Raw genomic sequence first — 56071 nt, forward strand, 5'->3', positions numbered from 1 at the left:
GTACATGCCGGTCACGTTCGTCACCTTCGGCCTCGGCTACCTCGCCATCATCGGCTTCCCGGGCCTGTCCGGCTTCTTCTCCAAGGACAAGATCATCGAGGCGGCGTTCGCCAAGGGCGGCACCGAGGGCTGGATCCTCGGCACCTGCGCCCTGCTCGGCGCGGCCATCACCGCCTTCTACATGACGCGCGTGATGCTGATGACCTTCTTCGGCGAGGAACGCTGGCGCAACCAGCCCACCCGGTCCCCGGAGGCCCCCAGCGCGGAACCCGCCGCCGAACACCGCGGCGAGCACGCGGAACCGCACCCGCACGAGTCCCCGAAGGTCATGACCATCCCGATGATCGCCCTGGCGATCGGCTCGGTCTTCGCCGGCGGCTTCTTCAGCATCGGAGACCGCTTCCTGCACTGGCTGGAGCCGATCACCGGGCACAGCGAGGGCGACTCCCCGCTCAGCGCGGGCGCGGTCACCGGCGCCACCATGGTCTGCCTGGTCATCGGCGTCGGCATCGCCTACCTGCAGTACGGCCGCCGTCCCGTCCCCGCCGTCGCCCCGCGCGGTTCGCTGCTCACCCGCGCGGCCCGCCGCGACCTCCTCCAGGACGACTTCAACCACGTCGTCCTGGTCCGCGGCGGCGAACACCTCACCCGCTCCCTGGTGTATGTCGATCACACCCTGGTCGACGGCGTCGTCAACGGCACGGCGGCCGGCTTCGGCGGGCTCTCCGGCCGGCTGCGCAGACTGCAGAACGGCTACGCGCGCTCCTACGCGGTCTCGATGTTCGGCGGCGCTGCCCTCCTGGTCGCCGCGACCCTGCTGATGAGGGCGGTCTGATACCGATGTCCTTTCCCCTGCTGACAGCGACGGCGGTCCTCCCGGCCGCCGGGGCGGTCGCCACGGCCGCCGTACCGGCCGCCCGGCGCACCGCCGCCAAATGGCTCGCGCTGCTGGTCTCGCTCGCCACGCTCGTCCTGGCGATCGTCGTCATGGTCCGCTTCGACCCCGGCGGCGCCCGCTACCAGCTCACCGAATCCCACGCCTGGATCGCGGACTTCGGAGTCAGGTACGAGCTGGGTGTCGACGGCATCGCGGTCGCCCTGCTCGCGCTGACCGCCCTGCTGATCCCGTTCATCATCCTGGCGGGCTGGCACGACGCCGACCCCCTGGAGACCGGCAGCAAGCGGTGGCGGCCCACCCAGGGCTTCTTCGCCCTGATCCTGGCCGTCGAGGCGATGGTGATCATCTCCTTCGAGGCCACCGACGTCTTCCTCTTCTACATCTTCTTCGAAGCCATGCTCATCCCGATGTACTTCCTCATCGGCGGCTTCGGGGACCGCGCCCACGCGCAGGGCGAAGAAGCGGCGTCGACGCAACGGTCGTACGCCGCCGTGAAGTTCCTCCTCTACAACCTGGTCGGCGGCCTGATCATGCTGGCCGCGGTGATCGGCCTGTACACCGTCGCCGGGAACTTCTCGCTCACCGAGATCGCGCAGGCCCGCGCGAACGGCACGCTGCACATGGCCACCAGCACCGAACGCTGGCTCTTCCTCGGTTTCTTCTTCGCCTTCGCGGTGAAGGCGCCGCTGTGGCCGCTGCACACCTGGCTGCCCAACGCCATGCAGGAGTCCACCGCCCCCGTCGCCGTTCTCATCACCGCGGTCGTCGACAAGGTGGGCACGTTCGCGATGCTCCGCTTCTGCCTCCAGCTCTTCCCGGAGGCCTCGAAGTGGGCGACGCCCACCATCCTGGTCCTCGCCCTGATCAGCATCATCTACGGGGCACTGCTCGCCGTCGGGCAGCGCGACATCAAGCGTCTGGTCGCCTACGCGTCCATCTCGCACTTCGGGTTCATCATCCTGGGCATCTTCGCGATGACCAGCCAGGGCCAGTCCGGCGCCACCCTCTACATGGTCAACCACGGCATCTCCACCGCCGCGCTGATGCTGGTCGCCGGCTTCCTGATCTCCCGGCGCGGCTCGCGGCTCATCGCCGACTACGGCGGTGTGCAGAAGGTCGCCCCGGTGCTCGCCGGCACCTTCCTGATCGGCAGCCTGGCCACCCTGTCCCTGCCCGGCCTCGCCCCCTTCGTGAGCGAGTTCCTCGTCCTGGTCGGCACGTTCACGCGCTACCCGGCGATCGGGATCATCGCCACCTTCGGCATCGTCCTCGCCGCGCTCTACACCCTCGTCCTCTACCAGCGGACGATGACGGGCCCGGTGAAACCGGCGGTCTCCGCGATGCCCGACCTGAAGGCGCGCGAACTCGTCGTGGTCGCCCCGCTGATCGTCCTGCTGATCTTCCTGGGCGTCTATCCGAAGCCCGTCACTGACATCGTCAACCCGGCGGTCAATCAGACCATGTCGGACGTACACAAGACCGACCCCAAGCCAGCAGTGGAGGCGGCCAAGTGAGCGCAGCAGCCGTCCACAGCCTGTGGACAACCGCGGCCGAACCGATCTCGAAGATCGACGCGCCGAAGATCGAATACGGGCAGTTGTCGCCCACCCTGATCGTCATCGGCGCGGCGATCGTCGGCGTGCTGGTCGAGGCGTTCGTCCCGCGCAAGTCCCGCTACTACGCGCAGGTGTTCGTCTCCGCAGTCGCCCTGTGCGCCGCCTTCGCGGCGGTCGTCGCCCTGGCCGCAGGCGGATACGGCACCACCAAGGCACACATCGCCGCCATGGGCGCCATCGCCGTCGACGGACCGTCCCTGTTCCTCCAGGGAACGATCCTGCTCGCCGGCCTCGTCGGCCTGTTCACCTTCGCCGAACGCCGCCTCGACCCCGCCGCCCACGGCAACCGGGTCGACTCCTTCGCCGCCCAGGCCGCCTCCGTGCCCGGCAGCGACAGCGAGCAGGCTGCGGTGAAGGCCGGCTTCACCACCACCGAGGTCTTCCCGCTCCTGCTCTTCGCCATCTCCGGGATGCTGGTCTTCCCCTCGGCCAACGACCTGCTGACGCTCTTCGTGGCCCTGGAGGTCTTCTCCCTCCCGCTCTACCTGATGTGCGCCCTGGCCCGGCGCAAGCGCCTCATGTCCCAGGAAGCCGCCGTCAAGTACTTCCTGCTCGGGGCCTTCGCCTCCGCGTTCACCCTGTTCGGCATCGCCATGCTCTACGGCTACGCCGGCTCGGTGTCGTACGCCACCATCGCCCAGGTCGTCGACGGCACCGTCACCAACGTCGACCCGGCCCTCGCCAACACCATGGGCAACGACGCGCTGCTCCTGATCGGCGCCGCCATGGTCGTCATGGGCCTGCTCTTCAAGGTCGGCGCCGTCCCCTTCCACATGTGGACACCCGACGTCTACCAGGGCGCGCCCACCCCGGTCACCGGCTTCATGGCCGCCGCCACCAAGGTCGCCGCCTTCGGCGCCCTGCTGCGGCTGCTCTACGTGGTCCTGCCCGGCATGCGCTGGGACTGGCGGCCGGTCATGTGGGGCGTCGCCATCATCACCATGCTGGGCGGCGCGATCGTCGCGATCACCCAGACCGACATCAAGCGGCTCCTGGCGTACTCGTCGATCGCGCACGCCGGCTTCATCCTCGCCGGTGTCATCGCGACGTCGAAGGACGGCGTGTCGTCGGTTCTCTTCTACCTGGCCGCGTACTCCTTCGTGACCATCGGCGCGTTCGCCGTGGTCACCCTGGTCCGCGACGCGGGCGGCGAGGCGACCCACCTGTCCAAGTGGGCAGGGCTCGGCCGCCGCTCGCCACTCGTGGCCGCCGTCTTCGCCGTGTTCCTGCTCGCCTTCGCGGGCATCCCGCTGACCTCCGGCTTCGCAGGGAAGTTCGCGGTGTTCAAGGCGGCGGCCGAGGGCGGGGCGGTCCCGCTGGTCGTGATCGGTGTGATCTCGTCGGCGATCGCCGCGTTCTTCTACATCCGCGTGATCGTGCTCATGTTCTTCAGCGAGCCGAGCCCCGAGGGACCGACGGTCGCCGTGCCGTCACCGCTCACCATGGCGGCCATCGGCCTCGGCGTGGCGGTCACCCTGGTCCTCGGTGTGGCACCGCAGTACTTCCTGAACCTCGCCAGCCAGGCGGGAGTGTTCGTGCGCTGACACACGCCGTACGGCCCCGGGCCCCGGTTCCTCGCAGCGGGAGCCGGGGCCCACGCGCGCGTACGCGGCCCCGGACCCCCTTGCCCGGCCCAGGGGCAGGGGCAGGGTCCGGCACGCTACGAGCACGCCACCGTCGGGTTCCACGGCGCGAACAGGCCCCTCGGATTCTCCTTCCAGATCCAGGCGCGCAACGTGTACACAGGCCCCTGGACACCGGGAACCGTCATCGGGCCCTGGAACGACTGCCCGAACAACGTGGGCGGGGTGCCGCCGCTGTCCGCCCGCACAATCCACTCCACCCCGACCAGGGCACGCCCGCCGCCGGCGTCGGTCTCGTAGAGGAGACCCGCGGGCTCGGCCGGGTCCAGACTGCCGAGGCCGGCGGCCTTGACGTAGTGGTAGCCCGCGCCTCCCTGGCTGGTCCGGTCGCAGGTGTCGGCCCGTGCGTACCCGTCCGTGACCGCGAACGGCTCGTACTGGTAGTCCGCCGTCGCCGTGTACGTCGGGGTCAGATCCGTCCACACGAACGGGTCGGGATCAGGGACCGGAACCGCGTCGGCGGGCACCGCGGCCAGAGCGAACGGCACGGCCACCGCCAGAGCGGCGCCGGCAGTGCGGGACGTGAGAGACATCCTGATGCTCCTTGGGGCGGAAGAGGCACGCGAACGCGGCGCCTCCGTACAGCGCGGGCCTCCCCGGTCCCGCCCGTGCAGCATGGCCCGCGCCGGTTCCGGGCCGCCACGCGAAGACCGCCAAAGGACTGAACACCGCCGAGGGACCGAGGACACCCCGGACGGGGGAGTCCCGCGCTCACAGCACCCTCCCGGGCGGTAAGCCTGTGGATAACTCCGGCGCTGTCGGTCCGGACCCCTATCGTGGAGGCAGTGGTCGAGGGACGACGTACGGGGGACACGACGATGGGTGGGACAGGCGGAACCGACGAGATGCCAGGGACGACCGAGACGCCGGAGGCGCCACAGGCGCACGGACCGGCGGACAGCGAGGCACTGGCCACGCTGCACCGGGTCTTCGGGTACGACGCCTTCCGGGGCGAGCAAGAAGCGATCATCGAACATGTGGTGGCGGGCGGCGACGCCGTCGTCCTGATGCCGACCGGCGGCGGAAAATCGCTGTGCTACCAGATTCCCGCCCTGGTCAGACCCGGTACGGGCGTCGTGGTCTCACCACTCATCGCCCTCATGCAGGACCAGGTGGACGCCCTGCGCGCGCTCGGCGTCAACGCCGGGTTCATCAACTCCACGCAGGACTTCGACGAGCGGCGCGTGGTCGAGGCCCAGTTCCTCGCGGGCGAAATCGACCTGCTGTACCTCGCCCCTGAGCGGCTCCGCCTGGACTCCACCCTCGACCTGCTCGCCCGTGGCAAGATCGCTGTCTTCGCCATCGACGAGGCGCACTGCGTCTCCCAGTGGGGCCACGACTTCCGCCCCGACTACCTCGCCCTCTCCCTGCTCGGCGAGCGCTGGCCCGACGTCCCGCGCATCGCGCTCACGGCCACCGCCACCCACGCCACCCATCAGGAGATCACCCAGCGGCTGCACATGCCGGCGGCCCGGCACTTCGTGGCCAGCTTCGACCGGCCCAACATCCAGTACCGGATCGTCCCCAAGGCCGACCCCAAGAAACAGCTCCTCACCTTCCTCCGCCAGGAACACGAGGGCGACGCGGGCATCGTCTACTGCCTCTCCCGCAAGTCCGTCGAGGCCACGGCCGAATTCCTGACCCGCAACGGCATCGACGCCGTCCCCTACCACGCCGGCCTCGACGCGGGCACCCGCGCCGCCCACCAGTCCCGCTTCCTGCGCGAGGACGGCCTGGTCGTCGTCGCCACCATCGCCTTCGGCATGGGCATCGACAAACCCGACGTCCGCTTCGTCGCCCACCTCGACCTGCCCAAATCCGTCGAGGGTTACTACCAGGAGACCGGCCGCGCCGGCCGCGACAGCCTGCCCTCCACCGCCTGGATGGCGTACGGCCTCAACGACGTCATACAGCAGCGCAAACTCATCCAGTCCGGTGAAGGAGACGAGGCATTCCGGCGCCGTGCACAGGCCCACCTCGACTCCATGCTCGCCCTGTGCGAGACCGCCCAGTGCCGCCGCGGACAACTCCTCAACTACTTCGGTCAGGACCCCGACCCGGCGGGCTGCGGCAACTGCGACACCTGCCTCACCCCGCCCGAGACCTGGGACGGCACCGTCGCCGCCCAGAAGGTCCTCTCCACCGTCGTACGACTTCAGCGCGAACGCGGGCAGAAGTTCGGCGCCGTCCAGATCGTCGACATCCTGCTCGGCAAGCGCACCGCCAAGGTCATACAGTTCGATCACGACCAGCTGTCCGTCTTCGGCATCGGCACCGACCTCGACGAAGGCGAATGGCGAGGCGTCGTCCGGCAACTGCTTGCCCAGGGGCTGCTCGCGGTCGAGGGCGAGTACGGCACCCTCGTGCTCACCGAGGCCAGCGGGTCGGTACTGCGGCAAGAGCGGGAGGTCCCGCTGCGCAAGGAGCCGAAGAAGCCGGCGGTCTCGCGCGCGTCCGGGAGCTCCGGTTCCTCCGCTTCCGCCGGCAGGAGCAAGGCGAAGGCAGCTGTGGCGGAGCTGCCCGAGGAACTGCTCCCCGCCTTCGAGGCCTTGCGCGCCTGGCGTGCCGAGCAGGCCCGCGAACAGGGCGTACCCGCGTACGTGATCTTCCACGACGCCACCCTCCGGGAGATCGTCGGCCGGTGGCCCGAGTCCATCGCCGAACTCGCCACCGTCGGCGGCGTCGGTGAGAAGAAGCTCATGACGTACGGAGAGGGCGTGCTCGGGGCGCTGGCCGCCCTGAAGACGCTGGCTGCCCTGAAGACGCCGGCTGCCCTGGCTCCCGCGGGACCGGGGACCGGGGACGAGGACCACTGGCCCGAGATGGACGCGGAGCCGGAACCGGAGGACTGGGCATAGGGCGGTAGCGGGCCTGCGGGGGCGGTGAGACACGGCTGCGCCTCTGCCGTCCCCTTTCGGTTCTCCGTCCGGCGACAACGTCAAAGACAACGAAGGCAACAGCATCTCGATCCGCGCTGTGGCGTACGGCCTTCCGCGTACCCGGGCAGTGCGCCGACCGCGGATGAGAGGCTCTGGCCCACCACCTAGCCGAGCGCGGTCAGCCCCGGTGCGAACGTGATCAGGAGCGGGAGCAGGGGGACCAGGGCGGCCACCGTCGTGGTGAGGGCCCGCTGGCGACGCAGCAGCCGAGGGGGCGGTTCCAGCAGGCGGTCGACCCGTTCGCCCAGCAGCCGGCGGCTCGACGCGCAGGACAGGACCCCGCGGTGCTGGTTCAGTTCGATCAGGGCCAGTGCGGTGGTGAGGTGGCCGCAGCGGCGGGATGCCGTGTCGTCCGCGGCGAGTTCGACGAGCCGGTGGGTCTGGTCGCAGAAGTGGGAGAAGAGCGGCACGCGCGGGAAGCCCGTGGCGAGGGCGCTGGACAGGTGGAGCAGCCAGTCGTGGTGGGCGCGGGCGTGGCCCCGTTCGTGGGTGAGCACGGCATCGAGCTGGTGGTCGGTGAGACGGTGCAGCGCCCCCGTGGTCACGACCAGCTGCGGCGGGTGGCCCGGCATCCACCAGGCGTCCGGGTACTCGTCCTCCAGCACCAGCATCGGTCCGCGTGCCGCGGGCAGCCCCGCCGGCAGCTCGGGTGCCCGCTCGCGCAGGTGTGCGCGGGTCTGGTCCCGGTGCCGCCGGGCCTCGACCAGTTCGCGGGCGAGCATCGCCGTCGTCCACGCGGCCCCCGACGCCAGCAGGACCGTGAGCGCGACCGCCCACACGGGTGCGACGGAGAGGTCGTACGCGGCGGTGACTGACGGTGGCGCCGGCGCGAACACCCGGTCGCGCACGGTGTGGAAGACGGCCGCCGCGCCCAGGGCCAGCGCGGCCAGGCAGCACATCAGCACGGTGGCGACCAGGCACTGCCACACCCACAGCGCGACCACCGGTTCCCGCTCCGGCCACAGGGACCGCACCAGGGCACGCGGCGCGGGTACGGCAGCCGTCAGGGCGACGGCGGTCAGCAGGAGCAGGCAGACGGTCATGCCGGGGCGGGCTCCGTTTCCTGATCGGAGACGTGTGCGGTCGGTGCGGGGGTGATTCGCCGCTGCGTGACATGGCGTGCGCCGGCACGTCATGTGATGCGCGCGCCGACGCTTCGCATGGTGCGCGTGCGGGCGCATCGCATGGTGCGTGTCCCGCCAGTATGACGGTGCGGGGTGCCCGGAGTCAGGTGTCGACGACGATCCGGGCGCCCCTGGTGGGCCCGGCGGTTCGCGAGGGGCCCGCAACCGCCACGCCTGCGGTGGCTGCCCGCCCGCGGCTGCCACCGCCCGCGCCCGGGGCACGAGGCCTTGCTCACCTCGGTGAGCAGGGCCGTCCCGGCCGTCTCCCTCACCCCGCCACGATCCGCCCCCCGACCTCCCCGAGCCCCACGCGGCTGCCGCCCGGCCCCGGTGCCCACCCCGACAGCGTCACCAGGTCGCCGTCCTCCAGGTACGTCCGCTTACCGTCCGGCAGTTCGAGGGGATCGCGTCCGTTCCAGGTCAGTTCCAGCAGCGACCCGCGCTGTCCGGGCTCCGTGCCGCTCACCGTGCCGGAGCCGTACAGGTCTCCGGTGCGCAGGGAGGCGCCGTTGACCGTCAGGTGGGCGAGTTGCTGGGCGGCGGTCCAGTACATGGTGGAGAACGGCGGCTCGGACACCGTGTGCCCGTTGATCGCGATCGAGATCCGCAGGTCGTAACCGGCGGGCTCCTCGGTTGCGTCGTCGAGGTACGGCAGCAGCGGATGCGTCCGCCTCGGCGGCGCGACCCGTGCCGTCTCCAGCGCGTCCAGCGGAGTGATCCACGCCGAGACCGAGGTGGCGAACGACTTGCCGAGGAACGGGCCGAGCGGGACGTACTCCCAGGCCTGGATGTCCCGCGCCGACCAGTCGTTCAGCAGGCACAGGCCGAACACGTGCTCCCTGAAGTCGGCCAGCGCCACCGGCCTGCCCTGCGCCGACGGTGTACCGACGACGAAACCGACCTCGGCCTCGATGTCCAGCCGTGCCGACGGGCCGAACACCGGTGCCGGGTCCGACGGCGCCTTCCGCTGTCCCGACGGCCGTACGACGTCCGTCCCGGACACCACGACCGTGCCCGCGCGGCCGTGGTAACCGATCGGCAGGTGTTTCCAGTTGGGGGTGAGCGGTTCGGCGGCGTCGGGGCGGAAGATGCGGCCGGCGTTCCGGGCGTGGTTCTCGGAGGCGTAGAAGTCGACGTAGTCGGCGACCTCGAACGGGAGGTGCAGGGTCACCTCGGGCAGCGGGTGGAAGAGGGGGGTGAGCGTCTCGCGGTGCGCGGGAACGGTCACCCACGCGGTCAGGGCGCGCCGTACGTCCGACCAGGCGGTGCGGCCCGCGGCCAGCAGCGGGTTGAGGGTGGGGCGGGCGAGCAGGGAGGCGTACGGGGAGCCGAGCGCGAGGGCCGCTGCGCCGGCGTCGAGGACGTGGTCTCCGAGGCGGACGCCGACCCTCCGTTCCGTGCTCCCGGAGGTCGAGAACACGCCGTACGGAAGGTTGTGCGGGCCGAAGGGGTCACCCTCGGGGACCTCGAAAGGGGGCAAGGGGGGCATGGGGTGACTGCCTCGCTCTCATCCGTGCCGCGCGGGACCGACCATGTGGCGACGTCTCTATGGCGTTGCGCGGCATTCCATGTGGTCGCGCCACACGTTACGGGTGAGTTGGCTGTCGTGCCCCGACTCGTACGGCGGGATCGTCGACTTCGCGGAGAAGGTCCGGTTCCCGGTCGTGGCCAAGAACCGCGAGGCGTTCGTCCGGCGCAGGCGGCCCGCCGTCAACGGGACGACGCGGATCGCCACCCGCGAGGGAAAGCTCACCCTCGCTCGTGACTGGGGCACCCATCCGGGTGTCATCCTCCAGGAGTACCTCCCGAGGGAGGCGGCCGAGGACTGGATCGTGCAGGCCTGCTTCGACGCCGACTCCCATCCGCGCGCCCTGTTCACCGGCGTCGAGGTCCGCTCCCGGCCGCCGCACGCCTGCATGACAGCGAACGCCTGCGTCGTCGGCTACCCGGAACTCGCCGACCTCGCCGCGCGTTTCATCAAACAGACCGGCTTCACCGGCATCATCGATCTCGACCTGCGTTTCGACCGGCGCGACGGGCAGTACAAGCTGCTCGACTTCAACCCGCGCACGGGCGCCCAGTTCCGGCTCGTCGAGAGCGAGTCGGGGGCCGGCGTCGTCCGCGCCATGCATCTCGACCTGACCGGCCGCCGTGTTCCGGACGGGGAACAGCGCGCCGGTCACCGGTACGTCGTGGAGAACATCGACCTGCCCGCCCCCCTCGCGTACCGCCGCAGCGGCTGTACGACGACGCACGCACCGAAGCGGCCGAGCGGGACCGAACTGGCCTGGCCGGTTGGTGACGGCTCGCTGCCGTTCGTCACGATGCCCGCCCGCTTCGCGCGCCCGCTCGCTTCGTGCGCCCGGGCGCGAAGCACCTCTGTCAGCTGTGGCGCACCGGCCGCCGCGGCTCCGGCACCTCCACGGGGTAGGCGGCACGTCTCCTGAGGAGGGACTTCATGCCCGACCGATGGCGGTCATCGACGCCGGGCCCTGCGGCGTGTCGACCGCCGCCCGTCCGCGGGCACGCGGCATCACCGTCCGGGTCCTCGGCGGCCCCATGGTCGGCTGGCGCGACCACCTGCCGGCCGGGATGATCCTGAACCGCCTCGGCCGCCTCCGCCTCGGCCGCCTCCGGCCCGGACTGCCCGCAGCGCGGGCACATCCTCGCCGGCTACCGGGATGCGGTGGGGAAAGGGATCAGCCGGCCCAGCACGGCGACGGCTGGCGCCACTTGAGGCGGAAACGCGCGGTGAGTCGCAGGGACGTGCTGTCCGTATTCTCTGATCATGGTCGCACCCTCCCCGTACTCACTGGTCGCCACCGACCTGGACGGCACGCTGCTGCGTGCCGACGACACCCTTTCGGAACGGTCGCTCGCCGCACTCGCGCGGGCCGGCCGGGCCGGTGCCCGGCACCTCGTGGTGACCGGCCGCCCCGCGCCGAGAGTGCGCCCGCTCCTCGACGACCTCGGCTGCACCGGACTCGCGGTCTGCGGCCAGGGCGCGCAGGTGTACGACGCCGGCGCGGACCGGCTGCTGTGGTCGGTCACCTTGGACCGGGAGCTGGCGGAGACCGCGCTCGGCAAGATCGAGGCCGAGGTCGGTCAGGTGTACGCGGCCGTCGACCAGGACGGCGTGGACGGGCTCACGCTCATCGAGCCGGGCTATCTGATGCCCCACCCCACCCTGCCCGCGCTGCGCGTCGCCCGGCGCGACGACCTGTGGTGCGCGCCCATCAGCAAGGTGCTGCTGCGCCACCACACCCTCTCCGACGACGAACTGGCGGCCACCGCCCGCTCGGTGGTCGGATCGCTGGCGACGGTCACTATGTCGGGGCCGGGGACCGTCGAACTCCAGCCGTGTGGGGTGACCAAGGCGACCGGGCTGGCGCTGGCCGCCGACCATCTGGGGCTGAACTCCGAACATGCCATCGCCTTCGGTGACATGCCCAACGACATCCCCATGTTCGAGTGGGCCGCCTACGGGGTGGCGATGGCCAACGCCCACCCCGAACTCAAGGGGATGGCCGACGAGATCACCACGTCGAACGAGGACGACGGCATCGCCGTCGTCCTCGAAAGAATCTTCGACTGACGCGGGGCGTCGATCAGTACGCGCCGTGCACGTTGTCGATCGAGCCGTACCGCGCGGCGGCGTAGTTGCAGGCGGCGGTGATGTTCGCGACCGGGTCGTAGGAGTCGAACGACGTGCCGGCCACGTGGTAGGTCTTGAACGTCGGGTCGATCACCTGGAGCAGCCCCTTGGACGGGATGCCGGCTTTCGCGTTGGAGTCCCAGAGGTTGATGGCCCGCGGGTTGCCGGAGGACTCCCGCATCACGTTGCGGTAGATGCCGTTGTAGGTGCCCGGGATGTGCTTCTCCGACATGATCGCGAGCGACTCACGGATCCAGCCGTCGAGGTTGTTCGGGTACCCGGCGAGGGTCGTCGAGGCCGCCGTGGTGGAGGAGGGGGCGGCGGAGGCGGCGGTCGCACCGATGAGCGGGAGGCCGAGGACGGCGGCGCCGGTGCAGGCGACGACGAGCGTGCGGACGATGCGGGTACGGCGGTTCTGAACGGCAGCAGGCATGGCTAAGTTCCTCTCCGTCGCCTGCGAGGTGAGCTGTCGGGTTCGGGCCCGGGGAGTGCCCGGCCGCACCGCCCGAAGACGATGCGACTTCACCCCTAGCCGTTCCGGAACGACGTCTGTTGGGTGACGTCGGCCGCCCGGTCCGGCGACTTACCTGGTTCCCCCGCTCCTGCCTGCGAATGGACTCGTCGATGGGTCAAGACGGGCGGCGGCAGGATTCGGCGTCCGCCCGGCGAGCCGGAACGTATGCGAGAGCAGATGTCCGAAACAAGTGGTCGATTCATACAACACACCGATTGACCTTGAAGTGAGGCGTATGTGGTACTTGATCCTTTGCGGTCGCCAATCCGCAACTGACCCATGGGCAAAGGAAAGAGAGGGGTGGCGCGCGGCCTGATGTAATCCAGGTCACGTGACCTACTTCACGAGAATGCAATAACCGCAAATCGGACACGTGGGGTTCATTGAATCGGTCTATTTCATGGTTCAACATTAAAAAACTCCCACCAGTGTTCGCGCGGATCGTCGGCTTGGGGGTGGTGGGAGCGGGCGATATCGGGGGGTGAGTGTGGCGATAAGTCCGAATTGCTGGTTTATGGATATTTCGGGATGAGTGTGGGGTGAGTGGCGGGGTGGATCCGCGCCGGTGCCGGTCCTGCTCCATCCGGTCGCTCGCCCCTCCGGAGCGCCCGGCGGTCGGGGGGTGTGCGCGTGATGCTCGTCACGTTGGGATGGGTGTCGGACCCCGGGGCCTCTCGGGTGCGTGTCCGCCGGGAGGGCGGAACTTCCGCTGCGGTGCGTCTCGTTGTCATGGCGTTCGTCCGTGACGCGGGCCGTGGGTGGCTGCTCCGATCGGCTCGGCGAGACGCCATGCGTGCGTGGGGGCGTCGTTCCGTCGGCCAAGGGGGGCATAGGTCAGGAGGGCGCCGGACAAGGGGATGCGGGGCTAGGGGAGGCGGAGGGCGCCGTGCGTGATCTCGTGGAAGAAGGGTGTGCGGATGTGTGCGAGCTGTCGCCGTTCGTGCGGCAGGTGCCTCCGTCGGCATCGGCGGGCGGCGGAGGGGGTGCGCCCGGGCAGGTGATGCCGACCGGGAGAGAAGGGGCCGTTCCCGGTCGGCAGTCAGTCGGGAGGCTCGCCGCCGGACAGGACACCGGACGGGACGCCGGGTGCGTCCTCGGGCCCGAACCCGGCGCCGGTCCCGGGGTGGGACACGGCCTGCGCCATGGTTCGGGACAAGTGTCTGCACTTCCTGTTAAGTCAGTGGATGCCAGGTTGTATCGGCTGATCAAAGACATAACGGTCGTGATCCGATAGCGCCCGGGGTGTAACCGTGGGCGCTATCGGTGATCGAAACCTGACCGGATACGCTGACTTGAGTGATGGCAGCGACCTATCGACAAACCGTGTAATCGCCAGTAGACACCAGCAGACAGGAGACCCCTCGTGACCGTCGTCGGGCCGTTCGGGCTGAGCGTGCGGGACCAGGCTCTGGAAGCCGATGTCCAGGCCGGATTGACGGCTGTCGAGGAAGGCTTGCTAGAAGCCACCAAGAGCGAGGTCCCGTTCATCACGGAGGCCGCGCAGCACCTCGTACGGGCCGGAGGGAAGCGGTTCCGTCCGCTGCTGGTGATGCTCGCCGCGCAGTTCGGCGACCCGTACGCGCCGGGTGTCGTGCCGTCGGCCGTCGTCGTGGAGCTCACCCACCTGGCCACGCTCTACCACGACGACGTCATGGACGAGGCGTCCGTGCGGCGCGGTGTCGACAGCGCCAACACCCGCTGGGGCAATTCGCTCGCCGTCCTCACGGGTGACTTCCTCTTCGCCCGCGCCTCCCAGATCCTCGCCGACCTCGGTCCCGAAGCGGTCCGGGTCCAGGCCCTCGCGTTCGAACGGCTGGTGACCGGCCAGATCCTGGAGACGGCGGGCCCGACGGACGGCCGTGACCCGGTAGAGCACTACCTCGACGTGCTCGGCGGCAAGACCGGCTCGCTGGTCGCTGTCTCCTGCCGCTTCGGCGCGATGCTGTCCGGCGCCGACGAGACGGTCGTCGACGTCCTCACCCAGTACGGCGAACGTCTCGGTGTCGCCTTCCAGCTCGCCGACGACGTCCTGGACATCGCCTCCGACTCCCAGGAGTCCGGGAAGACCCCGGGAACCGACCTCCGCGAGGGCGTGCCCACGCTTCCGGTGCTGCGGCTGCGGGAACGGGCGGCCCGGCTGGGGCTGGCCGAGGACATCGCCCTGTGCGAACTGCTGGACTCCGACCTCACGGACGACGCGCGGCACGCGGAGGCCCTGGCGGCGCTCCGGGCGCATCCGGCGCTGGAGCTGGCCCGCCGGGACGCGGTCCGGTACGCGGAGGAGGCGCGGGCCGTGCTGGCTCCGCTCCCGGAGTGCGACCCGAAGGCCGCGCTGGTGGAGCTGTGCGACGCGGTGGTGCACCGCGCCGGATGACTCCGGCGGGCCCTGCCGGCCCCGCGGCGGGTCGCACCCCACGGCAGTGACAGGAGGCGCCTTCGCCGCACGACCCCTACGGGTCGCGGCAGGCGCCTCCACCCTTGTGTCATACCGCAGGTGTACACGGAGTTGGCTCCGTGGTCTGACGCTTCCCGACGCCCGGTTTGGTGAGATGGAAACCACGGAAATCACCACCGCTCACCGATTCGGGTGAGAATGGCGGCTCAGGGTGGGACACGTGCGAGGACGGCCGCCGCCGACGACGGAGGTAAGGCACACATGGCACCGTACGAATCCGACGACAGCACGGGGGCCGCGCAGGCCGACGACGAGCTGCGCGACGAGTTGCGCGCCGAGCGGCGTCGCAAGGCCGCACGCTACGTCGTCCCGCTCGCGGTGGTGGGCGTGGCCGCGGCCACCATCGGCCTGGTCCCGGCGCTCGCCGACTCCGGTGACCCCGACCTGCCGAAGATCACCGCGCAGGAACTCATCGACAAGATCGCCAAGTCGGACGTGCAGCAGCTGTCCGGCACCGTGAAGATCAGCACCGACCTCGGCCTGCCCGACCTCGGCGGTCTGGAGAGCAGCCTGCTGTCCGGGGCGGCCCAGGGCAGCGGCGGCGGCTCGTCCGCCGACCCGACCGGCAAGCTCACCGAGCTGGCCTCCGGCACGCACACCCTGCGCGTGGCCGCCGACGGCCCCGAGAAGCAGAAGGTGTCGGTGCTGGAGAGCGGCGCCGAGTACAGCCTCATCCACAACGGCACCGACGTGTGGGGCTACGACAGCAAGTCCAACGAGGTCTACCACTCCACCGCCGCCGACTCCGGCAAGGCCGAGCAGCACGAAGTACCGGCCACGCCCAAGGACTTCGCAGACGAGTTCCTCAAGTCGGTCGACGGCACCACCTCGGTGACGGTCGACGGCACCGCCCAGGTCGCCGGCCGCGACGCCTACCGGCTCGTCATCAAGCCCAAGCAGTCCGGTACGACGTTCGGCGCGATCAGCATCGCGGTGGACGCCAGGACCGGCACACCGCTGAAGTTCACCCTCACGCCGTCGAGCGGCGGCGCGGCCGTGGTGGACGCCGGCTACACCCAGGTCAGCTTCGCGAAGCCGGCCGCCTCCACCTTCGACTTCACCCCGCCCAAGGGCGCCAAGGTCACCGAGGGCGACAAGGCCGGCAAGCCCGGCAAGGCGCGTGAGGGCAGCGGGGCGGACCAGGGCGGCAAGGTTTCCGAGATGCCCGGCCACGGCTCCGCCAAGGGCCTCGACAAGTCCGGCTTCAAGGTCCTCGGCAAGGGCTGGAACTCCATAGCCGTCCTCGACACCGGCAGCAAGGGTGGCCTGCCCACCGGCTCCGCCTCCGGTGGCGGCGACCTGGGCGGCTTCCTCGGCTCGCTCGGCAACCCCGTCTCCGGCAAGTTCGGCAAGGGCACCGTCTTCTCCACCCGGCTGATCAACGCCCTGATCACGGACGACGGCAAGGTGTACGTCGGTGCCGTGGACAAGGCGGCGCTGGTGAAGGCGGCGAACGCGGGCTAGTCCGGGGCCGTACGGTTACGGCGCGGGGCGGTAAGTACCCTTTGCCGCACGAGGAATCGAGGGAGCCGATGGACCGACCGTCCGCCACGGAACGGCAACCGGAGGCCCCGGAGAACGCCGGGGCCCTCGGGGACGCCGGGAACCCGGAGGCCGACGCCCCGGTGGGAGCGGGTGTCATCGACACCCACGGCCTCACCAAGCGTTACCGCGGCGGACAGCTCGCCGTGGACGGTCTCGACCTGACCGTCCCCGCGGGCAGCGTCTTCGGCTTCCTCGGCCCGAACGGATCCGGCAAGACCACCACCATCCGCATGCTGATGGGCCTGATCGCACCCACCTCGGGCACGGCCCGCGTCCTCGGCCACCCGATGCCGCGCGCCTCCCGCGTCGTACTGCCCCAGGTCGGCGCCCTCATCGAGGGCCCGGCGCTGTACGGCTTCCTCTCCGGCCGCGACAACCTGCTGCGGTACGACGCCGCCGACCCGACCGCCGACCCCCGCACCCGGCGGGCGCGCGTCGAGGCCGCGCTGGACCGGGTGGGCCTGGCAGCCGCCGCGGCGAAGAAGGCGAAGGCCTACTCCCTCGGCATGAAGCAGCGACTGGGACTCGCCGCCGCGCTGCTCCAGCCCCGCAAGCTGCTGGTCCTGGACGAGCCGACCAACGGCCTCGACCCCCAGGGCATGCGGGAGATCCGCACCCTGGTCCGGGAACTGGCGGAGGACGGCACGACCGTGTTCCTCTCCTCCCACCTCCTCGACGAGATCGAGCAGGTCTGCACCCACGCCGCCGTGATGGCCCAGGGCCGGCTGATCGCCCAGGGCGCGGTCGCCGACCTGGCGGCCGGGGCCCGCGGCCGGCTCGTGGTGATCACCCCGGACCCCGGGGAGGCGGCCCGGGTGCTCAAGGAACAGGGCGTCGCGGACGTCGTCGCCGCCGAGGACCGGGTGACCGGCGAGCCGCCCGAGCGCGACCTCGCCGACGTGAACGCGGCGCTCGTCACGGCGGGCGTCCGGGTCCGCGGCTTCACCGTGGAACGGGCCTCGCTGGAGGACGCCTTCATGGCACTGACCGGGGAGGGTTTCGATGTCGCGGGCTGACCTGGCCGTCGTGGACACCGCGGCCGTCCGGCCGAACCCGGTGTGGAGCCTGGGGTTGCTGCGCAGCGAGTTCGTCACCACGTTCCGGCGCTGGCGCACCCTCGCTCTGCTGGGCGTACTGGCGGCGGTGCCCGTTCTCGTGGGTGTGTCGGTCAGGATCGAGACGCGGGGCGGCGGGCAGGCCGGCCCCGGCGGCGGCGCGGGCCCGGCCTTCATCACCCAGGTCACCAACAACGGACTGTTCCTGGTGTTCACGGCGCTGGCCGCGACCCTCCCGTTCTTCCTGCCGATGGCCGTCGGAGTGGTCGCCGGAGACGCGATCGCGGGCGAGGCCGACGCGGGCACCCTGCGCTATCTGCTGGTCGCCCCGGCGGGCCGCACCCGCCTGCTGCTCACCAAGTACGCGACGACGATGGCCTTCTGCCTGGTCGCGACCCTGGTGGTGGCCGCCTCCGCGCTCGCTGTCGGCGCGCTCCTCTTCCCGCTCGGCGACCTGACGACGATCTCCGGCACCCGGATCTCCTTCGCCGACGGCCTCGGCCGCGCCCTGCTGATAGCCCTGGCGGTCGCCCTGTCCCTGGCCGGGGTCGCCGCCCTCGGCCTGTTCGTGTCCACCCTGACCAACAGCGGCATCGCGGCGATGGCGACGACCGTGGGCCTGCTCATCACCGTCCAGATCCTCGACCAGATACCCCAGCTGCACGCGCTCCAGCCGTACTTGTTCTCCCACTACTGGCTGTCCTTCGCCGACCTGATACGCGACCCCGTCTACTGGGACGACCTGGTCAAGAACCTGGAGCTGCAGGCCCTGTACACGGCGGTGTTCGGATCGGCGGCCTGGGCGCGGTTCACGACGAGGGACATCACCGCCTAGCCGGGTCCGCGCGGTCGGAGTCCGCCGGGCGCCTCCTGCTGGTGCGAGGCTGTGACGTCATGGTGACGTGGGAGCCGTGCCGAGCGGCGAGACTGGACCATACGCACGAGTACGACCGGAGCACGACCGGATGGTGCCGGGGGAATGAGGACCGATGTCCCGACTCAGCCGCGAGGAGAAGCGGGAAGTCCAGCAGGAGGGGCGCCTGGCACCGGTCGACGTCCGGGTGGCGGGGTCGGCCGTGTCCGTGGACGGTGTACCGCTGCTCCCTGGCCCCGGTGAGGAACCCCAGCAGGCGGTCCTCAACCACCTCCAGCGCCTGGCCCGCGCCGCAGGCCGCCCGGTCCTTGCCACCGTCCACGACACGCGCATCGGCTACGTCGTCCCCCTCCAGGTGAACCTGGACGGCTCCAGCAGCTTCACCGGCGACCCGGTACGGCTGGCAGCACCGGCCACCGAGCCGACGGAACAACCCGGGGCGACGGAACGACCCGCGGCGACAGAACAACTCCCGGTGAAGGAACCCGTCCCGGCGGTCCCTCTGCAGGCGGTGCCGCAGCCGCCCGCCGCTCCGCCGCCACCTGTACCGTCACCCGCAGCCCCGCCGACACCACCCGTACCGTCGGCCGCCGCTTTGCCCCTGCCGCCCGCTCCGGGCACCGCCCTGCCGCCCACCGGCGTCTTCGGCCCGCCACCCGTGATGAGCCCCGTCCAGGCCCCTGAGGCAGCCCCCGTACCGGCCCCCGCAGAGCCGGTGGCCGACCGGGACCGGGACCCCGCCCCCGACCTCCGGTTCACCCCCGCCCCCGCCCGCGGCTTCGACGCGGTCGCCGAGGAGGTGCTCGGGGACGAACCCGTGACGCTGACGGCGGAAGGGGCCGCGCTGCTCACCGAGCCGGTGGCACGGATCAACGAGGCGGTCCGCACGGGCCGTATCGAAGCGGCGGCCGAGCTCGCGGAGCGAACCGTCGCCGAGGCCGCCGCGGTCCTCGGCGACAGCCACACCGAGGTGCTGCACCTGGGCGAGCTGACCGCGTACATCTCCTACCTCGCGGGTGACCCGGTGCGGGCCTTCCACCTCTCCCTGGACCTGGCCCGGCAGCACCGGCAGGCACGGGACGGCGAGGCGGCCTACGGGAACGTGCGGAGCGCGGCGACCGCCTGGCGCGCGGTGCGCGACCCCGAGTACGGGCTGCGCCTCGGCCACGAGCTGATCGACCTGTGGACGCGGCTCACCGCCGAGGACGGCCCGGCGGCCGACGACATCGAGGAACTGGAGTCGGCCCGGGCCCGGATGGGCCGCCTGACGGAACGCGCCCGCCGCGCGGCCGGGAACACCTGAGCGCCGTCGGCCGTCGTCACTGCACGCAGAACTCGTTGCTCTCCGGATCGGCCATCACGGTCCATGCCCCGGAGGGCTCCGAGACGTGCCGCACCACGGTCGCGCCCAGTACCTCCAGGCGTGCCACCTCGTCCGCGCGTTTCCCCTCGCCGGCGTGCAGGTCGATGTGGAGCCGGTTCTTGCCGGACTTCGCCTCCGGCACCCGCTGGAACAGCAGCCGCCGGCCCAGCCCCGTGCCGCGTTCCTCGTCGTACGGATCGTCCGGGTGCCGTACGGCGATCAGATCGCGGAAGGCGGCACGGCCGTGGTACTCCACGGTGGCGGCACCGGTCAGCGCGCCCACTTCCAGCAGGTGTTCGACGAGTGCGCTGTTGTCCTCTGCCACGTAGTGCAGTGCGGCGGCCCAGAAGTCGGCCTGCGCGTGCGGGTCGCGGGCGTCGACGACGAGTTTCCAGTGCAGGGGTGCGGGCGTCTGCGTCATAGGGCCCACTTATAGCCGACGGCTGTGACCGTCACACCTGACTTGCGGGAGTCTCCGCGACCGGGGCCGCCGGCCGTGGTACGGCCACCGCCGCGAGTGCCCGGGCGCCCTGGTGGGCGGTGCGCAGCGCGTCCCAGGTGAGCAGGGCGAGGGCGAGCCAGACCAGGGCGAAACCGGCCCAGCGCTCGGTGGGCATGGCCTCGTGGAAGTAGAGGATGCCGCAGAGGAACTGGAAGACCGGCGCCAGGTACTGCAGCAGGCCGAGCGTGGAGAGCGGGACGCGGATCGCGGCGGCGCCGAAGCAGACCAGCGGGACCGCGGTGACGATGCCGGTGGAGGCCAGCAGGGCCGCGTGCCCGGCGCCGTGGTCGAGGAAGCCGGACTCGCCGCGGCCGGCCAGCCACAGCAGATAGCCGAGCGCGGGCAGGAACTGGATCGCGGTCTCCGCCGCGAGTGACTCGATGCCCCCGAGGTTGACCTTCTTCTTGACGAGCCCGTAGGTGGCGAAGGAGCAGGCGAGGACCAGGGAGATCCACGGCGGCTGCCCGTAGCCGACGGTCAGCACGGCGACGGCGGCGACACCGATGCCCACCGCCGCCCACTGCGCGGATCGCAGCCGTTCCTTCAGCAGGAGCACGCCCATGGCGATGGTGACGAGGGGGTTGATGAAGTAGCCGAGGGAGGCCTCGACCACGTGCCCGGCGTTCACGGACCAGATGTAGACGCCCCAGTTGACGGTGATCACGGCGGCGGCGACCGCCACCAGGGCCAGTCGGCGCGGCTGCCGCAGCAGCTCACCGGCCCAGGCCCAGCGTCGTACGAAGACGAGTGCGACGGCGACGAAGACGAGGGACCACACCATCCGGTGGGCCAGGATCTCCACCGACCCGGCGGGCTTGAGCAGCGGCCAGAACAGCGGAACCAGCCCCCACATGCCGTAGGCCGCGAAGCCGTTCACCAGTCCTGTCCGCCGCTCAGCCTTCGATATGTCGGCCACCGGCCCTCCTCACACCCAGCTTCGGTACACCGCCGGGACGAAGGTAGCGCCGAGCACCCCGGGCTGTCATGGCCGTATCGGTATACGGTCATGACAGCCCGGGGTGCTGTCTCTCCGGAGGCCTACTTGAGCGCGGCGGCGATCGCCTCGGAGATCGGGGAGGTCGGGCGGCCGGCCAGGCGGGCGAGGTCGCCGGAGTCGACGACCAGTTCGCCCTTGGCGATCGACGCGTCGACGTCGACCAGGATCGCGGCGAACATCTCCGGCACGCCGGCGCCCGTCAGGATGCCCTGGAGCACCTCGCCGGGCACCGAGTTGTAGGCGATCTCCCTGCCGGTCTGCGCGCTCAGTTCGGCCGCGTACTCGGCGAAGCTCCAGGCGGCGTCGCCGCCCAGCTCGTACGTCTGGTTCTCGTGGCCCTCGCCGGTCAGCACGGCGACCGCGGCGGCCGCGTAGTCGGCGCGGGAGGCGGAGGAGACGCGGCCCTCGCCGGCGGCCGCGACGACGGCGTTGTGCTCCAGGACCGGGGCGAGGTTCTCGGTGTAGTTCTCGTGGTACCAGCCGTTGCGCAGCAGGGTGTAGGGCAGGCCGGAGGCGAGGAGGGCCTCCTCGGTGGCGCGGTGGTCGTCCACCAGCGAGGCCTTCAGGCTGTCCGGGGCGCTGGTGTACGCCAGCAGTGCCACACCGGCCGCCTTGGCGGCGTCGATGACGGCCTTGTGCTGGGCGGGGCGACCCTTGTCGAACTCGTTGCCGGAGATCAGCAGCACCTTGTCGCCGGCGGCGAAGAGGCCGTCGAAGGTCTCGGGGGCGTTGTAGTCCGCGACGGCGATCTGCACGCCCCGGGCGGCGAAGTCGTCGGCCTTGGCCGCGTCGCGGACGACGGCGGTGATCTGATCGGCCGGGACCTTCTCCAGCAACTGCGTCACTACGTGACGGCCGAGGTGTCCGGTGGCTCCGGTGACAACGATGCTCATGGTGTGCGATCTCCTTGTGGGGTGCCGATGTCACTAACCCTAGGATGTGCGCTAACCAAAAGAAAGTACCCACTTTGAAGTAAGGTACTGGCATGACCGTAAGTACCCTGGAAGGTGCCCCGGACGCCGGTGCCGCCGCCGCGAAGTACGTCGTCGGCGCGGAGATGTGCCCGTACCGCCTGGTCCTGGAGCACGTCACCAGCCGCTGGGGCGTCCTGGTCCTGATCCAGCTCCTGGACCGTCCGCACCGCTTCAGCGAACTGCGCCGCGCGATCGGCCGGGTCAGCGAGAAGATGCTCACCCAGACCCTCCAGACCCTGGAACGCGACGGCCTCGTGCACCGGGACGCCAAGCCCGTCATCCCGCCCCGCGTCGACTACTCCCTCACCGACCTGGGCCACGAGGCCGCCCGCCAGGTGCGGGACCTGGCGCTGTGGACGGAGCGGCGGATGGCGGACGTGGAGCGGGCCCGGAAGGCGTACGACGACGCGAAGCGCTCCTGAAGGCCCCTGGCCCCTGAGCCCCAGCCGCCTGAGCCCCTGAGTTCCTGAGTCCCTGTACGGACGCACGGACACGAAAGCGGGGCCCGGACGCGCCGTCCGGGCCCCGCTGGTGTCCTCACGAGCTCAGCCCACGACCGTCCAGGTGTCCCCGCCGGCCAGCAGCGCCGCCAGGTCGCCCTTGCCGTGCTGCTCGACCGCGGTGTCCAGCTGCTCGGACATCTGCACGTCATAGACGGGCCGTTCGACCGAGCGGAAGACGCCGAGGGGCGTGTGGTGCAGGGTGTCCGGATCGGCCAGCCGGGACAGCGCGAACGCCGTGGTGGGGGAGGGGGAGTGGGCGTCGTGGACGAGGATCTCGGACTCGTTGTCCGCGGTCACGTCGACCACCCTCAGGTCGCCGGTGAGCCGGTCGCGTACGACACCGCGCGCGCCGTCCGCGCCGAAGCGGATGGGCTGCCCGTGCTCCAGGCGGATCACCGCCTCCTCGGCGGACTGCTTGTCCTTCAGGGCGTCGAAGGCGCCGTCGTTGAAGATGTTGCAGTTCTGGTAGATCTCGATCAGGGCCGTGCCCGGGTGGGCGGCGGCCGCGCGCAGCACCTCGGTGAGGTGCTTGCGGTCGGAGTCGATCGTGCGGGCGACGAAGGACGCCTCCGCGCCGATCGCCAGCGACACCGGGTTGAACGGGGCGTCCAGCGAACCCATCGGCGTCGACTTGGTGATCTTGCCGACCTCTGACGTCGGCGAGTACTGCCCCTTCGTCAACCCGTAGATGCGGTTGTTGAAGAGGAGGATCTTCAGGTTGACGTTGCGGCGCAGGGCGTGGATGAGGTGGTTGCCGCCGATGGACAGCGCGTCACCGTCACCGGTCACCACCCACACCGACAGGTCACGCCGGCTGGTGGCGAGCCCGGTCGCGATCGCGGGGGCGCGGCCGTGGATGGAGTGCATGCCGTACGTGTTCATGTAGTACGGGAACCGGGACGAGCAGCCGATGCCCGAGACGAAGACGATGTTCTCCTTCGCCAGCCCCAGCTCCGGCATGAACCCCTGTACGGCCGCCAGGATCGCGTAGTCACCGCAGCCCGGGCACCAGCGCACCTCCTGGTCGGACTTGAAGTCCTTCATGGACTGCTTGGCCTCGGCCTTGGGGACGAGCTGCAGCAGTCCGTCGGTCACATCGGTCGCGTCGGTCAGGGCGTCAGTCATGGATGGCCTCCTTGAGCGCCGTGGCGAGCTGCTCGGCCTTGAACGGCATGCCGTTGACCTGGTTGTAAGAGTGCGCGTCGACCAGGTACTTCGCCCGGACGAGGGTGGCGAGCTGACCGAGGTTCATCTCGGGGATCACGACCTTGTCGTAGCCCCTCAGCACAGCGCCGAGATTGCTCGGGAACGGGTTGAGGTGCCGCAGATGCGCCTGCGCGATCGGCTCGCCGGCAGCGCGCAGCCGCCGTACCGCCGCCGTGATCGGCCCGTACGTCGAGCCCCAGCCCAGCACCAGGGTGCGGGCGCCGTCCGGGTCGTCGACCTCGATGTCGGGGACGTCGATGCCGTCGATCTTGGCCTGCCGGGTGCGGACCATGAAGTCGTGGTTGGCGGGGTCGTAGGAGATGTTGCCGGTGCCGTCCTGCTTCTCGATGCCGCCGATGCGGTGCTCCAGGCCGGGCGTGCCGGGGATCGCCCACGGGCGGGCGAGGGTCTGCGGGTCGCGTTTGTACGGCCAGAAGACCTCGCTGCCGTCCTCAAGGGTGTGGTTGGGGCCGCTCGCGAAGCGCACCCGCAGATCGGGCAGCTCCTCCAGCTCCGGGATCCGCCAGGGCTCGCTGCCGTTGGCCAGGTAGCCGTCGGACAGCAGCATCACGGGGGTCCGGTAGGTCAGCGCGATCCGGGCCGCTTCCAGCGCCGCGTCGAAGCAGTCGGCCGGAGTCCTGGGGGCGATGACCGGGACCGGCGCCTCGCCGTTGCGGCCGTACATCGCCTGGAGCAGGTCGGCCTGCTCGGTCTTGGTCGGCAGTCCGGTGGACGGCCCGCCCCGCTGGATGTCGACGACCAGCAGCGGCAGCTCCAGCGAGACCGCGAGTCCGACCGTCTCGGACTTCAGGGCCACGCCGGGACCGGAGGTCGTCGTCACGGCCAGCGAACCGCCGAACGCGGCGCCGAGGGCCGCGCCGATGCCGGCGATCTCGTCCTCGGCCTGGAAGGTGCGCACACCGAAGTTCTTGTGCTTGCTGAGCTCGTGCAGGATGTCGGAGGCCGGGGTGATCGGGTACGACCCGAGGAACAGCGGCAGATCCGCCTGCCGGCTCGCGGTGACCAGGCCGTACGCCAGGGCCAGGTTCCCGGAGATGTTGCGGTAGGTGCCCACCGGGAACGCCGTGGTCGCCGGGGCGATCTCGTACGAGACGGCGAAGTCCTCGGTCGTCTCGCCGAAGTTCCAGCCCGCCCGGAAGGCCGCCAGGTTGGCGTTCATGACCTCCGGCTTGCGGGCGAACTTCTGCTTCAGGAACCTCTCCGTGCCCTCGGTCGGCCGGTGGTACATCCACGACAGGAGGCCGAGCGCGAACATGTTCTTGCTGCGTTCGGCCTCCTTGCGGCTGAGGTCGAACTCCTTCAGCGCCTCCACGGTCAGCGTGGTCAACGGCACCGGGTGGAGGCCGTAGCCGTCGAGGGACCCGTCCTCCAGGGGCGAGGTGAGGTAGCCGACCTTCTGCATCGCCCGTTTGGTGAACTCGTCCGTGTTGACGATGATCTCCGCGCCGCGCGGCAGATCCCCGATGTTCGCCTTCAACGCGGCCGGATTCATCGCGACCAGCACGTTCGGCGCGTCACCCGGGGTGAGGATGTCGTGGTCGGCGAAGTGCAACTGGAACGAGGAAACCCCCGGCAGAGTGCCTGCGGGGGCCCGGATCTCGGCCGGGAAATTGGGAAGAGTCGACAGATCATTACCGAAGGACGCGGTCTCCGACGTGAAGCGGTCGCCGGTGAGCTGCATACCGTCACCCGAGTCCCCCGCGAACCGGATGATCACCCGATCCAGGCGCTGGACGGCCTTCATACCGCCCGGTTTGCGCTGCTCTCCCACGACGGTTCCGTCGGCCTGTTCCCTTGTCCTGCTGACCTGGCTGGTCACTGAACTGGACCTCCTTCGAGGCGGCTGCCCGGGCGTGGTCGTCTCACGGACCATCCCGCAATCAACCCTACGTCGGTTAGGGTCGCCTTCCCGTACCAGCTCGCATGCTGGACAGGCTCCTGAGACGACCTGTCGCCCTGGCTTGTCATGATTTTCCCTCCCCCTGGCCGCCTTCGGGTGCCGACACGGTGCCGTCGGCCCGTCAGGAGTTCAGATACGTCAGAACGGCCAGAACGCGCCGGTGGTCACCGTCGCTCTGGGAGAGTCCGAGCTTGAGGAAGATGTTGCTGACGTGCTTCTCGACGGCTCCGTCGCTCACGACCAGCTGCCGCGCGATCGCCGAGTTCGTCCGCCCCTCGGCCATCAGCCCCAGCACCTCCCGCTCCCGTGGGGTGAGGCCCGCAAGGACGTCCTGCTTACGACTCCGGCCCAGCAGCTGTGCGACGACCTCCGGATCGAGCGCCGTACCGCCCTCGGCGACCCGCACCACGGCGTCCACGAACTCCCGCACGTCGGCGACCCGGTCCTTCAGCAGATATCCCACGCCCCGGCTGGAACCGGCCAGCAGTTCGGTGGCATAACGCTCCTCCACGTACTGCGACAGCACCAGCACCCCGAGCCCCGGATGCGCCTTCCGCAGTCGTACGGCGGCCCGCACACCCTCGTCGGTGTGCGTCGGCGGCATCCGCACATCCGCGACGACCACGTCCGGCAGCGCGTCCTGCGTGTCCAGCTCGGCAATGGTCTTGACCAGCGCCTCCGCATCCCCGACGCCCGCGACGACGTCATGCCCCCGGTCGGTCAGCAGCCGGGTCAGCCCCTCCCGGAGCAGCACGGAATCCTCGGCGATGACCACCCGCACCCTGTCCTCCACTGTTCTCCGGCCCCCCACACCCCGTCCGGCGTACATGCCTGCCCTGTCCGAAAGTCCAGCATTCCAGCATTCGGATCGGAGTGCGTGCCGGTAAGAGGAGGCGGCAAACCAAATCAGGCCGCCTCCCCGCGCCTTCACCGCCCGGCAACCAGCCTGCCTGTCGTTCCCTCATCCCACCGTGTGCTTGTGCTCGAAGCCCGCTCCGTACCCTCCTCCGCTCTGTCGGTCGTGTGTGGTCGAAGGCCGGTCCGCCCCCACCACCAGCCCGCCCGGCATCCGCGGACGAAAGCCGGTCAGCACCCCCACTACCAGCCCGTCCGGCGTTTGAGGACGAGGCCGTTCAGGCCGATGCGGGGGTTCGGGGGCGGCAGCCCCCGGAGCGGGCGGTCGAAGGGGGCCCACCCCCTGGAGGACGGGACGTGGACGGGACGGGTAGGGGCGGCGGGGGCGAACACCCGCCCTCAGCCACGCCAGGGCAACTCCGCCGTCACCCGCGTAGGCCCACCCACCGGCGAGTCCACCACCAGAATCCCGTCGACCGCGTTCAGCCGCTCGGCCAGCCCCGCCAGCCCCGACCCCCGCGCCGTGTCCGCACCCCCCACCCCGTCGTCCACGACCTGCAGCATCAACCGGTCCGCACTCCGCCACACATCCACCACCGCCCCACTCGCCCGCGCATGCTTGCTGATGTTCTGCAGCAATTCGGACACCGTGAAGTAAGCGATCCCCTCGATCGCCGCCGCCGGCCGCTCCGTCAGGTCGACCTCCACCCGCACCGGCACCGTGCACCGCGAGGCCACCGCGGACAGCGCCGCGTCCAGCCCCCGGTCGGTCAGCACCGCCGGATGGATCCCGCGGGCCAGGTCCCGCAACTCCTGCAGCGCGGTCTTCACCTCACCGTGCGCCTCGTCCACCATCCGTGCCGCGGCCTGCGGATCCTCCCGCAGTTTCTCCTTCGCCAGCCCTAGGTCCATGGCCAGCGCCACCAGCCGCGCCTGCGCCCCGTCGTGCAGATCCCGTTCGATCCGCCGCAGATCGGCGGCCGCCGCGTCCACCACGATCCCCCGGTCGGACTCCAGCTCCACCACCCGCGACGCCAGCTTCGACGGCCCCAGCAGCCCGTGCACCAGCACCCTGTCCACCAGCGTCAGCGCCCGTACGATCCACGGCGTGGCCAACGTGAACAGCAGTCCCACCAGCGCGGTCACGGTGATCTCGAACGGGTTGTCGAGGTAGACACTGTGGTGCGCGTCGCCGTACAGCTGCAGCCCGCCCTGCCCGACCCACACCGGGAACACCCAGAACCACAGCGGATACGTCAGCAGCGCCCAGCCGTACGTCCAGAAGCTGAGGGCGACGACGAACGAGAACATCGACCAGGGGAACTGCAGGACCGCGTACAGCAGATGACGCCAGGACGTGCCGCTCTTCAGGACCGCGCCGACCCAGGCGAACAAACCCGGCTTGCGCATCCGCAGCGGCTCCGGATCGGCCACCTCCAGCTTCAGCAGCGTACGCGCGCGTGCCCGTTCCATCGTCCCGAAGCCGCGGCACCCGGCGAGGGCCACCGCCAGCAGCGGGATCCCGACGAAGGTCACCAGCAGACCGACGCCGAGGGACACCATCGTCACGGTCCACACGAACAGCGTGACGCCGACCGGAAGGCCCAGCAGGACATAGCCGAACTCATGCCAGCTACGCGCCTCGAACGGCGCCCGCAGCACGGCCGGCACCCGATGCCGACGCTCACCGTACGGCTCGCGGCCGTATCCGTGGTCCTGCCCGTACCCGTACTCGTACTCGTGTCCGTATTCCGTGGCCATCGGAGCCGTCCCCTCCTGTCCTGTACTGTCCAGCCCCGCCCCATCGGCTTCACGGCCTTCACGGGCTTCACCGGCCTGTCCTGCCGTACCTCCTCCACCCTGCTGTGCCGCAGGTCCAGGGACCATGGAGTCCGTCGGCGTCTTGAACGGGGGGTTTTCCCCACCCCTCCTGTACCGTCCGCCCTCTTCCCGGCTACGCCCGGTCGCGCCAGGGCAGCTCCGCGGTGACCGTCGTGGGACCGCCGGCCGGCGAGTCCACGACGAACAGGCCGTCGACCGCGCCCAGCCGGTCCGCGAGGCCACGCATCCCGGAGCCGCCGTCCAGACTCGCCCCGCCGCGCCCGTCGTCCCGCACCTGGATCAGCAGCCGGTCGTCGGCCCGCCACACGTCCACCGAGGCGTTACGCGCCCCGCTGTGCTTGCTGATGTTCTGCAGCAGCTCGGAGACGGTGAAATAGGCGATGCCCTCGATCGCGGGCGCCGGTCTGGACGGCAGATCGGCGGTCACCTGGACCGGCACCGTGCAGCGCGAGGCCACCGACGACAGCGCCGCGTCCAGCCCCCGGTCGGTCAGCACCGCCGGATGGATGCCCCGGGCGAGATCCCTGAGCTCCTGGAGCGCCAGTTTCACCTCGCCGTGCGCCTCCTCGACCATCACCGCGGCCGCGTCGGGATCCTCCAGCAGTTTCTCCTTCGCCAGCCCCAGCCCCATCGCCAGATTGACGAGCCGGGCCTGCGCCCCGTCGTGCAGATCACGTTCGATGCGCCGCAGATCCGCGGCTGCCGTGTCGACGACCACCCCCCGGTCCGACTCCAGTTCGGCGATACGGCGCTCCAGCTCGTCGGAGGGCGACAGGAGCCCGCGCACCATCGCCCGGTCCACGTTCGCCAGCCCGCGCGCGATGAACGGCAGCACCGGCCACAGCACGAACAGCGAGGTCAGCGTGGTGCAGAAGGTGAGGATGCCCCATGGCAGCCGGATGAAGTCGTACAGCAGCGTCCGCCAGCCCACCGGGTCCTTCAACGTCATCCACAGCCGCTGGGTGCCCGCACCCCGCCTGGCCCAGGGCAGCGGTGTCGGCTCCTCCACTCGCACCCCGAGCAGCGCACGCGCGCGTGCCCGCTCCAGCTTCCCCAGCTGCCGGGCGCCCAGCAGGGTCGCGGCGAGCAGGGGTATGCCGATCACCGTCAGCGTCAGTACACCGCTCACCCACACCGTCGTGACGACGTAGACGAAGCCGAACAGCGCCATGGGCAGGTTCAGCAGGAGGTGCGCGATCTCCTTCCAGGTGTGACCGTCGTAGGCGAAGCGCACGGGCGGCAGTCGTTCACGGTCTTCTCCGCCGTCGGGGAAGCTGAGGGATCGGGGTGCGGATGCGGTCATATGCGCCAGCGTGCCGTGTGCCGTGGCGCGACGCCATGGAGTTCGCCGCCGGGCCCGTCCTGGGGAAAGCCCCCCAGGCGCCTCCAGTCTCACGTCTCCTGGGGTCTCCACCTTGTCCCACCGTGTGACGGGCTGCTTACCGTGTCTTTATCAGGGCCTAGACTCCCGTGCGTACAGATCGTCGAATCAAGAGTTGACTGAGGTCACGGCGCCGGGCTGGTCCGGGCCTGTGTCTGTCGAGGGAATGAGGGACGGGCGATGCGGGAGACGGTGGGTGGTGAGCCGACCGTGGCCGTCGCGGCGGGCTACTTCGCGTCCTACTCGGTCGTGGGACTGCTGACGCTGGTCGGCGTGATCTTCGTCGCCGTCGCCTTCGGCGCCGGCCGGCTGCTGCGCCCGGTGGTCCCCACCCCCGAGAAGCTCCTCACCTACGAGTGCGGCGTCGACCCCGTCGGCGAGGGCTGGGCCCACACCCAGGTCCGCTACTACGTCTACGCCTTCCTCTATGTCATCTTCGCCGTCGACTCGATCTTCCTGTTCCCCTGGGCGACGGTCTTCGCCGCCCCCGGCTACGGCGCGACCACGCTCGTGGAGATGTTCGTCTTCCTCGGCTTCCTCGCCGTCGGCCTGCTGTACGCATACAAGAAGGGCGTCCTGACATGGACGTGACGCCGGACGTGACGCCGCCGGAGCCCGTGCTGCTCCCGGAACCGAAGCGGCTGGGCGCGCTCGCCCGCCTCGCTCCCGAACCGATGAAGGTCGTCCTCAACTGGGGCCGCCGCTACTCGCTCTGGGTCTTCAACTTCGGCCTCGCCTGCTGCGCGATCGAGTTCATCGCCGCGTCGATGGCCCGCCACGACTTCATCCGCCTCGGCGTGATCCCCTTCGCGCCCGGCCCCCGCCAGGCCGACCTGATGGTGGTCTCGGGCACGGTCACGGACAAGATGGCCCCGGCGGTCAAGCGCCTCTACGAGCAGATGCCCGAACCGAAGTACGTCATCTCCTTCGGCGCCTGTTCGAACTGCGGCGGCCCCTACTGGGACTCCTACTCCGTCACCAAGGGCGTCGACCAGATCATCCCCGTCGACGTCTACGTCCCCGGCTGCCCGCCACGCCCCGAGGCGCTCCTCCAGGGCATCCTCAAACTCCAGGAGAAGATCGCGGCGGAGTCCCTGGGCGAGCGTTACGGCACCCTCCGTCCGTCCGCCGCGGCCCTTCAGAGCGGGCTGGTCCGGCCCCCGGCCGTCACGGCGGACGAGAGCGAAGGGGGCGCGCGATGACGGCCCCGGTCGGCTGGCTGCCGGCCCCCGTCGAGGAACTCTTCGGCACGGACGCCACAGCCGACGAGTCCTATGGCGTCCTGACCGTCGACCTTCCTCCCTCCTCCTGGCTCGCCGGCCTGGAGATCGCCCGTACGACCCTCTCCTGCACCTACTTCGACTGGCTGAGCGCGGTCGACGAACCCGGCACCGGCTTCCGCGTCTCGGCCCACGTCGTCGCCCTCGCCCCGGTCCGCCGTCTGCTCCTTCGTACGACCGTCCCGCACGCCGCCCCCGAACTCCCGTCCGCCGTCGGCGTCTACGCGGGCGCCCGCTGGCACGAACGCGAGACCCACGAGATGTTCGGCGTCAGCTTCACCGGCCACCCCGGCCTCGACCATCTCCTTCTCCCGGAAACCTTCGAAGGCCACCCCCTGCGCAAGGACTTCGTCCTCGCCGCCCGCGTCGCCAAGGCCTGGCCCGGCGCCAAGGAACCGGGCGAGTCCGACCACGGTGGCCCCAGGCGGCGCCAGATGCTCCCTGCGGGCGTCCCTGACCCCAACGAGTGGGGCCCCCTCAAAGGCCAACTCCCGCCCGCCCCCGCCCGCCCCGCCCGCCCGGCGGCCGGCCGCACGGCCGGCGACCGCCCGGTACGCCGTACCCGCACGACCGCGGAGGGCTCGGCGAGCCAGGCGACCGGGGCGGCTGAGACAACCGCGGCGGCACCGGCGACCGAGGCGGGCGCGGCTGGTGCGGCGGGTATGACGGGTGCGGCGGGTGCGGCGGGTGCGGCGGGTGCGGCGGGTGCGGCGGGTGCCGCAGGACGCCCGGCCGTACCGCGCCGGTCACGGAGTGCGCGTGCGGGATCCGCTTCGCAGCGGACAGCCCCCGGTACGGAAGAAGCGCCCGCCGGGGAGCCCGCCGCGGAAGGCTCCGCTGCGCAGGCGAGCACTCCCGAGGCGGGGCCGTCGGCCGCTCCGCGAGGGCCGCGCCGGTCACGCACGGCCTCGGGCGGCTCCGCTTCACAGCGTGCGCAGGAGACGGACACGCCGACGGCGCCCGCCGCTCCGGCCCGTCCCGCCGCCCCCCGCAGCTCGGACGCGCCGTGGCACCACGCCCGTCCGGCCTTCGACGAACCGGAGGCCGGGAAGCCACGCGGGACGTCGCTCGACTCGACGGAGGCAACCGGGGCCGAGGCCGGGGAGCCGGGGCCGGGGACGAGGGCGGCGCCGACGGGAGAGCCGGCGGCACCGGGGCCGGCCGCGGCCGGCCCTGCCGCTGCCGAGGAGCCCGAGTCGGACCCCGCCGGGCCTGAAGCGCCCGACGACTCCGGCCCCGAACCCTCGACCTCGCGGAACCGGTCTTCCGAGGCCCCCGCCCCTGAGGCTCCCGCACCCGAGGTCCACCCCTCCGAGGCCCCGCCCGACCGCGAAGTCCCGGCCCCCGGCCCCGTCACCCCCGACGACACTCCCCACGACGATTCCCCAGGAGGCCCGCAGTGAACGACGCTCTGGACGTCGCCCTGCGGCTCCTCGTCGTGTTCGTCGTCTTCCTCACCTTCCCTCTGATCGTCGGCCAGACCGAGCACAAGGTGATGGCCCACATGCAGGGCCGCCTCGGACCTATGTACGCCGGGGGTTTCCACGGCTGGGCCCAGCTGATCGCCGACGGCGTGAAGTTCGCGCAGAAGGAGGACGTGGTTCCGGCGGGCGCGGACCGCCGTGTCTTCCAGCTGGCTCCCGCGGTGGCCCTCCTTCCGTATCTGCTCGTGCTGCTCGCCATCCCGATCGGCCCCGGTGAGGGCGCGGTCGGCCAGGTCCTGGACGCGGGTGTGTTCTTCGTGCTGGCCGTGATGGGCGTCGGAGTCCTCGGCTCGCTCATGGCCGGCTGGGCCAGCGCCAACAAGTTCTCCCTCCTCGGCGGTCTGCGCACCGCCGCCCAGCTCCTCGCCTACGAACTCCCGATGCTGCTCACCGCCGCCTCCGTGGCGATGGCGGCCGGAACCGTCTCCCTGCCGGGCATCGTCGCCTCCTTCCACTGGTGGTGGCTGCCCTGGCAGATCACCGGCGGTCTGGTCTTCTTCACCGCCGGCCTCGCGGAACTCCAACGGCCCCCGTTCGACATGCCCGTCGCCGACTCGGAGATCATCTTCGGCGCGTACACCGAGTACACCGGCCTGCGTTTCGCCCTGTTCCTGCTCGCCGAGTACGCCGGGATCGTCGTCCTGTGCGGTCTGACCACCGTCCTCTTCCTGGGCGGCTGGCACGGCCCGTGGGGTGCCGACGGCCTCGGCTGGCTGTGGACCCTCCTGAAGACGGCCCTCCTCGCCTTCGTCGTGATCTGGCTCCGCGTGACCTATCCCCGGCTGCGTGAGGACCAGTTGCAGAAGTTCTCCTGGACTCTCCTCGTCCCCCTTTCTCTCGCCCAGATCGCCCTCACCGGCATCGTCAAGGTGGTGATCTCCTAGTGGCCCCCATCCCTGGCTCCGGCCTCGCCAAGGGCCTGGCAGTCACCCTGCGCACGATGACCCGGAAGTCGGTCACCGAGCAGTACCCGGACGCCCTTCCCGACCTCCCGCCCCGGACCCGCGGTGTGATCGGCCTGTTCGAGGAGAACTGCACGGTCTGCATGCTCTGCGCCCGTGAGTGCCCCGACTGGTGCATCTACATCGACTCCCACAAGGAGACCGTCCCGCCGGCGGCCCCGGGCGGCCGCGAACGCAGCCGCAACGTCCTGGACCGCTTCGCCATCGACTTCTCCCTGTGCATGTACTGCGGTATCTGCATCGAGGTCTGTCCTTTCGACGCCCTGTTCTGGTCACCGGAGTTCGAGTACGCCGAGACCGACATCCGCGAACTCACCCACGAACGCGACAAGCTCCGCGAGTGGATGTGGACGGTCCCGGCCCCGCCCGCCCTGGACCCCGGTGCGGAGGAACCGAAGGAGATCGTCGCCGCCCGCAAGACAGCCGAGAAGCTCGCGGCCGCCCAGGCCGAGCCGGCCACCGACCGGCCCGAGCCGGGGGAGGGGGAGGCATGAGCCCGCTCACCCAGGCGCCGCACGGCTTCCTGTCCCCGACCGGTGTGGAGATCGCCTTCCTTCTCGTCGGACTGGTCACCTTCGGCGCCGCCCTCGTCACGGTCACCACCCGCCAACTGGTGCACGCCGCCCTGTGGCTGGTGGTCGCCCTCGGCGGCCTCGCCGTCGAATACCTGCTGCTCACCGCGGAGTTCATCGCGTGGGTGCAGGTCCTCATCTATGTGGGTTCCGTCGTCGTCCTCCTGCTGTTCGGTCTGATGCTCACCAAGGCCCCGATCGGCCGCTCCCCGGACGCCGACTCCGGAAACCGCTGGGTCGCGCTGGCCGTCGCCGTCGTCGCCGCGGCCGCCCTGGTCTGGGTGGTCGTGGACGCCTTCCGTACCACCTGGATCGACCTGGACGGCGCCGCCGCAGGCTCGACGAAGGTCACCGGCGCGAGCCTCTTCCAGAACTGGGTCCTGCCCTTCGAGGCCCTCTCCGTCCTCCTCCTCGCGGCCCTGGTCGGAGCGATCGTCCTGTCCCGGAAGGCGAAGGCGGAGTCGGCCCCGCCCCCTGTGAACGGCCGGGCCGTCACCGGGAGTTCCCCTTCCGTCACGGGATCCGGGATTCACCCGATCGAGCAAGGGGGCGAGCACGGATCCAAGCTTGTATCCACGCGGGGATCCGAGCAGGGATCCGAGCAGGAAGGCGCCCGCTGATGCACCTCGCCTATCCCGCCGTTCTCTCCGCTCTCCTCTTCTGCACCGGCCTGTACGGTGTCCTCGCCCGCCGCAACGCGATCCTGGTCCTGATGTCCGTCGAGCTGATGCTCAACGCCGTCAACCTCAACCTCGTCGCCTTCGACGTCTGGCTGAGCAAGGCCGCCCGGGACACCCTGCACTCCGGTCAGGCCCTGACCCTGTTCACCATCGCCGTCGCCGCCGCCGAGATCGGCATCGGCCTGGCGATCGTCCTCGCCGTCCACCGCAACCGCGGCACCTCCGACATCGACCGGCTCCGTGACACCGCCGAGGGCCACGAGGACGGCACGCCCACGGACGGGGCGGCCGACGAGAAGGCTGAGGCCACCGCGTGACCACGACCACCCTCGCCGTCCTCGTCCCCCTGCTGCCGTTCCTCGGCGCCGTCGCCGGTCTGCTCCTGGGACGCGCCGCCCCCGGATTCGTCCGCCCGCTCGCTGTCCTGCCGACGCTCGCCGCGCTGGCTCTCGCCTGCACGGTCGCCGCCGACCAGGGCGGCGGCCGAGCCGTGGACGCCCACACCGAGCTCACCCCGACCGGCTCGGTCCCCATCGAGCTCGCCCTGTACATCGACGGCTTCGCCGTCCTCGTCGCCGTCCTCGTCGCCTTCGTCGCCGCCTGCGTGCAGATCTACTCGACCGGCTACCTGCGCGACGACCCGCGCTACCCGTCGTACGCCGCCCTCGTCTCCCTGTTCACCTCCGCGATGCTCCTCGTCGTCTACTCCGGCGACCTGATCGTGCTGCTGGTCGGCTGGGAAGTCATGGGCATCTGCTCCTACTTCCTGGTCGGCCACTACTGGGAGACCCCCGAGGCCCGCGCCGCCTCGATCAAGGCCTTCCTGGTCACCAAGCTCGGCGACGTGCCGTTCCTGATCGGCCTCTTCGCGCTGGCCACCGACGCCGGGTCGTTCCGCATCACCACGGTCCTCGGCACCGTCGCGCACGGTGGGCTGCACCACCCCACCCTGGTCGGCCTGCTGCTTCTGTGCGGTGTGGCCGGCAAGTCCGCGCAGTTCCCGCTGCACACCTGGCTCCCCGACGCCATGGCCGGCCCGACCCCCGTCTCCGCGCTGATCCACGCCGCGACGATGGTCGCCGCCGGTGTCTACTTCGTCGCCCGGCTCCTGCCGGTCTTCGAGGCCGCCGCGGCCGTGATGGTCGTCCTCGCCGTCATGGGGGCCGTCACGATGGTCGGCTCGGCCCTCGCCGCGCTCGCCCAGGACGACATCAAGCGCGTCCTCGCCTACTCGACGATCGGCCAGCTCGGCTACATGACCGGCGCCCTCGCCGTCGGCGACCGCGGTGCGGCCGTCTTCCACCTCCTGTCCCACGGCGCCTTCAAGGCGCTGCTGTTCCTCGCGGCCGGTGTGATCATCCACGCCGCCGGCACCAACTCGCTGGCCGTCATGTCCCGCACCTCCGGCCTGCGCGACCGCGTCCCGGACGCCTACTGGACGATGACCGTGGCCCTGCTCGCGCTCGCCGCGATCCCTCCTTTCAGCGGCTTCTTCTCCAAGGAGTCCGTCCTCGGCGCCGCCGAACACGCCGCCACCGGCCACGCCGAGCACGCTCCCGGCAGCGCCGGCTGGATCGTCCTCGTCGCGGGCCTGGCCACCGCCCTGCTCACCGCCGCGTACGCGACCCGGCTGTGGCTGCTGGCCTTCCGGGGCCGCGGAGCAGCGGCGGCCGACCACGGCAGGCAGCCGCTGTCCATGACCGTGATCCTGTGGGTCCTGGCCGTGCCGTCCCTCGCGTTCGGCGGATTCGCCTACCGGTCACTGCCCGGCTGGTTCGACGGCCGCGCGCTCACCCCGACCCTCACCACGTCGGTCCTCGGCACCGGCCTCGCGCTCGTCGGCGGACTCGCCACTTACGGCACCTGGCAGCGCACCAGGACGCTGGCCGCCCGTGCCCCGCTGGGTGCCGTCGCCGCCCATCCGGAGGGCGACGCGGGACTGGTCGAGGCCGAGGCCATCGCCGCCCATGAGCCCGCGTTCGGGGACGTGGCCCACGCACCCGACCCGGCGGACCCCGGACGGCTGCTGCTCGGCCCGCTGCACCGGCACGCCGCCGACGGCTTCCACCTCGACGCCGTCTACGACGCGCTGTTCGTCCGCCCGGTACTGGCCGCCGCGAGCCTCGTCCAGTTCCTCGACCGCGAGGTCGTCGAGACCTATGTGCGCGGGGCGGGCGCTCTGCCCCGCCTGCTCGGCGCCGCCGTACGGCGGGCCCAGACCGGCAACGTGCAGACCTATGTGAGCGCGCTGCTCGCCGGCACCGTCGTCCTGGCGGTCGCCGTCCTCCTCGTCGCCACGGGAGCGTGAGCAGGCGTGATCGATATCAGCGAGTCCGTGATGCAGTTCCTTCTGGCGTTGATCGTCGTCGGCCCGCTTCTCGGTGCCGTCGCCGCCCTGCTGCCCGCCCCGCCCGGGCTGAAGGGGAAGTCGCCGGAGCAGGCCGTGCTCCGCCACGGCGTGACCGTGACCGGCGTGATCCTCATCGCCGCGATCGTCCTCGCGCTCGGCTTCGACCGCGGCCATCCGTCGAGAATGCAGGCCACGACCGACATCAGCTGGATCCCCGCACTCGACGTGCGCATCCACCTCGGCATCGACGGCATCTCCCTCCCCCTCGTAGTCCTGACCGCGCTGCTGACCTTCCTCTGCGCGCTCTACTCGTACTTCAACCCGCCCGCGGGCGGGCCCCCGAAGGCCTTCGTCGCGCTGCTGCTCGTCCTGGAGTCCGGCACCCTCGCGAGCTTCGCCGTCCTCGACCTGCTGCTGTTCTTCCTCGCGTTCGAGACGGTGCTCATCCCGATGTACTTCCTCATCGCCCGCTGGGGCGGCGAGGGGCGCACCCGGGCCGCCTGGAAGTTCATCCTCTTCACACTGCTCGGATCCGTCGTCATGCTGCTCGGCCTGCTCCTGATCGGAATCAAGGCGGGCACGTTCGACATGGTGGCACTCGCCACTGACAACGGCCGGTCGCTCACCGCATCCGTGCAGGTCATCGCCGTTCTGGCGATCGGGATCGGGCTCGCCGTCAAGACCCCGATGTGGCCCCTGCACAGCTGGCTGCCGGAGGCCCACACCGCGGCGCCGACCGTCGGCTCGGTCCTGCTGGCCGGTGTCCTGCTCAAGATGGGTACGTACGGGTTCGTCCGGATCCTGCTGCCGGTCGCGCCGGACGGATTCCGCACCTTCGCGCCGTACCTCGCCGCCTTCGCGGTCGTCGGGATCATCTACGGGTCCCTGGCCTGCCTGAACCTGGCCAGACGGGGCGCGCAGGGCGACCTCAAACGCCTGATCGCCTACTCCTCCGTCGGCCACATGGGCTTCGTCCTGCTCGGCATCGCCACCATGACCCCGACCGGCGTCAACGGCGCCCTGTTCGCCAACATCGCCCACGGCCTCATCACCGGCCTGCTGTTCTTCCTGGTCGGCGGCCTGAAGGACCGCACCGGCACGACCGACCTGGACACCCTGGCCGAGGAGACAGGGGCCGCCCTGTACGGCAAGGCACCGCGCCTCGGCGGACTGCTCGCGTTCGCCGCCGTCGCCTCGCTCGGGCTGCCCGGACTCGCCGGGTTCTGGGGCGAGATGCTGGCCCTGTTCGGCGCGTTCAAGCCCGCCGCCGACCTGAGCCGCCCGGCCTTCCTCACCTTCATGGCGATCGCCGCCCTCGGCACCCTGCTGACAGCCGCGTACATGCTGGCCGTGGTCCGCCGCGTCTGCATGGGCGCCGCAGCACAGGAGGTGCCCAAGCTCGCCGACGTCCGCAGCTACGAGTTCGCGGCCTGGACCCCGCTCGTCGTTCTCACCGTCGTCGCCGGGCTGTGGCCCAAGGCCCTGCTCGGCCTGACCGACCCGGCCGTGCAGCAGCTCCTCGCAGGAGGCATCCGATGAGCGCCCTGGCCCACCCCCTGGCCGCGAACCTCGTCCAGTCCGTCGACTGGCTCGCCATCGCCCCGCCCACCCTCACCGCGGTCGTCGGCCTGGTCGTCCTCGTCGCCGACCTGTTCGTGCCCGAGGCCAAAAAGCCGCTCCTCGGCTGGGTCTCGGTCGCCGGACTCGCCGCGGCCGCCCTCCTGCTGCTCCCGCTCCTCGGCCACGACCGCAGCACCTTCTGCCTGACGGGCACCACGCGCGCGTGCAGCTACACGGCCGACCGGTTCACTCTGATCGTGCAGTTCCTCGTCCTCGGCGGGGCCCTGCTCACGGCCCTGCTGTCCGTCACCACCCTCAAGGACGGCAAGCGCCGCTATCCCCAGGGCGAGTTCTGGTTCCTGCTGCTCTCCTCGGCCGCCGGCGCAGCCCTGCTGCCCGCCTCCCGCGACCTCGCCACCCTGATCGTCGCCCTGGAAGTCGCCTCCCTGCCCGCCTTCGCCCTCGTCGGAATCCGGCACGGCGACAAGAGGTCCTCCGAAGCGGCCCTGAAATTCTTCCTGTCCTCGGTGACCGCGACCGCCGTGAGCCTCCTGGGCATCAGCTTCGTGTACGCCACCACCGGCAGCCTCTACCTCACCCAGGTCGCCGACCGGATCCAGCACGTGGACGGGCAACTGCACACACTCGCCCAGACAGGGGTCGTCCTCACCCTCGTGGGTTTCGCGTTCAAGACGGCCGCCGTGCCCTTCCACTTCTGGGTGCCCGACACCTACGTCGGCGCACCCCTCCCGATCGCCGCCTACCTGTCGGTCGTCGGCAAGGCCGTCGGCTTCTCCGGCCTGATCCTGGTCACCGTCGTCGCCTTCCCGTCGTACGCCGACGTCTGGGGACCCGCGCTCGCCGCCCTGGCCGCCCTCACCATGACCGTCGGCAACGTGGCGGCCCTGCGCCAGCAGGCCACGCGCGCGTACAGCGCGGTACGACTCCTCGCCTGGTCGTCGGTGGGCCAGGCCGGCTATCTGCTGGTGCCGATCGCCGCCGCCGGATACACCGACGACGCCCAGAAGGCCGTGGGCTCCACCGTCGCCTACGCCCTCATGTACGCGGCCGTGAACCTCGGCGCGTTCGCGGTGGCCGCCGCCGTCGCCCGTACGGAGCGGCTCAACCGGATCTCCGACTACCGCGGCCTGTACGCCAGGAACCCGCTCGCCGCGCTGCTCCTGGCGTTCTTCCTGCTGTGCCTCGCGGGACTCCCGCCAGGCATCATCGGCCTGTTCGCGAAGGTCACCGTCTTCTCCGCGGCCGTCGAAGCCGGTCTCGGCTGGCTCGCCGTCGTCATGGCCGTCAACGTCGTGATCGCCCTCTACTACTACCTCCAGTGGACGGCCCTGCTGTTCCGCGCCCCCGAGGGCGAGCCCGCACGACACCGCCTCCCGGCCCCCCTCACAGCCGCGCTCGCCCTCACCGGCACCCTCGGGGTCGTGCTCTCCGGGGCGCCCCAGCTGGTGCTCCGCTTCGCCGCCACCGGCCTGTTCTGACGTCCCGCACGCGCGCGTGCGGACCATCACGCGCGCCGGGTGCGGCTCTCACCCGGACGGCTCATGAGGCGCACAGCGGACACGAGGGAACTAGAGACCGTCGCCTGGCGTTGACCAGTGCGGGAGGGTCCACTGGACGTGACACCACGACACCGGTGGCATCGCAGATCGGAAGGCAGCACCGCAGGCAAAGGGTTCCCCTGCCGCACGACTTGGAGGGCGTACCGTGCACCGCCGGCACAACGGGCTCAGAACCGCAGTTCTCCTCGGAGGACTGTCGGCACTCATCATCGTCATCGGCAGCTTCTTCGGCCGAACGGGTCTGATCGTCGCGGTCCTCGTCGCCCTCGGCACGAACGCGTACGCGTACTGGAACAGCGACAAGCTGGCGCTACGCGCGATGCGCGCGCGCCCGGTGAGCGAGTTCGAAGCCCCGGCCCTGTACCGGATGGTCCGCGACCTCTCCACCCAGGCCCGCCAGCCCATGCCACGCCTGTACATCTCCCCGACGGAGGCACCGAACGCCTTCGCCACGGGCCGCAATCCGCGCAACGCCGCCGTGTGCTGCACCGAGGGCATCCTGCGCATCCTGGATGAGCGCGAACTGCGCGGCGTCATCGGCCACGAGCTCAGCCACGTCTACAACCGCGACATCCTCATCTCGTCGGTCGCCGGCGCCCTCGCCTCGGTGATCATGTTCCTGGTCAACTTCGCGTGGCTGATCCCGGTCGGCCGCTCGGACGACGACGACGGCCCCGGCTTCCTCGGCCTGCTACTGATCATGATCCTGGGTCCGCTCGCCGCCAGCCTCATCCAGCTCGCCATCAGCCGCTCCCGGGAGTACGAGGCGGACGCCTCCGGCGCCCAGCTCACCGGTGACCCGCTCGCCCTCGCCGGCGCCCTGCGCAAGCTGGACGCCGGCACCAAGCAGCTCCCGCTGCCCCCCGAGCCCCGGATCGAGACCGCGAGCCACATGATGATCGCGAACCCCTTCCGTCCTGGCCAGGGACTGTCCAAGATGTTCTCGACGCACCCGCCCATGGCGGAACGGATCGCCCGGCTAGAGAAGATGGCAGGTCGCCCGCAGTGAAGACCATCCTGAACATCATTTGGCTCGTCCTGAGCGGCTTCTGGCTGTTCCTCGGCTACCTGGCCGCGGGCGTGATCCTCTGCGTCACGATCATCGGCATTCCGTTCGGCATAGCTGCCTTCCGTATCGGCGTGTACGCCCTGTGGCCCTTCGGGTACACGACCGTGGAGCGGCGCGACGCGGGCGCCCCCTCCTGCGTCGGCAACGTCCTGTGGCTGGTCCTCGCCGGCTGGTGGCTGGCCCTCGCCCACATTGTCACCGGCATCGCGATGTGCCTGACGATCATCGGTATCCCGTTCGGCATCGCCAACTTCAAGCTGATCCCGGTCTCCCTGTTTCCGCTCGGACGCGAGATCGTCCCCACGGACCAGCCGTTCGCGACTCGCTGACCCCACGTCACCCCAGGCCGGCACTCCGGTCCGGCGCCTACGGCCGCAAGTTGTCCACAGGCCGGAGCGTCTGCGGGAGGTTGTCCACAGGCCGCCCCGGTTGTCAGCGGCGGCCTGCATCATGAAGCCATGACCGAGATCGAGCAGTTGCTGACACAGGTGACCGCACAGGCCCGCAACTCGCGCCCGTGGGGGTGGCCTTCGCTTCCCGCCCCCGCCGACACCGCCACGCTCGACCGCGCCGGTCAGGCCCTCCGCTTCCCCCTGGCCCCTCTCCTCGCCGCGCTCTACGAGAGAGTGGGCGACGGCGGCTTCGGCCCGGCGTACGGCCTGCTGCCCCTGTTGGACGCGGCGCCCTGGGACGGCATACGAACCCGCACGGCCGCGGAGCAGGCCCGCTGAGAGACGGGACCTCCCGAGCGCAGCCGCCACCGTCCCATGCCGCGGGGCACGGCGGCGGTGCCGGTCACCGGGTCCGCCGGGCCGCTGCCCACCGCCGTACGGCGTACACCGCCGCACCCACCGCCACTACGGCCGCCCCCGCGGCCACCGACGTCACCGGCAGCGCGAACGCGAGGATCACGCACCCCAGGAGCCCGAGCACCGGAACCAGTCGCGTGCGCGGTGCCGGATCCAGCGTCCACGCCGAGGCGTTGGCCACCGCGTAGTACGCCAGCACACCGAAGGAGGAGAAACCGATGGCACCCCGGAGGTCCGCCGTCGCCGCCGCCACGGCGACGACCGCGCCGACGGCCAGTTCCGCGCGGTGCGGGACCTGGAAGCGCGGGTGCACAGCGGCCAGCGCCGGAGGCAGGTGACCGTCGCGGGCCATGGCCAGCGTCGTCCGCGACACCCCCAGGATCAGGGCGAGCAGCGAGCCGAGCGCGGCCACCGCGGCCCCCACCTGCACCACGGGCACCAGCCCCGGCGCCCCGGCCGCCCGCACTGCGTCGGCCAGCGGCGCGGCAGCCCGCCCGAGCCCGTCGGTGCCCAGCACCGAGACCACGGCCACCGCCACGCACGCGTACACCATCAGCGTGATCCCCAGAGCCAGCGGGATCGCACGCGGGATGGTGCGCGCCGGGTCCCGCACCTCCTCGCCGAGAGTGGCGATCCGTGCGTACCCGGCGAACGCGAAGAACAGCAGGCCGGCCGCCTGAAGCACCCCGCCCACGCCCGACGGCAGCCCGATCTCCAGCCGCCTCGCGTCCGCCGCCCCGGACGTCAGGCACATGACCACCACGGAAGCGAGGACCGCCAGCACCACGCCCACGATCACCCGCGTCAGCCAGGCCGACTTCTGGATGCCGCCGTAGTTCACGGCGGTCAGCGCCACCACGGCCGCGACCGCCACCGCGTGCGCCTGCCCCGGCCACACGTATGCGCCCACGGTGAGCGCCATCGCGGCGCAGGACGCCGTCTTGCCGACGACGAACGCCCAGCCCGCGAGGTACCCCCAGAAGGCGCCGAGCCGCTCCCGCCCGTACACATAGGTGCCGCCCGACTGCGGGTACCGGGCCGCCAGGCGCGCCGAGGACATGGCGTTGCAGTAGGCGACCAGGGCAGCGACGGCCAGCCCGGGAAGCAGCCCGGAACCGGCCGCGCGGGCCGCGGGGCCCAGAGCGGAGAACACGCCGGCCCCGATCATCGAGCCGAGGCCGACGATCACGGCGTCGCGCACGCCCAGCGTGCGTCGCAGACCGGAAGGGGAGGCTGAGGAAGTCACGGCCCGCACCCTACTGATAACCGCAACCGTGCGGTGTCGCCCAGGCGTCCTCGTCATCGACAAGGCACGAACACACGCGCTACGGACACAGGGGACGGCTCGGACAGTCCGTCCGGCACCAGCTTCCCGCACGGTCGGCCGGGACCTGAATCACAGGGCCCGGACAGTGCGAACACAGCGCGGAAGGGCAGGTTCAGGTCATGGGCATCATCAGCTGGATCATCCTGGGACTGTTGGCCGGCGCCATCGCCAAATTCCTGCTGCCGGGACGTGACCCGGGCGGCTTCATCGGCACGACCCTCATCGGTGTCGTGGGTGCGTTCCTCGGCGGCTGGATATCGGCGCGCTGGCTCGGCCACCCGATCACCAAGGACTTCTACGACGGCGCGACCTGGGTGGCCGCGATCGGCGGCTCGCTGGTCCTGCTGATCGCCTACCGCATCCTGTTCGGCAACTCGCGCGACTGAACACCTCCCCGGCGGGGGCCGGCGCACCAGAAGGGCGGGCACCGCGGGGTGCCCGCCCTTCTCGTACTTCGACGACGGCGCCTACCGGTAGTTCACGAACTGGAGCGCGAAGTCGAAGTCCTGGCCCTTCAGCAGCGCGATCACGGCCTGGAGGTCGTCGCGGCTCTTGGAGCTGACGCGCAGTTCGTCACCCTGGACCTGGGCCTTCACACCCTTGGGGCCCTCGTCGCGGATGATCTTCGCGACCTTCTTCGCGTTCTCCTGGGAGATGCCCTCCTCGATCGACGCGAAGATCTTGTACTCCTTGCCGGAGAGCTGCGGCTCACCCGCGTCCAGCGCCTTCAGCGAGATGCCACGCTTGATCAGCTTCGACTGGAAGACGTCGAGGATCGCCTTGACCCGCTCCTCGGAGTTCGCCTGCATCAGGATCTTCTCGCCGGACCAGGCGATCGAGGCGCCCACACCCTTGAAGTCGTAGCGCTGTGAGACCTCCTTGGCGGCCTGGTTGAGGGCGTTGTCGACCTCCTGCCGCTCGACCTTCGAGACGATGTCGAAACTGGAGTCGGCCATGTCCTGTGGCTCCTTGTATCAGGGGGCGTAACGGGATGCGTTGCGGCGCGCGACGACGGCCGCCGAGCCCGGTGCGGGGACCGGGCCGCATCCGCACCAGCCTAGCCATCCCGCGTCCCGTGGGCGGCGATCAATCGGGTGGCGGAGCACCCCTGTGGATCGGGTATTGTTTACGTCGTTGCCAGGGAGCACCGCCGAAAAGCGGTTCGATCTGGTGGCGAACCCCCCGGCGGTGTGCCCGAGCGGCCAAAGGGAGCAGACTGTAAATCTGCCGGCTCAGCCTTCCCAGGTTCGAATCCTGGCGCCGCCACACGGGAACGAAGGGCCCGTGACCTGCGATCAAGCAGGTCACGGGCCCTTCGTCGTGCACCTGTGCGGATGCCTTCAGGCGTGCTGAATCGCGCAGCGCGGCGGCGTGATGAAGATCATGGGGCGCTTCGTCGGTGGTGCGGCCGGGGCAGTGGTCCCTCGTCCGGTGCCGTGTCCCGGGGCACACTGAACGCATGTCCTCCCGACGTAGAACCTGCCCGGTGTGCCGCCGTGAAATCGCCGTCGTGGCGGGCCGCTTCGCGCGGCACGACCCGCCCGGAACGCGCGAGACCGGGGAACTGGTCTCCTGTTCCGGCTCGCGGCAGCAGGCCCGGATCGGGGCCGTGCAGCCCGCGTTGGACGGTTACGTCGTACCCGAGTTCCCCGGTCAGCTGGCGCTGTTCTGAGAACTCAGTTCCCTGCCACCGACTTCACGGCCACGCTGACGGGCGTCGACCCGCCGATCAGCTCCAGAGTCAGGCCGGCCGTCGCCGACGTGTCCACCAACTCCGCCAGCACGGCGGCCACGTCGTCGCGTGTGACCGCGCCCCGGCCGGTGTGCGCCTCCAGACGCACCAGACCGGTGCCCGGCGCGTCCGTCAGCGCGCCGGGGCGCAGGATCGTCCAGTCCAGGGCACTCTGCCCGGTCATGTACGCGTCGGCCGCGCCCTTGGCCCGCAGGTACACGTCGAAGACCTCGTTGCCCTGGTGCGCCGGGTCCGCGCCCATCGAGGAGACGACCACGAAACGGCGTACGCCCGCGCGCACGGCGGCGTCCGCGAACAACACCGCCGCGGCCTTGTCCACCGTCTCCTTGCGGGCCGTGCCACTGCCCGGTCCCGCGCCCGCCGCGAACACCGCCGCGTCCGCCCCTCGCAGATGCGCCGCGACCTCCTCGACCGACGCCGACTCCAGGTCCAGCAGCACCGGTTCGGCACCGGCCGCCCGCAGGTCGTCGCCCTGCTCGGCCTTCCGGATGATCCCCGCGACCTCGTCCCCGCGCGCGGAGAGCAGCCGCTCCAGCCGCAACGCGATCTGACCATGACCACCAGCGATGACAATGCGCATGTCTCAGACCGTACGCCCGAAGCCCCGCATCCGCCGCACGACTTCATGCGCCCCCACGCGCGCGTGGCGTTCCACCGAGCCCCACGCGCGCGTGGCGTTCCACCCATGTCTGTCCCACGCGCGCGTGGGGTTCCACCGGGCGCGCCGGTCCGGTTGGGGCTTTCCGGGCGGACGCCGCACTCTGGGCCGCGCGTTCCCGCTCCTGTACGACGCCCGCGTTCCCACCGCCGCGTCCGGCGCCCCCCGTCCCCGGGGCCGGCGCCCCCGTCCGACGCCCGTGTTCCCGCCTCCCGTCCGGCGCCCTCACGTCCAACGCCCGCCTCCCCGTCGTGTGCCCGCGCCGCTCAGGACACCTCACCCCGTCCCTGCCGAGGCAGTCCCAGTTCGGCCGCCACCGCCGAGTTGCAGTACTCGCGGACCGCGCTCGTGCGTGCCACCACGCGCCCCCGGTGCACCACGATCCGGCTGTAGGCGAGGGAGAGCGCGCCGGCCAGGTGGTCGCCGCGTACGGCGAGGAGCTCGGCGGGGAAACCGGCCTCGACGCGGACCTCGGGGAGGCCGAGGGCGGCGCGGGAGGCGGCGCTCACGGTGTCGTAGGCGTCCTCGGGGCGCAGGCCGTGGCGGGAGGCCAGGAGGTAGGCCGCCTCCAGGGGGTCGCCGCGGCCGACGGGGTTCGACAGGTCGCGCAGGGCGCCGCTGCCGGCGGCGACCCGCACCCCGGCCGCGCGCAGCAGCCGTACCGGAGCCGTGCCGCGGCGTTCGGCGGAGCCGCAGCCGCCCTGGGGCAGGCACACCACCGTGATGCCGGCCGCGGCGAGCTGGTCCGCGATCCGCGCGGCCACCTCGGCGGGCAGGCGCGCGAGCCCGGCGCACGGGCCGAGGACCACGCCGGGACGCATGCCGCCCGCCATCGCCGCGAGCCGGGCCAGCCGGGCCGGGTCGGTGGCATCCGTGTGCAGGTCGACCGGGCAGCCGTGTTCGGAGGCCACCTCCAGGACCGCCTCCGCGTACCCCGCGGGATCGGGGTCCAGGTCCGGGCAGCCGCCCACCACGGACGCGCCCATCTTCGCGGCGTCCCGCAGTATCGCGAGGCCGTCGGCGCCGGCGACCCCGGTCAGGACCCGTGGCATCGCGACCGCCGTGAGCTCCGCGAGCCCGCGCAGTGAGCGACGCGCCTGGAGGACGGCGGCGAGGGCGCCGAGGCCCTGGACGTCGCCCACGCGCACGTGCGCGCGTACCGCCGTCGCACCGTGTCCGAGTTGCAGCAGGGCCGCCTCGGTGGCGCGGCGCTGGACGTCCTCGGGTTCGTACGAGACGGGCCCGCGGTGTGCGGCGGCGAGGGCGGTGTCGCCGTGGGCGTGCGGTTCAGCGGGGGCCGGGAGGAGGAGGTAGCCGGTCAGGTCCACCCGCGTGCCGCCCGCGCGGGCCGGGCCCGGCGCCAGGCTGCCGGCCGTGCCCACCGCCTCGATGCGCCCGCAGCCCAGCCGTACGTCCACGGTCCGGCCGTCGGTGAGCCGGGCACCGGACAGCAGGAGCGCGGCCGGGTCGGAGGAGCCCGGGGAACCCTGCGGGTTGGACGACGAGGGCGGCTGCGGCTGGCTGTCGGGCATCGCGCTCCATGAGGGTCGGTCCAGGCGTTGGACTCAAGATCACGCAGAGTGAGTCGAGCCTAGGACGGCGAGTCGCGTGGGGCGGGGAGGAGCGCAATAGTCGTACCGGAGCCGTCGGACCTGCGCGGAACGGTTCGGCACGCGCGCGTGGGCGGAGTGCCCGAAGCGGTCCGGGAGGCTGTCGTGGGCCCTGCGGAAGGGGCCGGAGAGGCTGCCGTGGGCCGTGCGGAAGGGCCCGGGATGGGCGGCAGGAAACGGATTTGGGTGAACGGCGGCCGAGCGTGTAATGTCTTCATCGCTCGCCCCAATAGCTCAGTCGGCAGAGCGTCTCCATGGTAAGGAGAAGGTCTACGGTTCGATTCCGTATTGGGGCTCTGGTGTGAGAGGTCCCGCCGCGAGGCGGGGTCGATCTCATCAAAGCGGTGTAGCTCAGTCGGTAGAGCAAGCGGCTCATAATCGCTGTGTCACCGGTTCAAGTCCGGTCACCGCTACTGACAGTAGCCGATTGCGGGGTCGGTCCTTCGATCGGCTACTCTTTTATGCGTTAAACCATCCCACCCGTTCGTCAAGGAGCACTCACGTGGCTGCCACCGACGTCCGCCCGAAGATCACGCTGGCCTGCGTGGAGTGCAAGGAGCGGAACTACATCACCAAGAAGAACCGGCGTAACAACCCGGACCGTCTTGAGATGAAGAAGCACTGCCCGCGTTGCAATGCGCACACCGCGCACCGCGAGACGCGATAAGAAACAGGCTCGTCCGTGAGGCCGTCCCCATCAGGGGGCGGCCTCACGGCGTTTCGGGGGACGGCTTTCCCGCTAGTTTGTGGGGCATCACAGCAGACATCAGGAGGTGCCGGGCCAATGGCGCTCGACCAGTCCTTTGTGGGACGGACCTACCCGCCCACCGAGCCCTACGAGGTGGGCCGGGAGAAGATCCGCGAGTTCGCCGAGGCGGTGGGCGACACCAACGCCGTGTACACGGACCCGGAGGCCGCCAAGGCGCTCGGCTATTCCGATGTGATCGCCCCGCCGACCTTTGTCTTCTCGATCACCTTCCGCGCGGCCGGACAGGTCGTCGAGGATCCGCAGCTCGGCCTGGACTACAGCCGGGTGGTGCACGGCGACCAGAAGTTCGCCTACCGGCGCCCGGTGCGCGCCGGCGACCGGCTGACCGTGACCTCGACCATCGAGGCCATCAAGTCCCTCGCGGGCAACGACGTCATCGACATCCGGGGCGACGTGCACGACGAGGCGGGCGAGCTGGTGGTGAGCGCTCTGACCAAGCTGGTGGCCCGGGCGGCGGACGCAGCAGAAGGCGAGGCGTGAGGATCCGATGACGTCGAAGATCGCGTACGAGGACGTCGAGGTCGGCACCGAACTGCCGGCGCAGACCTTCCCGGTGACCCGCGCCACACTGGTGCGGTACGCGGGTGCCTCCGGGGACTTCAACCCGATCCACTGGAACGAGAGGTTCGCCAGGGAGGTCGGCCTGCCTGACGTCATCGCGCACGGCATGTTCACCATGGCCGAGGCGATCCGTGTGGTCACCGACTGGACCGGCGACCCGGGCGCGGTCGTCGACTACGGCGTCCGCTTCACCAAGCCCGTCGTCGTCCCGAACGACGACAAGGGTGCCCTGATCGAGGTCAGCGGCAAGGTCGCGGCCAAGCTCGACGACAACACCGTGCGCGTCGACCTGACGGCGATGAGCGCCGGGCAGAAGGTGCTGGGCATGTCGCGTGCGGTCGTACGGCTGGGCTGAGCCCAGGCTCCGCGACCGGGTAAGGGGCGCTTCGCACTGCGGGCGCCCCTTACGTGTCGCCGCATGGCCCTGCGTCTCGCTCGGGCGCCTTGCCCTTGACCTAGTTAGTAATTGAGCACTAACTTCATCGCATGGCAAGGATGAGCGCCGAGGAAAGGCGCGAGAACGTCATCCGCGCGGCGATCGCCGAGTTCGCGCGGAGGGGCTACTACGGCACCTCCACCGAGGTCATCGCCAAACGGGTCGGTGTCTCGCAGCCGTACCTCTTCCGGCTCTTCCCCGGCAAGAAGGCGATCTTCGCCGCGGCTTCGCAGCGCTGCATCGACGACATGCGTCAGGTCTTGGAGGAGGCGGCCGAAGGGCTGGAGGGCGAGGAGGCCCTGCGTGCCATGGGTGAGGCGTATGTGCGGCTGATCCAGGAGCAGCCGGAGCGGCTCCAGATGCAGATGCAGACGTACATCACCGTCGCGGCCGCGGAGGGCGAGGGCGAACACGAGTTCGGGGAGCTGGTGCGGGACGGCTGGATGCGGCTCTGGGACGCCGTCCATCTGCTCTCGGGGGTCGATGTCGACGCCACCACGGCCTTCCTTGCCAAGGGGATGCTCATCAACACCTACTCGGCCATGGGGTTTCCGCCCGGGCACAGGGTCTGGCAGGGGGTGTTCCGTGATGCCGGGGCCACGGGGGGACTGGGGAAGTGCGACGAAGAGTGAGGGAGCGGTCGGCCGTTCCCGGCCCGGGTCTTCTTCTGCGCCCAAAAATTAGTGATCAATAACTAATTGTCAAGCCACGCTTCAGGGGGAGCGATGTCACAAGAGACCGCACGTAGCGGTGGCGCCGGATGGGCGCTCGTCATCACCAGCGTCGCCGGATTCATGGCGGCCCTCGACAACCTCGTCGTCACCACCGCCCTGCCGTCCATCCGCAAGGACCTCGGCGGAGCCCTGGACGACCTCGAATGGACCGTGAGCGCCTACACGCTCACCTTCGCCGTCCTGCTGATGTTCGGCGCCGCCCTCGGCGACCGCTTCGGCCGGCGCCGGCTCTTCCTCGCCGGGCTCACCGTCTTTGCCGGCGCCTCCGCCGCCGCGGCCATGGCGCCCGGCATCGACTCCCTGATCGCCGCCCGCGCGGTGCAGGGCGTCGGCGCGGCGGTCATGATGCCGCTCACCCTCACGCTGCTGACGGCGGCCGTGCCCGAGTCCAGGCGCGGAATGGCGTACGGCATCTGGGGGGCCGTCAACGGCCTGGCGGTCGCCTCCGGGCCGCTCATCGGCGGCAGTCTCACCGAACACGTGTCCTGGCATTGGATCTTCTGGCTGAACGTGCCGCTCGGCCTCGCCCTGCTGCCGCTCGCCCGCCTCCGCCTCGCCGAGTCGTACGGCTCCGGCGCCCCGCTCGACGTCCCCGGCACCCTGCTCGCCAGCGGCGGCCTCTTCGGGGTCGTCTACGGCCTGGTGCGCGGCCCTTCCGACGGCTGGACCGGTCCGTTCGTGCTCACCGGGCTGTTCGCGGGCGCCGCCCTGCTCGTCGGCTTCGTCATCCACGGCAGCCGCGCCGGGAACCCCATGCTGCCGATGCGGCTCTTCCGCTCCCGGGCGTTCTCCGGGATCAACGCGGCCAGCCTGCTGATGTTCCTCGGGATGTTCGGGGCGATCTTCCTGCTCAGCCAGTACATGCAGGGCGTGCTCGGCTACTCGCCCACCGAGGCGGGCCTGCGGATGCTGCCCTGGACCGGTATGCCGATGATCGTCGCGCCGATCGCGGGCATCCTGTCCGACCGGATCGGCGGCCGCCCGGTCGTCGCTGCCGGGCTCTTCCTGCAGGCCGCCGGACTCGGCTACCTGGCCTCCGTGGTCACCGCCGACGCCTCCTACGCCGCCCAGCTGCCGGGCCTGATCATCAGCGGCATCGGCATGGCCCTCTACTTCGCCCCGGCCGCCAACCTGGTGATGTCCGCCGTACGGCCGCAGGAACAGGGCATCGCCTCCGGCGCCAACAACGCGCTGCGCGAGGTCGGCGGCGCGCTCGGCGTCGCGGTCATGTCGTCCATCTTCTCCGCCCAGGGCGGCTACGAGAGCGCCCAGAGCTTCGTGGACGGACTGCGGCCCGCTCTGGTCACCGGCGCGGCCGTGGTGGCCCTCGCCGGGATCGCCGCCCTGGTCATACCCGGCCGAAGGCGCGCCGCGCGGTTGGTCGCCGAGGGGGAGCCGGCCCCGGCGCTGGGGACCGTCGCCGGCTGACGACGGCTGACGGCACGCGCGCGTGGGGCTCCGTTCACGGTGTGGACGGGGCCACCACGCGCGCGTGCGGCTCGCGGCGGCGGGACCGCCGATGGCGTCTCGTAGTCTTGGGCCCGTGCAGGAACTCCACGACGCCCCCCTCGCCCCCCTCACCACCTTCCGGCTCGGTGGCCCCGCCACCCGGCTGGTCACCGCGGCCACCGACGCCGAGGTGATCGCCGCCGTCCGCGCGGCCGACGACAGCGGGACCCCGCTGCTGGTCATCGGCGGCGGATCGAACCTGGTCATCGGCGACAAGGGCTTCGACGGCACCGCCCTGCGCATCGCCACCACCGGCTTCGAGCTGCGTGGCACGACGCTGGAGCTGGCGGCCGGTGAGGTGTGGACCGACGCGGTCGCCCGCACCGTCGAGGCGGGCCTCGCGGGCATCGAGTGCCTCGCCGGGATCCCGGGATCCGCCGGAGCCACGCCGATCCAGAACGTGGGGGCGTACGGGCAGGAGGTCTCCTCGACCGTCACCGAGGTCGTCGCGTACGACCGGCGGTCCCGTGAGACGGTGACGCTGGCCAACGAGGAGTGCGCGTTCTCGTACCGGTACAGCCGGTTCAAGGCCGACCCCGAGCGGTACGTCGTCCTGCGTGTCCGGTTCGGGCTGGAGGACGCCGGCGGGCTGTCGGCGCCGGTGCGGTACGCGGAGGCGGCACGGACGCTCGCGGTGGAGCCGGGGGACAGGGTGCCGCTCGCCGACGCACGGGAGGCCGTGCTCAAGCTGCGCGCCGGGAAGGGGATGGTGCTGGATCCCGAGGACCACGACACCTGGTCGGCGGGTTCCTTCTTCACCAACCCGATTCTCACGGACGAGCAGTTCGCCGCCTTCCACGCGCGCGTACGGGAGCGGCTGGGCGACGCGGCCGAGCCGCCCGCCTACCCGGCGGGGGACGGCCGTACCAAGACCTCGGCGGCCTGGCTGATCGACAAGGCCGGGTTCACCAAGGGGTACGGCAGCGGCGCGGCCCGGATCTCCACGAAGCACACGCTGGCGCTGACCAACCGGGGCGGGGCCACGACCGAGGATCTGCTGGAACTGGCCCGGGAGGTCGTCGCCGGGGTCCGGGAGGCCTTCGGAGTGACCCTGGTCAACGAGCCGGTGACCGTCGGCGTGAGCCTCTAGGGGGCAGCCGTGAGCCGCCGGTGCACCGGCGGCTCAGCAAGGCCGGCCCCACCCGCCGCTGCACAGTCCCCGCGTCCTGGGCGGGCTCGACGTCGCCGAGGAGCCCGCCCGTCCGTGACCGGGAATCAGGACACCGGGGCGGTCAGCCAGGCGTCGATGTCCGCCAGGAGCCCGGCCTTCACGTCCTCCGGTGCGGCGGAGCCCCGGACCGACTGGCGGGCCAGTTCCGCCAGTTCGGCGTCCGTGAAGGCGTGGTGCACGCGCGCGAAGTCGTACTGCGCGGCCAGCCGGGAGCCGAACAGGAGCGGGTCGTCGGCGCCCAGGGCCATCGGGACGCCCGCCTCGAAGAGGGTGCGCAGCGGGACGTCCTCGGGCTTGTCGTAGACACCCAGGGCCACGTTGGAGGCCGGGCACACCTCGCAGGTGATCTCCCGGTCCGCCAGGCGCTTGAGCAGTCTCGGGTCCTCCGCCGCCCGCACGCCGTGCCCGATCCGGGAGGCGTTCAGATCGTCCAGGCAGTCCCGGACCGACGCCGGGCCGGTCAGCTCGCCGCCGTGCGGGGCCGCCAGCAGGCCGCCCTCGCGCGCGATGTGGAACGCCCGGTCGAAGTCCCGCGCCATGCCCCGCCGCTCGTCGTTCGACAGCCCGAAGCCGACCACCCCCCGGTCCGCGTACCGGACGGCGAGCCGGGCCAGCGTGCGCGCGTCCAAGGGGTGCTTCATACGGTTCGCGGCCACCAGGACGCGCATGCCGAGTCCGGTCTCCCGGGAGGTCGTCTCGACCGCGTCCAGGATGATCTCCAGGGCCGGGATCAGACCGCCGAGGCGCGGGGCGTACGACGTCGGGTCCACCTGGATCTCCAGCCAGCCCGAGCCGTCCTTCAGGTCCTCCTCAGCGGCCTCCCTGACCAGCCGCCGGATGTCGTCGGGCTCTCTGAGGCAGGAGCGCGCAGCGTCGTACAGCCGCTGGAAACGGAACCAGCCCCGTTCGTCGGTGGCCCGCAGTCTCGGTGGTTCGCCGCTGGTCAGGGCATCGGTCAGCGCCTCGGGGAGGCGTACGCCGTGCTTGTCGGCCAGTTCCAGGACGGTTCCCGGTCGCATCGAACCGGTGAAGTGCAGATGCAGATGAGCTTTCGGCAGCTCAGAGACATCACGTACGTGCTCCATCCCAGGATCCTGCCGTACGTACCGGTCCCACCGGTAGCGGATTCCCCTTTAGTGGCCTTGCTCGCACGGGCGAGCGGGCGCACGAGAACGGGCCGCCTCCCGCGGGGAGACGGCCCGTACGCGCGTGTGCGGCGCGAAAAGCGCCAGGCTTCAGCTGTCAGCTGTCAGCTGTCAGCTGTCAGGCCTTCGCCTCGGCCAGCAGCTTCTGCATCCGGCTCACGCCCTCGACGAGGTCCTCGTCACCGAGCGCGTACGACAGGCGCAGGTAGCCGGGCGTGCCGAAGGCCTCGCCGGGGACGACCGCGACCTCGGCCTCCTCCAGGATCAGCGCGGCCAGCTCGACGGAGGTCTGCGGGCGCTTGCCGCGGATCTCCTTGCCGAGCAGCGCCTTGACCGACGGGTAGACGTAGAAGGCGCCCTCGGGCTCGGGGCAGACGACCCCGTCGATCTCGTTGAGCATCCGCACGATCGTCCGGCGGCGCCGGTCGAAGGCCTCGCGCATCTTCGCGACGGCCTCCAGGTCGCCGGTGACCGCGGCCAGGGCGGCGACCTGCGCCACGTTGGAGACGTTGGACGTGGCGTGCGACTGGAGGTTGGTGGCCGCCTTCACGACGTCCTTGGGGCCGATGAGCCAGCCCACCCGCCAGCCGGTCATGGCGTACGTCTTCGCCACGCCGTTGACCACGATGCACTTGTCGCGCAGCTCGGGCAGGATCGCGGGCAGCGAGGTGAACTTCGCGTCGCCGTAGACCAGGTGCTCGTAGATCTCGTCCGTGAGGACCCACAGACCGTGCTCCACGGCCCAGCGGCCGATCGCCTCGGTCTCGGCCGCGCTGTAGACCGCGCCGGTCGGGTTGGACGGGGAGACGAAGAGCACGACCTTCGTCTTCTCGGTGCGGGCCGCCTCCAGCTGCTCCACCGAGACGCGGTAGCCGGTGGTCTCGTCGGCGACCACCTCGACCGGGACGCCGCCGGCGAGACGGATGGACTCCGGGTACGTCGTCCAGTACGGGGCGGGGACGATGACCTCGTCGCCCGGGTCGAGGATCGCGGCGAAGGCCTCGTAGATGGCCTGCTTGCCGCCGTTGGTGACGAGGACCTGGGAGGGGTCGACCTCGTAGCCGGAGTCGCGCAGCGTCTTGGCGGCGATCGCGGCCTTCAGCTCGGGCAGACCGCCGGCGGGGGTGTAGCGGTGGTACTTCGGGTTCTTGCACGCCTCGACGGCGGCCTCGACGATGTAGTCCGGCGTCGGGAAGTCGGGCTCACCGGCGCCGAAGCCGATCACCGGGCGCCCGGCGGCCTTGAGGGCCTTCGCCTTGGCGTCCACGGCGAGGGTGGCGGACTCGGAGATCGCGCCGACTCGGGCGGAGACCCGGCGCTCGGTGGGAGGGGTTGCAGCGCTCATGGGGTCCATCGTTTCAGACCGGAAACCTGCCCGGCACGCCGGTTTCACGGACTGAACAACTATGGGCCGAACCATGAACAACCGTGCGGATCCCGCCCCGGGCCAGGACGATCTTCCGTACGGTCCCTGCGGCTTGCCACTTTCTGTTCGACGCGGCGCCGTGGACCACGTACACTCTCACCTCGTTGGCCTTCGACAGCCGTGCCTGAGCGGGTACACACCGAGCACCCGGCCGGATGCGGTACGTTGGGGGACACACAAAGGGTCGTAGCTCAATTGGTAGAGCACCGGTCTCCAAAACCGGCGGTTGGGGGTTCAAGTCCCTCCGGCCCTGCTACACACACCGCCAGGATGTGTGCGCATGTACGTACAAGCATTGCACCGCCGTGCGGCTCCAGAAACCGGGCGCGGCACGGCCATGACCCGGGACCAGGTGAGGACGAATGACGGACGCCGTGGGCTCCATCGACACGCCTGATGCCGATGAGGTGCAGGAGTCCAAGAAGAAGGGCCGCAAGGGCGGCAAGCGGGCCAAGAAGGGTCCGCTGAAGCGCCTTGCCACTTTCTACCGCCAGATCGTCGCCGAGCTCCGCAAGGTCGTCTGGCCGACTCGTAACCAGCTGACGTCGTACACCACCGTGGTGATCTTCTTCGTCGCCATCATGATCGCTCTGGTGACCGTGATTGACTATGGACTCAACCACGCGGCCAAGTACGTCTTCGGCTGAGCACAGAGCGAAGGGCGCCGTGGTACCGGCGCCCGTTTTCGCATGTTCCACCCCTATGTATCCAGGAAGAAGCAGCCATCGTGTCTGACCCGAACCTGAACGACGCCGTCGAGCCCG

51 protein-coding genes, 4 tRNA genes, 2 pseudogenes and 1 riboswitch (2 of these 58 cut by a window edge) are annotated in these 56071 nt (G+C 70.9%); of the genes and pseudogenes, 39 read left to right on the forward strand and 18 right to left on the reverse strand.

Translation table 11 applies throughout. The annotated features are described in order from the left end of the window. The 3 genes in view from nuoL to nuoN are tightly spaced (at most 5 nt apart) and all read left to right on the forward strand, a layout consistent with a single transcriptional unit that may run on beyond the window. Positions 1-835: the final stretch of an NADH-quinone oxidoreductase subunit L gene (gene nuoL, locus LQ326_RS07365; RefSeq protein WP_234533939.1), read on the forward strand. Its footprint begins 1112 nt before the window's first position; the window shows 835 of its 1947 coding nt (coding positions 1113-1947); its start codon lies off the left edge, out of view; it ends in the stop codon at positions 833-835. Positions 836-840: 5 nt separating this feature from the next. Then, entirely contained in the window at positions 841-2412 is a 1572-nt protein-coding gene (locus tag LQ326_RS07370; protein WP_234533941.1) for an NADH-quinone oxidoreductase subunit M, read from the forward strand. Then, positions 2409-4058 carry an NADH-quinone oxidoreductase subunit NuoN gene (gene nuoN, locus LQ326_RS07375; RefSeq protein WP_234533943.1) on the forward strand — a complete coding sequence of 550 codons (1650 nt, stop codon included), beginning with the start codon at positions 2409-2411 and terminating at the stop codon, positions 4056-4058. The genes LQ326_RS07370 and nuoN overlap by 4 nt, the downstream gene beginning before the upstream one ends. A 116-nt stretch (positions 4059-4174) precedes the next feature. Here the strand turns inward: nuoN and LQ326_RS07380 are convergent, their stop codons facing one another. Continuing rightward, on the reverse strand, positions 4175-4690 hold the full coding sequence (locus LQ326_RS07380; RefSeq protein WP_234533944.1) for a hypothetical protein: 516 nt from the start codon (positions 4688-4690) through the stop codon (positions 4175-4177). Positions 4691-4975: 285 nt separating this feature from the next. Between LQ326_RS07380 and recQ the strand changes: the two genes are divergently transcribed. Continuing rightward, positions 4976-7015 carry a DNA helicase RecQ gene (recQ, locus tag LQ326_RS07385; protein ID WP_372496770.1) on the forward strand — a complete coding sequence of 680 codons (2040 nt, stop codon included), beginning with the start codon at positions 4976-4978 and terminating at the stop codon, positions 7013-7015. A gap of 185 nt (positions 7016-7200) precedes the next feature. Here the strand turns inward: recQ and LQ326_RS07390 are convergent, their stop codons facing one another. Beyond that, on the reverse strand, positions 7201-8139 hold the full coding sequence (locus tag LQ326_RS07390) for a M56 family metallopeptidase (RefSeq protein ID WP_234533948.1): 939 nt from the start codon (positions 8137-8139) through the stop codon (positions 7201-7203). A 349-nt stretch (positions 8140-8488) separates the two neighbouring features. Continuing rightward, on the reverse strand, positions 8489-9700 hold the full coding sequence (fahA, locus tag LQ326_RS07395) for a fumarylacetoacetase (RefSeq protein ID WP_234533951.1): 1212 nt from the start codon (positions 9698-9700) through the stop codon (positions 8489-8491). A gap of 130 nt (positions 9701-9830) precedes the next feature. Between fahA and LQ326_RS07400 the strand changes: the two are divergent. Together LQ326_RS07400 and LQ326_RS07410 are read left to right on the forward strand one after the other, a co-directional pair. Continuing rightward, a pseudogene (locus LQ326_RS07400) lies at positions 9831-10651 on the forward strand (ATP-grasp domain-containing protein); the annotation flags it as partial. A 357-nt stretch (positions 10652-11008) separates the two neighbouring features. Continuing rightward, positions 11009-11815 (forward strand): HAD family hydrolase, encoded by an 807-nt coding sequence (locus tag LQ326_RS07410; protein WP_234533953.1) that lies wholly within the window; start codon positions 11009-11011, stop codon positions 11813-11815. 13 nt (positions 11816-11828) lie between these two features. Here the strand turns inward: LQ326_RS07410 and LQ326_RS07415 are convergent, their stop codons facing one another. Then, positions 11829-12308, reverse strand: coding sequence for a transglycosylase SLT domain-containing protein (locus LQ326_RS07415; RefSeq protein WP_234533955.1), 480 nt, complete (start codon positions 12306-12308; stop codon positions 11829-11831). Between the two features lie 3 nt (positions 12309-12311). Beyond that, positions 12312-12509, reverse strand: a riboswitch (cyclic di-AMP (ydaO/yuaA leader). 1243 nt (positions 12510-13752) lie between these two features. Between LQ326_RS07415 and LQ326_RS07420 the strand changes: the two genes are divergently transcribed. The 5 genes from LQ326_RS07420 to LQ326_RS07440 all read left to right on the forward strand — a co-directional run bounded on the left by LQ326_RS07420 (position 13753) and on the right by LQ326_RS07440 (position 19621). After that, positions 13753-14763 carry a polyprenyl synthetase family protein gene (locus LQ326_RS07420; RefSeq protein ID WP_234533956.1) on the forward strand — a complete coding sequence of 337 codons (1011 nt, stop codon included), beginning with the start codon at positions 13753-13755 and terminating at the stop codon, positions 14761-14763. Positions 14764-15045: 282 nt separating this feature from the next. Further along, positions 15046-16308: a LolA family protein gene (locus LQ326_RS07425; protein WP_234533958.1), complete on the forward strand. Its 1263-nt coding sequence runs from the start codon at positions 15046-15048 to the stop codon at positions 16306-16308. A gap of 68 nt (positions 16309-16376) precedes the next feature. After that, a complete protein-coding gene (locus LQ326_RS07430) occupies positions 16377-17405 on the forward strand; it encodes an ABC transporter ATP-binding protein (protein WP_234533959.1) in 1029 nt (342 codons plus the stop codon). Then, on the forward strand, positions 17392-18279 hold the full coding sequence (locus LQ326_RS07435) for an ABC transporter permease (RefSeq protein ID WP_234533962.1): 888 nt from the start codon (positions 17392-17394) through the stop codon (positions 18277-18279). Before LQ326_RS07430 ends, LQ326_RS07435 begins: the two co-directional genes overlap by 14 nt. A gap of 154 nt (positions 18280-18433) precedes the next feature. After that, complete coding sequence (locus tag LQ326_RS07440) at positions 18434-19621, forward strand: tetratricopeptide repeat protein (RefSeq protein WP_234533964.1); 1188 nt, start codon at positions 18434-18436, stop codon at positions 19619-19621. 16 nt (positions 19622-19637) lie between these two features. Here the strand turns inward: LQ326_RS07440 and LQ326_RS07445 are convergent, their stop codons facing one another. From LQ326_RS07445 to LQ326_RS07455, 3 genes are all read right to left on the reverse strand, one after another. Further along, positions 19638-20102 (reverse strand): VOC family protein, encoded by a 465-nt coding sequence (locus tag LQ326_RS07445; RefSeq protein ID WP_234533965.1) that lies wholly within the window; start codon positions 20100-20102, stop codon positions 19638-19640. Between the two features lie 31 nt (positions 20103-20133). Beyond that, on the reverse strand, positions 20134-21036 hold the full coding sequence (rarD, locus tag LQ326_RS07450; RefSeq protein ID WP_372496779.1) for an EamA family transporter RarD: 903 nt from the start codon (positions 21034-21036) through the stop codon (positions 20134-20136). Positions 21037-21221: 185 nt separating this feature from the next. Then, positions 21222-22073 carry an SDR family oxidoreductase gene (locus LQ326_RS07455; RefSeq protein ID WP_234533969.1) on the reverse strand — a complete coding sequence of 284 codons (852 nt, stop codon included), beginning with the start codon at positions 22071-22073 and terminating at the stop codon, positions 21222-21224. 164 nt (positions 22074-22237) lie between these two features. Between LQ326_RS07455 and LQ326_RS07460 the strand changes: the two genes are divergently transcribed. Continuing rightward, positions 22238-22576: a winged helix-turn-helix transcriptional regulator gene (locus LQ326_RS07460; protein WP_234534256.1), complete on the forward strand. Its 339-nt coding sequence runs from the start codon at positions 22238-22240 to the stop codon at positions 22574-22576. Between the two features lie 123 nt (positions 22577-22699). Here LQ326_RS07460 and LQ326_RS07465 read toward each other — a convergent pair whose 3' ends face one another. The 5 genes from LQ326_RS07465 to LQ326_RS07485 all read right to left on the reverse strand — a co-directional run bounded on the left by LQ326_RS07465 (position 22700) and on the right by LQ326_RS07485 (position 29784). Further along, the gene (locus tag LQ326_RS07465; protein WP_234533970.1) at positions 22700-23782 is read right to left on the reverse strand and encodes a 2-oxoacid:ferredoxin oxidoreductase subunit beta; all 1083 of its coding nucleotides are present in this window, start codon (positions 23780-23782) and stop codon (positions 22700-22702) included. Beyond that, on the reverse strand, positions 23775-25703 hold the full coding sequence (locus LQ326_RS07470; RefSeq protein ID WP_234533973.1) for a 2-oxoacid:acceptor oxidoreductase subunit alpha: 1929 nt from the start codon (positions 25701-25703) through the stop codon (positions 23775-23777). The genes LQ326_RS07465 and LQ326_RS07470 overlap by 8 nt, the downstream gene beginning before the upstream one ends. A gap of 202 nt (positions 25704-25905) precedes the next feature. Further along, a complete protein-coding gene (locus LQ326_RS07475; protein ID WP_268206765.1) occupies positions 25906-26613 on the reverse strand; it encodes a response regulator transcription factor in 708 nt (235 codons plus the stop codon). A gap of 425 nt (positions 26614-27038) precedes the next feature. Continuing rightward, positions 27039-28400 carry a sensor histidine kinase gene (locus LQ326_RS07480; RefSeq protein WP_234533977.1) on the reverse strand — a complete coding sequence of 454 codons (1362 nt, stop codon included), beginning with the start codon at positions 28398-28400 and terminating at the stop codon, positions 27039-27041. 193 nt (positions 28401-28593) lie between these two features. Beyond that, positions 28594-29784 carry a sensor histidine kinase gene (locus tag LQ326_RS07485; RefSeq protein WP_234533979.1) on the reverse strand — a complete coding sequence of 397 codons (1191 nt, stop codon included), beginning with the start codon at positions 29782-29784 and terminating at the stop codon, positions 28594-28596. Between the two features lie 258 nt (positions 29785-30042). Between LQ326_RS07485 and LQ326_RS07490 the strand changes: the two genes are divergently transcribed. The 13 genes and pseudogenes from LQ326_RS07490 to LQ326_RS07550 all read left to right on the forward strand — a co-directional run. Beyond that, entirely contained in the window at positions 30043-30453 is a 411-nt protein-coding gene (locus LQ326_RS07490; protein ID WP_234533981.1) for an NADH-quinone oxidoreductase subunit A, read from the forward strand. Beyond that, on the forward strand, positions 30444-31064 hold the full coding sequence (locus LQ326_RS07495) for an NADH-quinone oxidoreductase subunit B (RefSeq protein WP_234533982.1): 621 nt from the start codon (positions 30444-30446) through the stop codon (positions 31062-31064). Before LQ326_RS07490 ends, LQ326_RS07495 begins: the two co-directional genes overlap by 10 nt. Further along, entirely contained in the window at positions 31061-32545 is a 1485-nt protein-coding gene (locus LQ326_RS07500; RefSeq protein ID WP_234533984.1) for an NADH-quinone oxidoreductase subunit C, read from the forward strand. Before LQ326_RS07495 ends, LQ326_RS07500 begins: the two co-directional genes overlap by 4 nt. After that, positions 32542-33510 (forward strand): complex I subunit 1/NuoH family protein, encoded by a 969-nt coding sequence (locus LQ326_RS07505; RefSeq protein WP_234533986.1) that lies wholly within the window; start codon positions 32542-32544, stop codon positions 33508-33510. The genes LQ326_RS07500 and LQ326_RS07505 overlap by 4 nt, the downstream gene beginning before the upstream one ends. Next, entirely contained in the window at positions 33510-34082 is a 573-nt protein-coding gene (locus LQ326_RS07510; protein ID WP_234533988.1) for a NuoI/complex I 23 kDa subunit family protein, read from the forward strand. The genes LQ326_RS07505 and LQ326_RS07510 overlap by 1 nt, the downstream gene beginning before the upstream one ends. Beyond that, positions 34079-34780 carry an NADH-quinone oxidoreductase subunit J family protein gene (locus LQ326_RS07515; protein ID WP_234533990.1) on the forward strand — a complete coding sequence of 234 codons (702 nt, stop codon included), beginning with the start codon at positions 34079-34081 and terminating at the stop codon, positions 34778-34780. The genes LQ326_RS07510 and LQ326_RS07515 overlap by 4 nt, the downstream gene beginning before the upstream one ends. Beyond that, entirely contained in the window at positions 34780-35157 is a 378-nt protein-coding gene (gene nuoK, locus LQ326_RS07520) for an NADH-quinone oxidoreductase subunit NuoK (protein WP_234533992.1), read from the forward strand. Before LQ326_RS07515 ends, nuoK begins: the two co-directional genes overlap by 1 nt. After that, on the forward strand, positions 35154-37148 hold the full coding sequence (locus tag LQ326_RS07525; RefSeq protein ID WP_234533994.1) for an NADH-quinone oxidoreductase subunit 5 family protein: 1995 nt from the start codon (positions 35154-35156) through the stop codon (positions 37146-37148). Before nuoK ends, LQ326_RS07525 begins: the two co-directional genes overlap by 4 nt. Positions 37149-37154: 6 nt before the next feature. Next, on the forward strand, positions 37155-38729 hold the full coding sequence (locus LQ326_RS07530; RefSeq protein ID WP_234533996.1) for an NADH-quinone oxidoreductase subunit M: 1575 nt from the start codon (positions 37155-37157) through the stop codon (positions 38727-38729). Next, positions 38726-40249, forward strand: a complete 1524-nt coding sequence (locus LQ326_RS07535) for an NADH-quinone oxidoreductase subunit N (RefSeq protein ID WP_234533997.1) — start codon at positions 38726-38728, stop codon at positions 40247-40249. Before LQ326_RS07530 ends, LQ326_RS07535 begins: the two co-directional genes overlap by 4 nt. A 226-nt stretch (positions 40250-40475) precedes the next feature. Next, a complete protein-coding gene (gene htpX / locus LQ326_RS07540) occupies positions 40476-41339 on the forward strand; it encodes a zinc metalloprotease HtpX (RefSeq protein ID WP_181808994.1) in 864 nt (287 codons plus the stop codon). Then, positions 41336-41728 (forward strand): YccF domain-containing protein, encoded by a 393-nt coding sequence (locus tag LQ326_RS07545; RefSeq protein WP_234534000.1) that lies wholly within the window; start codon positions 41336-41338, stop codon positions 41726-41728. Before htpX ends, LQ326_RS07545 begins: the two co-directional genes overlap by 4 nt. 129 nt (positions 41729-41857) lie before the next feature. Continuing rightward, positions 41858-42085: pseudogene (locus LQ326_RS07550) on the forward strand (SMI1/KNR4 family protein); the annotation flags it as partial. A 109-nt stretch (positions 42086-42194) separates the two neighbouring features. Here the strand turns inward: LQ326_RS07550 and LQ326_RS07555 are convergent. Next, positions 42195-43454, reverse strand: a complete 1260-nt coding sequence (locus LQ326_RS07555; RefSeq protein WP_234534002.1) for an APC family permease — start codon at positions 43452-43454, stop codon at positions 42195-42197. 200 nt (positions 43455-43654) lie between these two features. Here LQ326_RS07555 and LQ326_RS07560 point away from each other — a divergent pair, with 200 nt between their 5' ends. Next, positions 43655-43921 (forward strand): GlsB/YeaQ/YmgE family stress response membrane protein, encoded by a 267-nt coding sequence (locus LQ326_RS07560; protein WP_181800925.1) that lies wholly within the window; start codon positions 43655-43657, stop codon positions 43919-43921. 81 nt (positions 43922-44002) lie between these two features. On the opposite strand, the gene LQ326_RS07565 is transcribed toward LQ326_RS07560, so the two are convergent. Next, a complete protein-coding gene (locus tag LQ326_RS07565) occupies positions 44003-44491 on the reverse strand; it encodes a YajQ family cyclic di-GMP-binding protein (RefSeq protein WP_234534004.1) in 489 nt (162 codons plus the stop codon). A gap of 228 nt (positions 44492-44719) precedes the next feature. On the opposite strand from LQ326_RS07565, the gene LQ326_RS07570 reads away from it, so the two are divergent. After that, positions 44720-44801 (forward strand) — tRNA-Tyr (locus tag LQ326_RS07570). Positions 44802-44994: 193 nt separating this feature from the next. After that, positions 44995-45207, forward strand: coding sequence for a hypothetical protein (locus LQ326_RS07575; protein ID WP_234534006.1), 213 nt, complete (start codon positions 44995-44997; stop codon positions 45205-45207). 4 nt (positions 45208-45211) lie between these two features. Here the strand turns inward: LQ326_RS07575 and LQ326_RS07580 are convergent, their stop codons facing one another. Together LQ326_RS07580 and LQ326_RS07585 are read right to left on the reverse strand one after the other, a co-directional pair. Beyond that, positions 45212-45868, reverse strand: a complete 657-nt coding sequence (locus LQ326_RS07580; RefSeq protein WP_234534008.1) for an NAD(P)H-binding protein — start codon at positions 45866-45868, stop codon at positions 45212-45214. Between the two features lie 344 nt (positions 45869-46212). Further along, on the reverse strand, positions 46213-47478 hold the full coding sequence (locus LQ326_RS07585) for an amidohydrolase family protein (RefSeq protein WP_234534009.1): 1266 nt from the start codon (positions 47476-47478) through the stop codon (positions 46213-46215). Positions 47479-47779: 301 nt separating this feature from the next. On the opposite strand from LQ326_RS07585, the gene LQ326_RS07590 reads away from it, so the two are divergent. The 8 genes from LQ326_RS07590 to LQ326_RS07625 all read left to right on the forward strand — a co-directional run bounded on the left by LQ326_RS07590 (position 47780) and on the right by LQ326_RS07625 (position 52655). Further along, a tRNA-Thr gene (locus tag LQ326_RS07590) sits at positions 47780-47852 on the forward strand. 44 nt (positions 47853-47896) lie between these two features. Next, a tRNA-Met gene (locus tag LQ326_RS07595) sits at positions 47897-47969 on the forward strand. Between the two features lie 89 nt (positions 47970-48058). Continuing rightward, positions 48059-48223 carry a 50S ribosomal protein L33 gene (gene rpmG, locus LQ326_RS07600; RefSeq protein WP_003948671.1) on the forward strand — a complete coding sequence of 55 codons (165 nt, stop codon included), beginning with the start codon at positions 48059-48061 and terminating at the stop codon, positions 48221-48223. 117 nt (positions 48224-48340) lie between these two features. Beyond that, positions 48341-48805, forward strand: coding sequence for a MaoC family dehydratase N-terminal domain-containing protein (locus tag LQ326_RS07605; protein ID WP_181808226.1), 465 nt, complete (start codon positions 48341-48343; stop codon positions 48803-48805). A gap of 7 nt (positions 48806-48812) precedes the next feature. Beyond that, entirely contained in the window at positions 48813-49241 is a 429-nt protein-coding gene (locus tag LQ326_RS07610; protein WP_234534011.1) for a MaoC family dehydratase, read from the forward strand. 131 nt (positions 49242-49372) lie between these two features. Then, positions 49373-49954, forward strand: coding sequence for a TetR/AcrR family transcriptional regulator (locus tag LQ326_RS07615; RefSeq protein WP_234534013.1), 582 nt, complete (start codon positions 49373-49375; stop codon positions 49952-49954). 93 nt (positions 49955-50047) lie between these two features. Then, complete coding sequence (locus tag LQ326_RS07620) at positions 50048-51484, forward strand: DHA2 family efflux MFS transporter permease subunit (RefSeq protein ID WP_234534015.1); 1437 nt, start codon at positions 50048-50050, stop codon at positions 51482-51484. A 115-nt stretch (positions 51485-51599) separates the two neighbouring features. Next, positions 51600-52655, forward strand: coding sequence for a UDP-N-acetylmuramate dehydrogenase (locus tag LQ326_RS07625; protein WP_234534018.1), 1056 nt, complete (start codon positions 51600-51602; stop codon positions 52653-52655). 125 nt (positions 52656-52780) lie between these two features. Here LQ326_RS07625 and LQ326_RS07630 read toward each other — a convergent pair whose 3' ends face one another. Beyond that, positions 52781-53821, reverse strand: a complete 1041-nt coding sequence (locus tag LQ326_RS07630) for an adenosine deaminase (RefSeq protein ID WP_234534020.1) — start codon at positions 53819-53821, stop codon at positions 52781-52783. 178 nt (positions 53822-53999) lie between these two features. Then, positions 54000-55226 carry a pyridoxal phosphate-dependent aminotransferase gene (locus tag LQ326_RS07635; RefSeq protein ID WP_234534021.1) on the reverse strand — a complete coding sequence of 409 codons (1227 nt, stop codon included), beginning with the start codon at positions 55224-55226 and terminating at the stop codon, positions 54000-54002. Positions 55227-55487: 261 nt separating this feature from the next. On the opposite strand from LQ326_RS07635, the gene LQ326_RS07640 reads away from it, so the two are divergent. The 3 genes from LQ326_RS07640 to nusG all read left to right on the forward strand — a co-directional run. Beyond that, positions 55488-55560 (forward strand) — tRNA-Trp (locus LQ326_RS07640). A 109-nt stretch (positions 55561-55669) separates the two neighbouring features. Beyond that, positions 55670-55954 (forward strand): preprotein translocase subunit SecE, encoded by a 285-nt coding sequence (gene secE / locus LQ326_RS07645; RefSeq protein ID WP_234534023.1) that lies wholly within the window; start codon positions 55670-55672, stop codon positions 55952-55954. Between the two features lie 80 nt (positions 55955-56034). Then, positions 56035-56071, forward strand: partial view of a transcription termination/antitermination protein NusG gene (gene nusG / locus LQ326_RS07650; protein ID WP_234534026.1) — the beginning only. 824 nt of this gene lie beyond the right edge of the window; only the first 37 of its 861 coding nucleotides appear in the window; its start codon is at positions 56035-56037; the stop codon falls past the right edge of the window.

The organism is Streptomyces shenzhenensis (genome assembly GCF_021462265.1).
GTDB lineage: Bacteria > Actinomycetota > Actinomycetes > Streptomycetales > Streptomycetaceae > Streptomyces > Streptomyces shenzhenensis.

Bases quoted from the DNA above. Each gene is read 5' to 3' on its own strand.
- LQ326_RS07575 (WP_234534006.1), top strand. From the start codon at position 44,995: ATGTCCTCCCGACGTAGAACCTGCCCGGTGTGCCGCCGTGAAATCGCC.
- LQ326_RS07610 (WP_234534011.1), top strand. From the start codon at position 48,813: ATGACGTCGAAGATCGCGTACGAGGACGTCGAGGTCGGCACCGAACTG.
- LQ326_RS07495 (WP_234533982.1), top strand. From the start codon at position 30,444: ATGGACGTGACGCCGGACGTGACGCCGCCGGAGCCCGTGCTGCTCCCG.
- LQ326_RS07630 (WP_234534020.1), bottom strand. From the start codon at position 53,821: ATGGAGCACGTACGTGATGTCTCTGAGCTGCCGAAAGCTCATCTGCAT.
- LQ326_RS07430 (WP_234533959.1), top strand. From the start codon at position 16,377: ATGGACCGACCGTCCGCCACGGAACGGCAACCGGAGGCCCCGGAGAAC.
- LQ326_RS07380 (WP_234533944.1), bottom strand. From the start codon at position 4,690: ATGTCTCTCACGTCCCGCACTGCCGGCGCCGCTCTGGCGGTGGCCGTG.
- LQ326_RS07435 (WP_234533962.1), top strand. From the start codon at position 17,392: ATGTCGCGGGCTGACCTGGCCGTCGTGGACACCGCGGCCGTCCGGCCG.
- recQ (WP_372496770.1), top strand. From the start codon at position 4,976: ATGGGTGGGACAGGCGGAACCGACGAGATGCCAGGGACGACCGAGACG.
- LQ326_RS07515 (WP_234533990.1), top strand. From the start codon at position 34,079: ATGAGCCCGCTCACCCAGGCGCCGCACGGCTTCCTGTCCCCGACCGGT.
- LQ326_RS07620 (WP_234534015.1), top strand. From the start codon at position 50,048: ATGTCACAAGAGACCGCACGTAGCGGTGGCGCCGGATGGGCGCTCGTC.
- LQ326_RS07425 (WP_234533958.1), top strand. From the start codon at position 15,046: ATGGCACCGTACGAATCCGACGACAGCACGGGGGCCGCGCAGGCCGAC.
- LQ326_RS07605 (WP_181808226.1), top strand. From the start codon at position 48,341: ATGGCGCTCGACCAGTCCTTTGTGGGACGGACCTACCCGCCCACCGAG.
- LQ326_RS07440 (WP_234533964.1), top strand. From the start codon at position 18,434: ATGTCCCGACTCAGCCGCGAGGAGAAGCGGGAAGTCCAGCAGGAGGGG.
- nuoK (WP_234533992.1), top strand. From the start codon at position 34,780: ATGCACCTCGCCTATCCCGCCGTTCTCTCCGCTCTCCTCTTCTGCACC.
- LQ326_RS07500 (WP_234533984.1), top strand. From the start codon at position 31,061: ATGACGGCCCCGGTCGGCTGGCTGCCGGCCCCCGTCGAGGAACTCTTC.
- LQ326_RS07615 (WP_234534013.1), top strand. From the start codon at position 49,373: ATGGCAAGGATGAGCGCCGAGGAAAGGCGCGAGAACGTCATCCGCGCG.
- LQ326_RS07560 (WP_181800925.1), top strand. From the start codon at position 43,655: ATGGGCATCATCAGCTGGATCATCCTGGGACTGTTGGCCGGCGCCATC.
- LQ326_RS07410 (WP_234533953.1), top strand. From the start codon at position 11,009: ATGGTCGCACCCTCCCCGTACTCACTGGTCGCCACCGACCTGGACGGC.
- LQ326_RS07460 (WP_234534256.1), top strand. From the start codon at position 22,238: ATGTGCCCGTACCGCCTGGTCCTGGAGCACGTCACCAGCCGCTGGGGC.
- LQ326_RS07390 (WP_234533948.1), bottom strand. From the start codon at position 8,139: ATGACCGTCTGCCTGCTCCTGCTGACCGCCGTCGCCCTGACGGCTGCC.
- LQ326_RS07565 (WP_234534004.1), bottom strand. From the start codon at position 44,491: ATGGCCGACTCCAGTTTCGACATCGTCTCGAAGGTCGAGCGGCAGGAG.
- LQ326_RS07415 (WP_234533955.1), bottom strand. From the start codon at position 12,308: ATGCCTGCTGCCGTTCAGAACCGCCGTACCCGCATCGTCCGCACGCTC.
- LQ326_RS07475 (WP_268206765.1), bottom strand. From the start codon at position 26,613: ATGTACGCCGGACGGGGTGTGGGGGGCCGGAGAACAGTGGAGGACAGG.
- LQ326_RS07490 (WP_234533981.1), top strand. From the start codon at position 30,043: ATGCGGGAGACGGTGGGTGGTGAGCCGACCGTGGCCGTCGCGGCGGGC.
- LQ326_RS07455 (WP_234533969.1), bottom strand. From the start codon at position 22,073: ATGAGCATCGTTGTCACCGGAGCCACCGGACACCTCGGCCGTCACGTA.
- LQ326_RS07485 (WP_234533979.1), bottom strand. From the start codon at position 29,784: ATGACCGCATCCGCACCCCGATCCCTCAGCTTCCCCGACGGCGGAGAA.
- rarD (WP_372496779.1), bottom strand. From the start codon at position 21,036: ATGTGGGGGCTGGTTCCGCTGTTCTGGCCGCTGCTCAAGCCCGCCGGG.
- LQ326_RS07370 (WP_234533941.1), top strand. From the start codon at position 841: ATGTCCTTTCCCCTGCTGACAGCGACGGCGGTCCTCCCGGCCGCCGGG.
- LQ326_RS07465 (WP_234533970.1), bottom strand. From the start codon at position 23,782: ATGACTGACGCCCTGACCGACGCGACCGATGTGACCGACGGACTGCTG.
- LQ326_RS07635 (WP_234534021.1), bottom strand. From the start codon at position 55,226: ATGAGCGCTGCAACCCCTCCCACCGAGCGCCGGGTCTCCGCCCGAGTC.
- LQ326_RS07535 (WP_234533997.1), top strand. From the start codon at position 38,726: ATGAGCGCCCTGGCCCACCCCCTGGCCGCGAACCTCGTCCAGTCCGTC.
- secE (WP_234534023.1), top strand. From the start codon at position 55,670: ATGACGGACGCCGTGGGCTCCATCGACACGCCTGATGCCGATGAGGTG.
- LQ326_RS07580 (WP_234534008.1), bottom strand. From the start codon at position 45,868: ATGCGCATTGTCATCGCTGGTGGTCATGGTCAGATCGCGTTGCGGCTG.
- LQ326_RS07585 (WP_234534009.1), bottom strand. From the start codon at position 47,478: ATGCCCGACAGCCAGCCGCAGCCGCCCTCGTCGTCCAACCCGCAGGGT.
- LQ326_RS07445 (WP_234533965.1), bottom strand. From the start codon at position 20,102: ATGACGCAGACGCCCGCACCCCTGCACTGGAAACTCGTCGTCGACGCC.
- LQ326_RS07480 (WP_234533977.1), bottom strand. From the start codon at position 28,400: ATGGCCACGGAATACGGACACGAGTACGAGTACGGGTACGGGCAGGAC.